Annotated in this window: 54 protein-coding genes, 1 tRNA gene, 1 pseudogene, 1 riboswitch and 3 other annotated features (2 of these 60 running past the window's edge); of the genes and pseudogenes, 47 read left to right on the top strand and 9 right to left on the bottom strand. The window is 38.4% G+C overall.

Translation table 11 applies throughout. The features are described 5' to 3' along the window. From RHP64_RS00490 to RHP64_RS00505, 4 genes are all read left to right on the top strand, one after another. Nucleotides 1–1,727, top strand: the 3' portion of a protein-coding gene (locus RHP64_RS00490; RefSeq protein WP_111303335.1) for an ArnT family glycosyltransferase. The gene continues 376 nt to the left of window position 1, outside the view; only the last 1,727 of its 2,103 coding nucleotides appear in the window; its start codon lies beyond the left edge, outside the window; its stop codon occupies nucleotides 1,725–1,727. A gap of 20 nt (nucleotides 1,728–1,747) precedes the next feature. Then, complete coding sequence (locus RHP64_RS00495; protein WP_025267663.1) at nucleotides 1,748–2,752, top strand: glycosyltransferase family 2 protein; 1,005 nt, start codon at nucleotides 1,748–1,750, stop codon at nucleotides 2,750–2,752. Nucleotides 2,753–2,861: 109 nt separating this feature from the next. Continuing rightward, nucleotides 2,862–3,317 (top strand): GtrA family protein, encoded by a 456-nt coding sequence (locus RHP64_RS00500; RefSeq protein WP_223316390.1) that lies wholly within the window; start codon nucleotides 2,862–2,864, stop codon nucleotides 3,315–3,317. A gap of 180 nt (nucleotides 3,318–3,497) precedes the next feature. Beyond that, nucleotides 3,498–4,868, top strand: coding sequence for an FAD-dependent oxidoreductase (locus RHP64_RS00505; RefSeq protein ID WP_025267664.1), 1,371 nt, complete (start codon nucleotides 3,498–3,500; stop codon nucleotides 4,866–4,868). Nucleotides 4,869–4,955: 87 nt separating this feature from the next. Here RHP64_RS00505 and RHP64_RS00510 read toward each other — a convergent pair whose 3' ends face one another. Then, nucleotides 4,956–5,495, bottom strand: coding sequence for a YagU family protein (locus RHP64_RS00510; RefSeq protein WP_011679077.1), 540 nt, complete (start codon nucleotides 5,493–5,495; stop codon nucleotides 4,956–4,958). 208 nt (nucleotides 5,496–5,703) lie between these two features. Then, nucleotides 5,704–5,949: a binding site (T-box leader), on the top strand. 67 nt (nucleotides 5,950–6,016) lie between these two features. On the opposite strand from RHP64_RS00510, the gene RHP64_RS00515 reads away from it, so the two are divergent. From RHP64_RS00515 to xylB, 22 genes and pseudogenes are all read left to right on the top strand, one after another. Continuing rightward, complete coding sequence (locus tag RHP64_RS00515) at nucleotides 6,017–6,163, top strand: hypothetical protein (RefSeq protein ID WP_010290557.1); 147 nt, start codon at nucleotides 6,017–6,019, stop codon at nucleotides 6,161–6,163. A gap of 435 nt (nucleotides 6,164–6,598) precedes the next feature. Beyond that, the gene (locus RHP64_RS00520) at nucleotides 6,599–7,681 is read left to right on the top strand and encodes a glutathione S-transferase C-terminal domain-containing protein (RefSeq protein WP_011679078.1); all 1,083 of its coding nucleotides are present in this window, start codon (nucleotides 6,599–6,601) and stop codon (nucleotides 7,679–7,681) included. Then, entirely contained in the window at nucleotides 7,656–8,990 is a 1,335-nt protein-coding gene (locus tag RHP64_RS00525; protein ID WP_025267665.1) for an MmgE/PrpD family protein, read from the top strand. The genes RHP64_RS00520 and RHP64_RS00525 overlap by 26 nt, the downstream gene beginning before the upstream one ends. A 21-nt stretch (nucleotides 8,991–9,011) precedes the next feature. Next, complete coding sequence (locus tag RHP64_RS00530; protein ID WP_011679080.1) at nucleotides 9,012–9,569, top strand: GNAT family N-acetyltransferase; 558 nt, start codon at nucleotides 9,012–9,014, stop codon at nucleotides 9,567–9,569. A 14-nt stretch (nucleotides 9,570–9,583) separates the two neighbouring features. Further along, nucleotides 9,584–10,252, top strand: coding sequence for an amino acid ABC transporter permease (locus RHP64_RS00535; protein ID WP_010285713.1), 669 nt, complete (start codon nucleotides 9,584–9,586; stop codon nucleotides 10,250–10,252). A 14-nt stretch (nucleotides 10,253–10,266) separates the two neighbouring features. Continuing rightward, entirely contained in the window at nucleotides 10,267–11,019 is a 753-nt protein-coding gene (locus RHP64_RS00540) for an amino acid ABC transporter ATP-binding protein (protein WP_011679081.1), read from the top strand. A 34-nt stretch (nucleotides 11,020–11,053) separates the two neighbouring features. Beyond that, nucleotides 11,054–11,869: a transporter substrate-binding domain-containing protein gene (locus tag RHP64_RS00545; RefSeq protein ID WP_011679082.1), complete on the top strand. Its 816-nt coding sequence runs from the start codon at nucleotides 11,054–11,056 to the stop codon at nucleotides 11,867–11,869. Between the two features lie 25 nt (nucleotides 11,870–11,894). After that, nucleotides 11,895–13,061, top strand: a complete 1,167-nt coding sequence (locus RHP64_RS00550; protein WP_014324172.1) for an amidohydrolase — start codon at nucleotides 11,895–11,897, stop codon at nucleotides 13,059–13,061. Nucleotides 13,062–13,075: 14 nt separating this feature from the next. Continuing rightward, the gene (gene trxA, locus RHP64_RS00555; RefSeq protein ID WP_010291094.1) at nucleotides 13,076–13,390 is read left to right on the top strand and encodes a thioredoxin; all 315 of its coding nucleotides are present in this window, start codon (nucleotides 13,076–13,078) and stop codon (nucleotides 13,388–13,390) included. Between the two features lie 74 nt (nucleotides 13,391–13,464). Then, nucleotides 13,465–13,713, top strand: a binding site (T-box leader). 72 nt (nucleotides 13,714–13,785) lie between these two features. Next, nucleotides 13,786–14,532: a cyclase family protein gene (locus tag RHP64_RS00560; RefSeq protein WP_011679084.1), complete on the top strand. Its 747-nt coding sequence runs from the start codon at nucleotides 13,786–13,788 to the stop codon at nucleotides 14,530–14,532. 1 nt (nucleotide 14,533) lies between these two features. Next, entirely contained in the window at nucleotides 14,534–15,865 is a 1,332-nt protein-coding gene (locus tag RHP64_RS00565; protein ID WP_025267666.1) for an APC family permease, read from the top strand. A 50-nt stretch (nucleotides 15,866–15,915) separates the two neighbouring features. Continuing rightward, nucleotides 15,916–16,692, top strand: a complete 777-nt coding sequence (locus tag RHP64_RS00570; protein WP_014324174.1) for an acetoin reductase — start codon at nucleotides 15,916–15,918, stop codon at nucleotides 16,690–16,692. 47 nt (nucleotides 16,693–16,739) lie between these two features. Continuing rightward, entirely contained in the window at nucleotides 16,740–17,603 is an 864-nt protein-coding gene (locus RHP64_RS00575; protein WP_010284863.1) for a MetQ/NlpA family ABC transporter substrate-binding protein, read from the top strand. A gap of 35 nt (nucleotides 17,604–17,638) precedes the next feature. After that, on the top strand, nucleotides 17,639–18,766 hold the full coding sequence (gene solA / locus RHP64_RS00580) for an N-methyl-L-tryptophan oxidase (protein WP_038534113.1): 1,128 nt from the start codon (nucleotides 17,639–17,641) through the stop codon (nucleotides 18,764–18,766). A gap of 148 nt (nucleotides 18,767–18,914) precedes the next feature. Beyond that, nucleotides 18,915–19,313: a fluoride efflux transporter FluC gene (locus tag RHP64_RS00585; protein WP_011679089.1), complete on the top strand. Its 399-nt coding sequence runs from the start codon at nucleotides 18,915–18,917 to the stop codon at nucleotides 19,311–19,313. Then, nucleotides 19,310–19,648, top strand: coding sequence for a fluoride efflux transporter FluC (locus RHP64_RS00590; protein WP_014324176.1), 339 nt, complete (start codon nucleotides 19,310–19,312; stop codon nucleotides 19,646–19,648). The genes RHP64_RS00585 and RHP64_RS00590 overlap by 4 nt, the downstream gene beginning before the upstream one ends. Before the next feature lie 43 nt (nucleotides 19,649–19,691). Beyond that, the gene (locus RHP64_RS00595) at nucleotides 19,692–20,573 is read left to right on the top strand and encodes a DegV family protein (protein WP_011679091.1); all 882 of its coding nucleotides are present in this window, start codon (nucleotides 19,692–19,694) and stop codon (nucleotides 20,571–20,573) included. An 83-nt stretch (nucleotides 20,574–20,656) separates the two neighbouring features. After that, nucleotides 20,657–21,295, top strand: a complete 639-nt coding sequence (gene trhA / locus RHP64_RS00600; RefSeq protein WP_002815718.1) for a PAQR family membrane homeostasis protein TrhA — start codon at nucleotides 20,657–20,659, stop codon at nucleotides 21,293–21,295. A 143-nt stretch (nucleotides 21,296–21,438) separates the two neighbouring features. Beyond that, nucleotides 21,439–22,892: pseudogene (locus RHP64_RS00605) on the top strand (sugar porter family MFS transporter). 205 nt (nucleotides 22,893–23,097) lie between these two features. Further along, entirely contained in the window at nucleotides 23,098–24,267 is a 1,170-nt protein-coding gene (locus tag RHP64_RS00610) for an ROK family protein (RefSeq protein WP_025267671.1), read from the top strand. A 174-nt stretch (nucleotides 24,268–24,441) separates the two neighbouring features. Then, nucleotides 24,442–25,788 carry a xylose isomerase gene (gene xylA / locus RHP64_RS00615; protein WP_050895129.1) on the top strand — a complete coding sequence of 449 codons (1,347 nt, stop codon included), beginning with the start codon at nucleotides 24,442–24,444 and terminating at the stop codon, nucleotides 25,786–25,788. Nucleotides 25,789–25,934: 146 nt separating this feature from the next. Then, complete coding sequence (gene xylB / locus RHP64_RS00620; protein WP_061514753.1) at nucleotides 25,935–27,446, top strand: xylulokinase; 1,512 nt, start codon at nucleotides 25,935–25,937, stop codon at nucleotides 27,444–27,446. A gap of 98 nt (nucleotides 27,447–27,544) precedes the next feature. On the opposite strand, the gene RHP64_RS00625 is transcribed toward xylB, so the two are convergent. Then, nucleotides 27,545–27,617 (bottom strand) — tRNA-Lys (locus RHP64_RS00625). A 139-nt stretch (nucleotides 27,618–27,756) separates the two neighbouring features. Between RHP64_RS00625 and RHP64_RS00630 the strand changes: the two genes are divergently transcribed. The 11 genes from RHP64_RS00630 to thiD all read left to right on the top strand — a co-directional run bounded on the left by RHP64_RS00630 (nucleotide 27,757) and on the right by thiD (nucleotide 38,270). Further along, nucleotides 27,757–28,602: an undecaprenyl-diphosphate phosphatase gene (locus RHP64_RS00630; RefSeq protein WP_025267673.1), complete on the top strand. Its 846-nt coding sequence runs from the start codon at nucleotides 27,757–27,759 to the stop codon at nucleotides 28,600–28,602. Between the two features lie 120 nt (nucleotides 28,603–28,722). Beyond that, nucleotides 28,723–28,980, top strand: a binding site (T-box leader). A gap of 169 nt (nucleotides 28,981–29,149) precedes the next feature. Beyond that, the gene (locus RHP64_RS00635; protein WP_025267674.1) at nucleotides 29,150–30,181 is read left to right on the top strand and encodes a uroporphyrinogen decarboxylase family protein; all 1,032 of its coding nucleotides are present in this window, start codon (nucleotides 29,150–29,152) and stop codon (nucleotides 30,179–30,181) included. Then, complete coding sequence (locus RHP64_RS00640) at nucleotides 30,174–31,175, top strand: uroporphyrinogen decarboxylase family protein (protein ID WP_025267675.1); 1,002 nt, start codon at nucleotides 30,174–30,176, stop codon at nucleotides 31,173–31,175. Before RHP64_RS00635 ends, RHP64_RS00640 begins: the two co-directional genes overlap by 8 nt. A gap of 15 nt (nucleotides 31,176–31,190) precedes the next feature. After that, nucleotides 31,191–32,051 carry a transporter substrate-binding domain-containing protein gene (locus RHP64_RS00645; protein ID WP_011679098.1) on the top strand — a complete coding sequence of 287 codons (861 nt, stop codon included), beginning with the start codon at nucleotides 31,191–31,193 and terminating at the stop codon, nucleotides 32,049–32,051. Nucleotides 32,052–32,074: 23 nt separating this feature from the next. Beyond that, the gene (locus RHP64_RS00650; RefSeq protein WP_011679099.1) at nucleotides 32,075–32,797 is read left to right on the top strand and encodes an amino acid ABC transporter permease; all 723 of its coding nucleotides are present in this window, start codon (nucleotides 32,075–32,077) and stop codon (nucleotides 32,795–32,797) included. Then, the gene (locus RHP64_RS00655; protein ID WP_011679100.1) at nucleotides 32,794–33,504 is read left to right on the top strand and encodes an amino acid ABC transporter permease; all 711 of its coding nucleotides are present in this window, start codon (nucleotides 32,794–32,796) and stop codon (nucleotides 33,502–33,504) included. The genes RHP64_RS00650 and RHP64_RS00655 overlap by 4 nt, the downstream gene beginning before the upstream one ends. A 10-nt stretch (nucleotides 33,505–33,514) precedes the next feature. Next, complete coding sequence (locus RHP64_RS00660) at nucleotides 33,515–34,297, top strand: amino acid ABC transporter ATP-binding protein (protein ID WP_011679101.1); 783 nt, start codon at nucleotides 33,515–33,517, stop codon at nucleotides 34,295–34,297. A gap of 118 nt (nucleotides 34,298–34,415) precedes the next feature. After that, nucleotides 34,416–35,927: a peptide chain release factor 3 gene (locus RHP64_RS00665; protein ID WP_011679102.1), complete on the top strand. Its 1,512-nt coding sequence runs from the start codon at nucleotides 34,416–34,418 to the stop codon at nucleotides 35,925–35,927. 89 nt (nucleotides 35,928–36,016) lie between these two features. Next, on the top strand, nucleotides 36,017–36,559 hold the full coding sequence (locus RHP64_RS00670) for a hypothetical protein (RefSeq protein ID WP_014324186.1): 543 nt from the start codon (nucleotides 36,017–36,019) through the stop codon (nucleotides 36,557–36,559). Nucleotides 36,560–36,676: 117 nt separating this feature from the next. Beyond that, nucleotides 36,677–36,810, top strand: a riboswitch (THF riboswitch). 36 nt (nucleotides 36,811–36,846) lie between these two features. Beyond that, nucleotides 36,847–37,404: a folate family ECF transporter S component gene (locus RHP64_RS00675; protein WP_011679104.1), complete on the top strand. Its 558-nt coding sequence runs from the start codon at nucleotides 36,847–36,849 to the stop codon at nucleotides 37,402–37,404. A gap of 38 nt (nucleotides 37,405–37,442) precedes the next feature. After that, a complete protein-coding gene (gene thiD, locus RHP64_RS00680; RefSeq protein WP_061514754.1) occupies nucleotides 37,443–38,270 on the top strand; it encodes a bifunctional hydroxymethylpyrimidine kinase/phosphomethylpyrimidine kinase in 828 nt (275 codons plus the stop codon). A 16-nt stretch (nucleotides 38,271–38,286) separates the two neighbouring features. Here thiD and RHP64_RS00685 read toward each other — a convergent pair whose 3' ends face one another. After that, nucleotides 38,287–38,970 (bottom strand): DUF6198 family protein, encoded by a 684-nt coding sequence (locus RHP64_RS00685; RefSeq protein WP_011679106.1) that lies wholly within the window; start codon nucleotides 38,968–38,970, stop codon nucleotides 38,287–38,289. 126 nt (nucleotides 38,971–39,096) lie between these two features. On the opposite strand from RHP64_RS00685, the gene RHP64_RS00690 reads away from it, so the two are divergent. Continuing rightward, complete coding sequence (locus RHP64_RS00690; protein ID WP_010290041.1) at nucleotides 39,097–39,873, top strand: (S)-acetoin forming diacetyl reductase; 777 nt, start codon at nucleotides 39,097–39,099, stop codon at nucleotides 39,871–39,873. 226 nt (nucleotides 39,874–40,099) lie between these two features. Next, nucleotides 40,100–42,802: a bifunctional acetaldehyde-CoA/alcohol dehydrogenase gene (adhE, locus tag RHP64_RS00695; protein WP_014324188.1), complete on the top strand. Its 2,703-nt coding sequence runs from the start codon at nucleotides 40,100–40,102 to the stop codon at nucleotides 42,800–42,802. Nucleotides 42,803–42,834: 32 nt separating this feature from the next. On the opposite strand, the gene rlmD is transcribed toward adhE, so the two are convergent. Beyond that, nucleotides 42,835–44,325, bottom strand: coding sequence for a 23S rRNA (uracil(1939)-C(5))-methyltransferase RlmD (gene rlmD / locus RHP64_RS00700; protein WP_025267677.1), 1,491 nt, complete (start codon nucleotides 44,323–44,325; stop codon nucleotides 42,835–42,837). A gap of 71 nt (nucleotides 44,326–44,396) precedes the next feature. Further along, nucleotides 44,397–45,560 carry an AbrB/MazE/SpoVT family DNA-binding domain-containing protein gene (locus RHP64_RS00705; RefSeq protein WP_011679109.1) on the bottom strand — a complete coding sequence of 388 codons (1,164 nt, stop codon included), beginning with the start codon at nucleotides 45,558–45,560 and terminating at the stop codon, nucleotides 44,397–44,399. Nucleotides 45,561–45,833: 273 nt separating this feature from the next. Here RHP64_RS00705 and RHP64_RS00710 point away from each other — a divergent pair, with 273 nt between their 5' ends. From RHP64_RS00710 to RHP64_RS00725, 4 genes are all read left to right on the top strand, one after another. Then, a complete protein-coding gene (locus RHP64_RS00710; protein ID WP_011679110.1) occupies nucleotides 45,834–46,058 on the top strand; it encodes a hypothetical protein in 225 nt (74 codons plus the stop codon). Nucleotides 46,059–46,114: 56 nt separating this feature from the next. Then, nucleotides 46,115–48,265: an AAA family ATPase gene (locus tag RHP64_RS00715; protein ID WP_011679111.1), complete on the top strand. Its 2,151-nt coding sequence runs from the start codon at nucleotides 46,115–46,117 to the stop codon at nucleotides 48,263–48,265. 107 nt (nucleotides 48,266–48,372) lie between these two features. Further along, the gene (locus RHP64_RS00720; protein ID WP_025267678.1) at nucleotides 48,373–49,365 is read left to right on the top strand and encodes a nucleoid-associated protein; all 993 of its coding nucleotides are present in this window, start codon (nucleotides 48,373–48,375) and stop codon (nucleotides 49,363–49,365) included. An 11-nt stretch (nucleotides 49,366–49,376) separates the two neighbouring features. Next, nucleotides 49,377–50,315: a DUF1810 family protein gene (locus RHP64_RS00725; protein ID WP_025267679.1), complete on the top strand. Its 939-nt coding sequence runs from the start codon at nucleotides 49,377–49,379 to the stop codon at nucleotides 50,313–50,315. A 31-nt stretch (nucleotides 50,316–50,346) separates the two neighbouring features. On the opposite strand, the gene RHP64_RS00730 is transcribed toward RHP64_RS00725, so the two are convergent. The 3 genes from RHP64_RS00730 to RHP64_RS00740 all read right to left on the bottom strand — a co-directional run bounded on the left by RHP64_RS00730 (nucleotide 50,347) and on the right by RHP64_RS00740 (nucleotide 52,860). Beyond that, on the bottom strand, nucleotides 50,347–51,777 hold the full coding sequence (locus tag RHP64_RS00730; RefSeq protein ID WP_010292838.1) for an aspartate ammonia-lyase: 1,431 nt from the start codon (nucleotides 51,775–51,777) through the stop codon (nucleotides 50,347–50,349). A gap of 118 nt (nucleotides 51,778–51,895) precedes the next feature. Further along, nucleotides 51,896–52,582: a ribose-5-phosphate isomerase RpiA gene (gene rpiA / locus RHP64_RS00735; RefSeq protein WP_002816154.1), complete on the bottom strand. Its 687-nt coding sequence runs from the start codon at nucleotides 52,580–52,582 to the stop codon at nucleotides 51,896–51,898. After that, a complete protein-coding gene (locus tag RHP64_RS00740) occupies nucleotides 52,579–52,860 on the bottom strand; it encodes a GNAT family N-acetyltransferase (RefSeq protein ID WP_011679114.1) in 282 nt (93 codons plus the stop codon). Before RHP64_RS00740 ends, rpiA begins: the two co-directional genes overlap by 4 nt. A gap of 232 nt (nucleotides 52,861–53,092) precedes the next feature. On the opposite strand from RHP64_RS00740, the gene RHP64_RS00745 reads away from it, so the two are divergent. Both RHP64_RS00745 and radA read left to right on the top strand, forming a co-directional pair. Then, nucleotides 53,093–53,632 (top strand): dCTP deaminase/dUTPase family protein, encoded by a 540-nt coding sequence (locus tag RHP64_RS00745; protein WP_011679115.1) that lies wholly within the window; start codon nucleotides 53,093–53,095, stop codon nucleotides 53,630–53,632. A 47-nt stretch (nucleotides 53,633–53,679) separates the two neighbouring features. Next, nucleotides 53,680–55,050 carry a DNA repair protein RadA gene (radA, locus tag RHP64_RS00750; RefSeq protein ID WP_071951759.1) on the top strand — a complete coding sequence of 457 codons (1,371 nt, stop codon included), beginning with the start codon at nucleotides 53,680–53,682 and terminating at the stop codon, nucleotides 55,048–55,050. Nucleotides 55,051–55,258: 208 nt separating this feature from the next. Here radA and RHP64_RS00755 read toward each other — a convergent pair whose 3' ends face one another. Then, on the bottom strand, nucleotides 55,259–56,497 hold the full coding sequence (locus RHP64_RS00755; protein ID WP_025267680.1) for a YhgE/Pip domain-containing protein: 1,239 nt from the start codon (nucleotides 56,495–56,497) through the stop codon (nucleotides 55,259–55,261). Nucleotides 56,498–56,631: 134 nt separating this feature from the next. On the opposite strand from RHP64_RS00755, the gene RHP64_RS00760 reads away from it, so the two are divergent. Both RHP64_RS00760 and gltX read left to right on the top strand, forming a co-directional pair. Beyond that, the gene (locus RHP64_RS00760) at nucleotides 56,632–57,219 is read left to right on the top strand and encodes a TetR/AcrR family transcriptional regulator (protein WP_011679118.1); all 588 of its coding nucleotides are present in this window, start codon (nucleotides 56,632–56,634) and stop codon (nucleotides 57,217–57,219) included. 98 nt (nucleotides 57,220–57,317) lie between these two features. Continuing rightward, nucleotides 57,318–57,671 carry the 5' end (the start) of a glutamate--tRNA ligase gene (gene gltX, locus RHP64_RS00765; RefSeq protein ID WP_025267681.1) on the top strand. The gene runs 1,143 nt beyond the window's last position, so the window shows 354 of its 1,497 coding nt (coding positions 1–354); it begins with the start codon at nucleotides 57,318–57,320; the stop codon falls past the right edge of the window.

The following is a 57,671-nucleotide window of genomic DNA, read 5'->3' on the forward strand; positions in this document are numbered from 1 at the left end:
TAACGCCAACGGTTGTTGCTAATAGTCGCACAAATAATATGGATGCTATACTGGTATTTTTCTTGCTTTTAGCTGTATATATTTTACAAAAAGCAGTCGCTAAGAAAAATATTTGGCTAGTCATTGTCAGTTTTGGTTTGATTGGTGTGGGCTTTAACATCAAAATGTTACAAGCCTTCATGATTTTACCAGCAATGCTTGTTTATTATTGGGTAGCAATCAAACTACCGTGGAAAAAGAAAATTGCTTGGTTAGTTGTTGGTATGGCTTCCTTATCGATTTTTACAGTAGCCTACCCGTTGGCAGTTGATTCTGTTGACCAATCTAGTCGACCATATATTGGTAGCTCACAAACGAATTCATTAATGGAGCTAGCATTTGGATATAACGGTACCGAAAGATTGTTAGGACAATCAACAGGAACTGGCGGTGCTTTCCCTGGCATGGGAAGTACCAAAAAATCAACAGGAACTCAAAAAAATAACGGTGCTCCGAGTGGTAAAAAGCCGAGCGGGTCAGCGCCAACTGGTAAAATGACCGGACAGGCACCGACCGGACAACAAAACGGTGGTAAAGCGCCAACTGGCACGCCACCAAACCAATCTACAAATAAAAACGAAAACCAGGCTAAAGGCAAAGCACCTGGTCAGTCAGGAAAAATGACCAGACAAGCACAAGGTGGCCAGGGTGGCGGTAACAGTGCATTTGCTATTGGATCAGCTGGACCATTTAGGCTTTTCCAATCAGATTTGGGTTCACAAATTGGTTGGTATCTGCCACTTGCAATTCTTGGACTTATTGCTGGTTGGTTTGGATTTAGAAAACGTGGTGCTAAATGGTACCATGTTTCTGAGGAACAATCTGAGGTTCTGCTCTGGGCGGGCTGGTTCGTTCCAGTCTATGGATTTTTCTCAGTTGCTAGCTTCTTTCACCCGTATTACACAATTATGCTAGCCCCTGCGATTGCTGCACTGACAGCAATTGGCGTAGCGGCGGTTGTGAAAATGTCTGCTCAAAGCAATAAAGAATCAATGATCGCACGAATAGTAGTCAGTGTTGCCGTATTAACAACGCTTCTACTGCAAGCGTACTATGTATGGTCATATTATCAAATTATCAGCATTATCTTGATTATTGTAGCAATTGGCTTATCTATCTGGTGGTTATTGCCTAGACAAATCAATAACAAAATAAAAATTGTCTTGTCGGCCATTAGTATCTTACTAATGGCAGGCTGGTGGTCGTTAACACCAACATTGTCGCACAATTCTGCAGCAATACCAGCCGCTAGTCCTTCCCTGCTAAGTCAAACCGGAAGCAGTGATATGGGCGGGGAAGTCAATAATCAATTATTGAGCTACACTAAGAAGCATCAAGGCAATGCTAAATACTTATTTGCTACAACAGATTCTAATTCAGCATCTGGATATATTATCAAATCAGGCAAAGCAGTTATGGCTATAGGTGGTTATAACGGTACTGATCCAACGATGTCTCTATCCGAGTTTAAGAAGCTAGTCAAGTCGGGACAACTTAAATACTTCGTTATGGGTAATAATAGTAAAACTTCAAGTGGTCAAATTAGTAAAATACTAACTTGGGTTAAAAAGAATGGTACTAAGGTCACATATAGTTCTAGTACGTCAAATCAAAGTTCCCCAACGCAACAAATGGGTGGACAATCACAAAGTACAACGCTATATGATCTATCAAATATATACGAATAAGAAAGGAGAATACTTTAAATATGCTGACAAGATTTACAACACCAAGACTTGGGTTGATTTTACCAGCCTATAATGAGCAGGAAGTTTTGCCTACAACTTTGTCGAAATTGAATACGATTAAAGCGACTTTGATTCAAAAAAATCTCATTAGCGACGATAGTTTTATTATGGTTGTGGACGATGGCTCTGTAGACAATACATGGGAATTTATTCAAGAAAAAGAACAATTAAATTCTGATTTAATTGGTGTCAAGTTATCTCGCAATTTTGGCCACCAATCAGCATTATTAGCAGGAATGTCAGAGAGTATTAAATTAGCGGACATTGTTATAACACTAGATGCTGACTTGCAAGATAATCCAGATATTATTCAAAAAATGGTGCTTAAATATAAAGCGGGCAACGAAATCGTATATGGGGTCAGATCCAGTAGAAAAACCGATACATGGTTCAAACGTAATACGGCACTAACCTTTTACAAAATTTTATCATTCTTAGGTGTTGAAATGGTACCAAATCACGCCGACTTTAGATTAATGAGTCGTGTTGCCGTGCTAGCATTACTGCGACTACCTGAGCGAAATGTTTTTCTACGCGCTATGGTACCGCTAGTTGGCTTTCAGTCAGATAAAGTTTTCTATGAACGTGGTGAACGTCAGGCAGGTACATCAAAATATCCATTAAAAAAGATGTTGAGTTTTGCTATTGATGGCATTACCAGTTTCAGTGTTCAACCGATTCGTTTATTATTTAATTTAGGCATTCTTGTCATCAGCATCGCCAGTATTGAAATTGTTTACACAATATTTGAAAAAATGATTGGAAACACAGAAGCAGGTTGGTCATCTTTGATGATTTCCATTTGGTTATTGGGAGGCATTAACTTGGTAGCAATATCGATTGTTGGTATTTATATTGGCAAAATATTTACCGAAGTGAAGCAACGACCTTTATTTCAAATTGAAACTGAAACAGGGCTATTCGTAGAAAAGCTACGTAAAGTTGATGACTATGCCATGAAGTGATTTTCAAGGATAATACAATTGATAATGATATTGTTCAATAGTAATCAAAGTACTCTTTGGATTTGAATGGAGACAAATCGTTTTGCGTAAATATTTACTTTCTGAAAAAATGAAGTATATTTTCTGGGGTGTGGCAACGACCATAGTATATTTAATCGTTCGACTCATTTCCATGAAAATATTTGATGACACAATGCTGCCTGTCCTAATCTCGCAGACACTGACCATTATATTCGCATTTGTTGTTAATAAACTGTTTGTTTTTACAACCAAACAAACAAAAAGCGTGTTCGTTCAGTTCGTCAGATTCCTTTGGGGACGGTTATTTGTGGCCGGAATTGACTTCTTTTTAACCTACGTTATGATCGAAAAATATAGCAATATTTTTATTCATATTTTCTTTCTTAATCAAGTAAACTTTAAGCTATTTCCTTTTTCATTACCAATAGTAAACCAATTCGCTTCAAATAGTACGGAACTAAATAGTTTTCTAGCAATTATTTTGATACAAGTGTTATCGGTAATTGTAAATTATCTTATTTCAAAATTTATGATTTTCAATTAACATCTTTATCAGCTACCTGTAGATAAAAGTGATGACTTTATTTAAGAACAAGCAAGTTTAGAGCAGCTATTTGATATAGCTGTTCTTTTTTGTCAAAAAATCAAAACGATTGCTTTCTGTTTAGAATTGTTCTAGCATGGTAGGTAGGAAAAGGATAACAATATTAAGGAGGAATTAGGAATGTCAAAAACAAAGATTATTATAGTTGGTGCATCTCATGGGGGACATCAAGCTATTCTAGAACTAACTCGTAAATACAAGAACCTTGACATCAAGTTGTTTGAAGCCGGTGATTTTATTTCATTCATGTCTTGCGGCATGGAATTATATTTGGAAAATAGTGTTACTGATGTTAATGATGTTCGTAATTTCCGTCCTGAAGATATGGAACAGCTGGGCGCAGAAATTTACAGTAACCACGAGGTACTGGCAATTGATGCTGATGATAGAACAGTTTCTGTCAAAGACGTTACTACCGGTAGTACTGAGAAATATAGCTATGATAAGCTGATATTAAGTTCAGGCGTGACACCAAATAGTCTACCTGTTCCAGGGACTGATTTAGAAAATGTCTACCTCATGCGTGGTAAAGATTGGGCAACAAGTATAAAGGCCAAGTTAGAAAATCCCGATGTTAAAAATATCACAATTGTTGGTGCGGGTTACATTGGCGTTGAGGCAGCGGAAGCTAGTGTTAAGGCCGGGAAAAATGTTACTTTAATTGATATGATTGACCGCCCTTTGGGAAATTATTTAGATGCTGAATTAACAGCTGTTCTTGAAAAGGAATTAGCTGATAAAGGTGTAAAAGTGGTTACTGGCGTTCGCATCGAAAGTTATGAAGGAACTAGTCAAGTAACGGCAGTAAAAACAGATGAGGGAAAGTACCCGAGTGATTTAGTTATTCAAGCCGCTGGGGTTAAGCCAAATACAAATTGGTTGAAAGATGTGATTGATTTAGACGATCGAGGCTGGATTAAAACGGATGAATATTTACGGACGAATTTACCAGATGTTTATGCTGTGGGAGATGCGGTTCTATCGTATTCAATCCCTGCCCAAACTAAATTACCAATTGCACTAGCAACCGTTGTACGGCGTGAAGTCCGTTATATAATCGCACATTTATTTGAAAATCAGCCCTCAGTTCCTTTCAAAGGGGTCGTTGGCTCGTCAGCGTTAAGTGTGTTCGATTACCATTTTGCAACGGCTGGATTAAATACCACAACGGCCCAAAAATCAGGTGTTACTTTGAAGAGCTCCTTCTACCAAGATACCTTACGGCCCGACTACGTTCCTCGAGAAAATGGGAACACTGAAGTTTATGTCGAGTTGGGCTATGATCCGCAGACACATCGTATTTTAGGCGGTGCGGTGCTATCGACTTATGATATAACGGCTCAAGGTAATGTTATTGCGCTAGCGATCGAACACGGACTTCGTTTGGAAGATTTGGCTGAAGCTGACTTTTTCTTCCAACCAGGATTTGACCGACAATGGAGTCTATTGAACCTAGCGGCACAACATGCACTTGGTGAGCCTAAATTTTAATTAGTTTGTGAATAAGGTAATATTAGGCTACAAATAAAAAGAAACGCAACTCGAAAGGTTGCGTCTCTTTTTATTTAATAAGTAGAATTATACGTTTTCTAAATGACCATTCTTATCCTTAGCAATTAAGAAGTAGACCGTCACTGCGATCGACCATGCCCAAACAATATGCCCAAAGAACTCAGAAATATGTTCATCTAAAGGTTGATTCCATGGAGCTGGAATTGTTCCAAATGCAGGCATGATAATGATATGCCAAAGAATCCAAAGGAATATACCATAAGCAGCACCTTGCCACAAAGCTACTTTAGACCAATATTGAGATACAAATACGTATAGTATTGCAAACGCAATGGCAAATGAGAAGTGTAGAATCAATGTGAACCAAAATACTTTTTGATCTTGAGAGTAGTAAAAGAATGAATGAACTAGTTTAGATGGAATGCCAAGCTGTTCAGCCATATGTTGTGGTGGGTTAGTGGCATTACGAGCTAGTGTACGTGGTGGCAAAATATTTTCCCAACCGATTTTAACCATTCCTGAAATCATCCCTGCAATAAATCCGTAGAAAATACTTTTAGTAATGATCTCCTTTAGTGATGCAACTGGTTTATTTAGTGTAACCATAGTGTTTCTCCCTTATGTGAATCATTTAACAACTGTTAATAATACAGCCATTGGGATCGTTTGTCAATTCATTTGATTTCGGGAATATGTTCGATTAATTATGGATATTACCAAAATTGTGAAATAAAATACTTGTAATTAAAAAACAATGAGAATAAAAATAAATGGTTGCAAAATAATTATAAATAGTGTAAGGTTATTACAAATAAATGAGACAAAGAAAAGATAAGTAAATTTTAGGGGTAATCAAAGAGAGCTAACATTTGGTGAAAGTTAGTATTACGAATGAATTGAAAATGGTCTTGGAGTCGTTAGTGGTATAAGCATGTTCGTGAATACCGCTCGGGTGCGCCCGTTATCGCGTTAAGGTATCTCTCTTTTGATGTACCTGTCAAGTATAAAGTAGTGATACTTTATAGAATTTGGGTGGTAACACGAGTTTTTCGTCCCATAATCTTTGTAGATAATGCAAAGATTATGGGACTTTTTTGTTGATGAATAAAATGAATGGAGAATAAGTAATGACCAATAAATTGTATGATGTTTTGACTGTATTAAAGAAGTTTCCATGGATTGATTTAACTATTTTTCCAGCTTTTATTGATGTGGGCTTTGAAACAATATTGATATCGGATAGCAAGCCTATATCGTCTACGACTAAGTCGTAATTATCAATTTTAACTTTAAAGAAGTAACTGCAGTTTTAAAGACAAAGAAAAGATAAGTAAATTTAAAGAGTAACTGAAAGAGAGCCGACGAATTGGTGAAAGTTGGTGTTACGAATAAGTTGAAAATGGTCTTGGAGTCATAGAATGGGTGAGCAAGTATGTAAATTCATTCCGGGTGTGCCCGATATAGCACAGAGTTTTGTTAAAAAACAGAACTTAAAGAGAATAATTTAGTGATAGATTATTGAATGCGAGTGGTAACACGATTTTCGTCCCGCAATCTGGCTATTTTTAGCTGGGTTGCTTTTTTGTGGTCTGAAATAAAGGGGGTGGTCATAATAGAGCTGAAAACAGCCTAGTTAAGGTGATATATAAAGATGATGATTTAAAATACTTAAAAAATATAGACGAAAGAAAGATTTGAGGAGAAACAGCATGAGTGATCAAACACTACAAAAAGAACTAGAAAACATTGAGGTAACGGATACACTACAGGCGTGTCCGATTGATTTTTCACAATCAAAGGTTGCTAATCCGCGAGCGCATCAAAAGCAAAAAGAATATGACAACGGTAAAGACAAGTCCAATTTTAATGAACGAGAAAAGTTTTCAGCCTATCAAGGCCCCCAATTTAAAGCCCGTTTTACAGACGGTACGCTTCCTGTTACACCTAACCGTTATCGCTTGATTTGGTCTCGTCATTGCCCTTGGGCTAATCGTATTGCCATTGGTATTGATTTATTAGGTTTAGATCAAGTGATTTCTAATGGCATCGTTGATCCTTTGAGACCAGCTGGGGTAGTTGGAGACTGGTTCTTTACGTTAGATGATGGGGATGTTGATCCAGTATTAGGGATTCATTCACTTGGGGAAGCTTACCGGTTAGCTGATCCTTCATACGATAAAAGAACGACGGTACCAGCACTCGTTGACACTCAAACCGGTAAGGTTGTTAACAATGATTATAATAATTTAATCAAAGAATTTGCCTTAGCCTGGCAAGAATATGTACCAGAAACTGCACCGGACTTATATCCTAAGAACTTGCGTTCAGATATTGATGCGTTGAGTGACATCATATTGATGGACATCAATTATGCGGTTAATGAGGCGGGTCATGGACGTTCTCAAGCAGATTATAAAAAATGGTATGACAAAGTATTTAATCGATTAGATTGGCTAGAGGAGCGCCTAGCCAACCAACGCTACTTATTCGGTGACCAAATAACATTAGTAGATATTAATTTATATGTCACGCTGTCACGATTTGACTTAGTGTTTTATCAAAAGTATTTTGTTAATAAAAAACGTTTAGTTGATTATCCTAATTTGTGGAACTACGCTAAGGATTTGTATGCCATCCCTGCATTTGGCGACAATACTAATTTTGAATCAATGCGTCAACGTTTTTATGAGGTTGATCATACACCGCAAGAGGATCTGCCTCGAATTATTCCATTAGGGCCAGATGATAGTATTTGGGAAGAAGCAAATGACAGAGCAGAAAAATTTGGTTAGTAATACTCGGAAGTTAGCCCAGTTAATTGTAGATTCCAAGTTCCAAATAGACGAATTGAATGTTGCCAAAAAATGCTTTGTGGATTATTTAGCAAGTGCCTATGTTTCTAGAAATGAACCAGCGGTGAAAAGATTATTTGACACACTCAAAAATGCTGGACCGGCTAAGCTTTTAGGTCAAGCTGGTACAGCTAGTAGTGATCATGCCGCATTATTTAATGGATTCGCTGCACATTACAATGATTTCGATGATGTTCAAGCTAATTTTCGCGGCCATCCAAGTGTTGTCATTTATTCAGCTTTGTTAGCTCTTGCTGATGGGACTGAAAGTGCAGATAGATTTTTTGAGGCCTATATTGTAGGGGTGGAAATTGCTGGACAAGTTGGATTTCAAGTCAACCCAACACACAAGTTATCTGGGTACCACACAACTGCAACCCTTGGTACGATTGCTGCAGCTGCTAGCCTTGCTTTCTTTAAACGTTTTTCCTTGGGTCAAACTATCGACATTTTATCATTTGCTGCTACACAAGCTACAGGTCTTGGAATGGAGGCAGGTACTGATACTAAGCCAATGCATGCGGGGTTAGCTGCACAGCGTGCGGTGCAATCTTATCAATTTGTGTCCAGCCAACTTACAACCAATCAAGATGTTTTTAACAATCAAACAGGTTGGGTAAAAATAGTTGTTGGGCAGGAATTAGATTTAGATTTAATAGAATCAACATGGTTAACTCCTGCTCAAATTATCACGCCTGGCATCTGGTTTAAGCGACATCAATTTTGCTCTGCTGCTATGTCTGGGTATGATGCAATCAAACAGGGCTACCTTCAGGGAATTAATATAAAAAACATCAAGCAAGTAATTTTCCATTTTAGACCTTTTGGAGATAAGGTCTTGCGGTATAAGCAACCATTGAATGGGCAAGAAGGAAAGTTTTCAATTGAGTACATTGCGTGGCAAATATTAACCTTTGGGGATGTGAATGACAAACTTTTTGATAGCAGTGTAAGTACAGAAAAGTTTCAAGAGATGAGTTATTTGTTTAAAAGAGTTAATGATTTAAAGAATATAGCTGTTGATCAAAGGGAAATACTAGTTGAGTTCGTGCGTACTGACAAATCTATCAATACAATATATATTGATTGGCCCCAAGGGTCACCACAGAATCCACTAACAATGGATGAGATATATGTCAAATTAGCTCATGCATTGTCGATAGATGAAAATGAATTATTCGATATTTTGACGGCGGGATTGACATCGAAATCGGTAGCAGGATTGCTTAACATTATTGCAAGAATTTAAAGCAGCTACCCTGGAGGAAAAGTGATCACTAATCGATTCATTAAAAAAAATGAAGTAAAAGAATTACAGCTCTTATTACATGAAGCGTATAAGAGTGACACACAACTAGGTATTAATTTTCAAGCGGCAAGAGTTACTTTACAACAGATTGATGAACATATCGAGAACACAGCAACCTTTGTGACAGAGATAAATCATACTATTGTAGCGACGGTATCTGTCAGGTTACCTTGGTCAAAAAATCCAGGTCCGTATGCTATACCTCATCTTGGATGGGTTGCTACTCATAGTCAGTTTTCAAAGCAAGGTTATGCAACACAACTTATTGATTGGGTTGAAAAAGAGTACATTCAAAAACAACTAAAAGCTCCAATGGTTAGTTTAGGAACAGCGGTTGAACATCCTTGGTTAAAAAGATTTTATACTTCAGTTGGTTACCAACCCGTTGAGATGGTACAAAAAACGCCGGATCATTTGACAGTGTATATGGTAAAAGTTTTGAATAGAAAATTTGACCAGTTAGAGTCTGAACAATTGAAGAAATATCTAAATAAAAATAAAACAAAAGTACGTTATTAGTGAGTAGGTGAAATATGAATTTTGATTGGCATTACTTTGTAAATACATTTCCAGAACTTGTGAAATATATTCCGATGACGCTTTTGTTAGCAATACTATCTATGTTATTAGCGATAGTATTGGGTGGCATAATTACATTACTACACTTTTCGCATTATAAGGTTATTCATTGGTTTGCTTCAATATATGTATCTTTCTTTCGAGGAATGCCAGCTTTGGTGCAGCTATTCTTAATCTATTATGGTTTACCACAAATTTTCCCGATATTTAAAGGATTGCCTGCCATTATTGCCACTGTTATTGGTCTTGGTTTCAAGCAATCTGCTTACTTATCTGAGGTATTTAGAGCAGCGGTAAATTCTGTTGATAGAGGGCAAATAGAGGCAGGACAGTCACTTAATATCAAAAGTTTTAAAATTTTCCGTTATGTAATTTTACCGCAAGCATTTATCAATGCCTTACCTGCTACGGGTAATACATTTGTTGGTTTGTTAAAAGAAACTTCGTTAGCCTTTACTTTAGGCATAACAGAGGTTTTTGCAGAAGGAAAGATGTTGGCCGGTGATTCATTTAAATATTTTGAAACATATTTAGCGGTCGGTCTTACATATTGGGTGTTAATTATTCTTTATTCATGGGCACAGTCTGGGGTAGAGAGAGTACTGAACACGCCATATAGTTAGAAAGGATAGACATTATGGCTCTGATTGAAGTAAATAATTTATCTGTTGAAATTAAAAAAAAGAAAATACTGCAGGAAATCAATTTTTCTGTTGAGAAGGGAGAGGTGACGGTTTTGGTTGGACCGAGTGGTTCAGGGAAAACAACGCTCTTACGAACACTAAATCTGTTACAAGAACCTTCTCAAGGTACTATAAAAATTGGTGGAACATCTATTGATGGCCGTAAAATTAACAAAAAATCAACGCGATCCTTACGATCGGAGTCAACAATGGTATTCCAGCAATTTAATCTATTTAAAAATATGACTGTCATTGAGAATGTGATGGCACCCCTATTGTTAAATAAATTGGCTAAGTGGGATGAAGCACATGACATTGCTGCATCAGTCTTATCGGAAGTAGGATTAGTGGCGTTTCAAGATAAGTATCCAAGTTCACTTTCAGGGGGACAGCAGCAGCGCGTTTCAATAGCTCGTGCAATTGCAGCAAAACCATCTGTTGTCTTATTGGATGAGCCAACCTCGGCATTAGATCCTGAATTAGTTGGAAGTGTTTTAAAAACGATACTGGCATTAGCCAAACAGCATATAACAATGGTTATTGTGACACATGAAATGGAATTCGCCCGACTAATCGGAAATCAAATTATTTTCTTAGAAAATGGACAAATTGTCCATAAAGGATCGCCTGATCAAGTCTTGTCAAGCAATGGTCCCAAAAGAGTCAATGATTTTGTAAATTCTGTTTCAAAAAATAATTATTTATAAGCTGTATTGAATAAAAAAGAAAAGAGAAGAGCGTATGAAAAAAAGGAACCCAATCATTAGTGTGATTATCGTCGTAGTATTAATTGCTATTGTTGCCGTAGGCGGTTTGATTTATCAAACCAATAACCATAAAAACGAAGCCAAAGGAGATACTAAACAAAAAGTGCTTAAAATTGGCGCGACGGGAACCAGCTTCCCAACAGCATACAAATCAAAAGGAAAATTAGTTGGTTTTGATGTTGACGTAATCAATGCTGCAGCAAAAAAAGCAGGATACAAAGTACAGTGGGTCACTGGTGAATTCGATGGTTTGCTGGGGCAACTAGATAACAATAAGCTTGACACTGTGGCTAATGATGTTGCTATTACACCAGAAAGAAAAGCTAAGTACAAGTTTAGTAATATTTATAACAAAGAAGAAACAACAGTAGCAGTTAACAAAGATTCTGATTATAATACATTAAATGATTTAGAAGGCAAGACAATTGCTGGCGCATCTGCTTCAAACAATACCAAAAATTTGCAAGACTATAATAGTAAAATCAAATTTAAGTTATATGATGCCCGTGACGTCACTTTTCAAGCTTTACTAGCAGGGCACGTTGATGGTGTGGTTAACACACGTAATAATTTAGAGGCGTTAATCAAAGCCAAAAATTACCCTTGGAAGGTTGTGAAAGGGAGTGCAGCAACTGTAAATATTGCCTTGCCTTTCCGTAAAGATGATAGTGAAAGCGCAAAAATATTAAAGAAGCTCAACCCAGCAATCAATAAACTAAAGGAAGATGGGACGTTGAAAAAACTATCCGAAAAATACTTCGGGTATGACGCAACAGCTGATTTAAAGTAACAGGATAAGAACATGAGGCAATATAATGGCAATCAATGACAAAACACTAGAAGATAAATTAACCAAGGTACGCCATCAGCTGCACCAACATCCGGAACTATCTAATCAAGAACACCAGACTACATTGTTTTTAAATAGTTACTTGGAAACTTTAGGTTATCATATTGTAACACCACAAAAATTATTGACTGGTGTGATTGCTGAAATAGGGCCAAGTGAATCAAACGTAATTATTGGATTAAGATCAGATATTGATGCCTTACCAATCGCCGAAAAAACTGGGCTCAATTATGCATCGGTTAATGAAGGTATTATGCATGCTTGCGGGCATGACTTCCATATGGCTTCCTTGTTAGGAGCGGCAGAATTATTAGCTGACCAAGCTAATAAGCTAACCGGCAGGGTTCGATTAATTTTTCAACCCGCAGAAGAAATTCATGTAGGTGCCCAAGCTGTGGCAGAAGCTGGTGGTATTAAAAACTTGAATGCAATTATTGGTTTTCATAATAAGCCGGACCTGAAAGTTAACGAAATTGGCATTCTATCTGGTGGATTGATGGCGGCAGTTGATCAATTTAAAGTTACTTTTCGTGGTCAGGGTACACACGCGGCTATGCCACAGTTAGGGAATGACCCCATTGTTGCTTTAACGAACACCGTCAATACGCTACAGACCGTTGTTAGCCGTAAAACAGATCCACAAAGTCCAGTTGTTGTTTCTGTTACACATATTGATGGTGGTAGTACATGGAATGTATTACCTGATGTTGCTTGGTTTGAGGGTACGGTTCGAAGTTTTGACCAGGCCAGTCGTCAATTAGCTCGAGAACAATTCTATCAAATTGTTAACGGCCAGGCTGCAACTTTTGGTTTGGCGGTTGATATTTCCTGGATTGAAGGTCCAAACGTTGTTAATAACGATAGTGAGCTGACGCCCATTGTTATAGAAGAAACCAAACAACATGCGAAATTACTCACACCAAAACCATCTAATGCAGGAGAAGATTTTTCGTATTTTAGTCAGAAAGTACCAAGTGTTTTTGCATTTATTGGTAGTGCAGGCACAACTGATTGGCATCATGATGATTTAATTATTGACGACCGTGGTCTGTTGACAGCTGCTAGATGGTATTTCTACACAGCTAACCGGTTATTAGCACATTTTAGTGGTACAACCACAAATGATAGATAGGAGAATTTTTAAGAATGGTAGTAAAAGCAATAACTGATGAACAATATCAAGAAGAAGTAGAAACTGGTGTTTCTATCGTTGATTTCTGGGCTACTTGGTGTGGCCCGTGTCGGATGCAGTCACCTGTGTTAGAAACTGTATCTGAAGATAGAAATGATATTCATTTTTTTAAAGTTGACGTAGACATTAGTCAAGAAACAGCTGCTTCGCTTGGCATTCGAGCTATACCTACCTTGGTAGTGCACAAAGACGGGAAAATCGTTGAACGACTAACTGGCTTTCATAATAGCGAACAGCTAGTGAATATTTTAAATAAGTATGTTGATTAAGCATTAGCAGAGGAAGACATTGAATAATAACATTGACATTATTATTCAATGTGGATACAATAAGATAATTATAACCAAAAACTTTGAAAAGATAAGTACAAATTAGAGTGATTGTGTAGAGAGCTAACGTGAGGTGAAAGTTAGCATCATAAAAATTTGGAAAATGGTCTTGGAGTTAAATTGATATGAGCTTAATGTGAGTAAATGTCATTCGGGTGCGCCCGTTATCGCGTTAAGGTATATTTCTTTTGATGTACCTGTCAAGTATAAAGTAGTGATACTTTATAGAATTTGGGTGGTAACACGAGTTTTTCGTCCCATAATCTTTGTAGACAAGGCAAAGATTATGGGGCTTTTTTATTGTCGTATGTAGAAAAAATAATGGAGAATGGTCTATGACAAACAAATTAAATAACATCTTATCAGAATTGAAAGAATTTCAGTGGGTTGATTTAACCCATACATTTGGGCCTGATAGCCCGCACTTCCCAGCGTTCGCTGCCGCAAAATTTGAAACACTTTTTACACATGATGATGGTTTTTTCGTGAAACAGTATACCTTCCCAGGTCAATATGGTACGCATATTGATCCACCGGTACATTTCGAGAAAAATCAGAATGTATATGACTCAGATATTGATCTGAAAGACTTTTTACTACCGTTAGTAGTCATTGACAAATCAAGTGAAGTAGCAAGTAATGCAGATTATATTTTAACAGTGGAAGATATTAAGCAGTGGGAAAAGGAGCATGGCACCATTCCACCAAAAGCTTTTGTAGCGTTACGAACAGACTGGTCAAAGCGTTGGCCATCACAAGAACAATTTGAAAATAAGGATGATAATTTACAAAATCATTATCCTGGCTGGTCTTTGGAAGCACTTAAATATATTTATGAAGAGCGTCAAGCAATAGCAAATGGACATGAAACTTTCGATACTGACCCTGCCATTTTACAACCAGAAAAAGGGTTTGAAGGTGAATATTATGTATTGAGTAGTGGCCATTATCAAATTGAACTATTGGCTAATTTGGACCAAGTGCCGGCCACGGGCGCTTTAATTTCAATATCAGTGCCGAAAGTTGAAAAATCTCCTGGATTTCCAGCTCGAGTATTTGCCATAGTTCCCGAGGAGGTTTGATATGGCAGAGAATAAAATAACATTATCACGATCACTTTCCACAAAAGATTTGGTTGTTTACGGCATTATATTCATGATCCCAGTAGCGCCTATCGCCTTTTACGGTTCATTTCTATCGCCAGCCCATGGTATGGTGGCGCTAGCTTATCTAATCGGAATGATTGCTATGTTATTTACTGGATTTAGTTATGCTAGCATGGCTAGTGAGTTTCCTTACTCTGGTTCGGTGTATACTTACGTTCAAAAAGGAACAAATCCTGTGTTAGGTTTTCTATCAGGATGGGGTATAACGCTTGATTATATTTTAATTCCCGTTATAACCTATCTTATCAGCGCGTCTTTCGGTCAGTCATTGTTGCCGGCTGTTCCTTTCTGGGTTTGGATTCTAGGCATAGCCATATTTAATACAGTTATCAATTTATTAGGGATTAAAGTTGTATCGAAATTCAGTTGGTTACTTTTTGGGTTACAGGGCGTGGTTTTAATAGCTTTCATCGTGGGGACTATTGTTGCCTTAGCGAATGGTACAGTTAGTTTTAATGTCAGTTCGTTTTATAATGCTAGTCATTTTTATTTGTCCGGAGTTGTTCAAGCGACTGGGATTGTTATTGTCAGTTATTTAGGTTTTGATGCCATTAGTACTTTATCAGAAGAAGCTAACGACCCAACTAAATCAATTGGAAAAGCGATTGTGTTGTCAATTATTTTAATCGGCTCATTATTCGTCATCGTTACATTCTTTGCAGGTTTTGTTGCACCAAATTATAGTGAATTAAATCCAGATACAGCATTTTTAACTATTTTGGGAAAAGTGGGTGGTAGCTGGTTAGTGCATTTAGCTGAATTCACTTTAGTTTTATCATTTGGTTTGGCGGGTGGTCAAGAAGGGCAGACTGCGGTATCAAGAATTTTGTATTCAATGGGACGAGACGGTATTTTACCAAAGCGCTTATCCTACTTGCATCCCCGTTATAACACGCCGTGGGTTGCCATTATACTTGTGGGGATTGTATCTGTTGCCCTTTCCCTATCATTATCGTTAACCACAGTATCAAATTTAATTAGCTTTGGCGCCCTATTTGGTTTTTTGTCATTAAACATAGCTGTTATTTGGCATTTTTATATCAAGCGTCCTGATAAAAATATTGAGTCGTTTGTAAAGTATTTAGTGTCACCCTTCATTGGGTTTTCAGTGAGTTTGTGGATATTTTTGAGTTTAGCTCTTGAAGCAAAATTAACTGGGTTATTTTGGTTAATCATTGGACTCGTTATTTTAGTATATAAAACGAGTATTTTTAAAAAACCTGTACCCCAGTTTGATTTTTCAGAATAAATTTTCAATGCTAATGATACAAACTTTATGTAAAGAGACAGGAGTAGTAAATGTCAAAGAAAGTAGCAATTATTACAGGCAGTGGTAGAGGAATAGGAAAAGCAATTGCTGAGAGACTCGCGACAGAAAATTATTACGTTGCAGTAGTCGACATTGATGAATCTAGTGCTAAATATGTGAGTGATAGTATCAACGCTATTAAGGAAAACCAAGCCAAATATTATGTTTTAGATGTTGCTGATCGAAAATCAGTTTTTGATTTGGTTGATAAAGTAGTAGCTGATTTTGGGCGTCTAGATGTATTTGTTAATAACGCAGGGATTGCCTACATTGATAGCATTATCGATAGTGATCCGGAAAAAGTTGAGCGGTTGTTTGATGTTAACCTTAAGGGCACTTTTTGGGGAATCCAGGCGGCTGCAAAACAGTTGAAAAAGCAAGGGAGTGGCGGAAGGATAATCAATGCTGCTTCACTGGCTGCAGTGGAAGGATCTGCACTACAAGGCGCATATTCAGCTTCCAAATTTGCCATTAGAGGATTAGGTCAATCTGCGGCAAAAGAACTCGCAAAATATAATATCACTGTAAATGCTTATGATCCGGGTATTGTTATTACACCTTTGCGCGATTATATTGATCAGCGAACAGCACAAATTAAAAACACAACAGCTGAGATTCAAAGGCAAAGTGTTGTCAATGAAATTGCGTTAGGAAGAGCGGCTTTGCCTGATGATGTAGCCGATGTTGTATCATTTTTGGTTTCACAGCAGGCAAAGTATATTACTGGGCAATCGATTTTAATTGATGGTGGTATGAGATTTCATTGATGTTTTGTAAGTATTTCTAATAAAAAGTACAGGAAAGAGAATTTGAGATGGTAAAAAAGAAAACGGTAGTTATAGCAGCTGTTGTGGCAGGAATTGTTATTGTAGCAGGTGTGATTATTCATAGAAACACGGCGCAAACAACCGATAAGACGGAAGTGACGGTCGGATCAATAGGATCGGATGCCCAAATTTGGGAATATATTGCAAAACTACCAGAAACCAAAAAAGAAAATATCACTATCAAGGTTAAGAACTTCACTGATGGGGTCTCACTAAATGCAGCGACTGCACAAGGGAAAGTGGATGTTAATGCCTTTCAATCATACGCATATTTTGTGGCTTATAACAAGAATAATAGCTCGAACAAGTTGAGTGTTTTAGGGACGACATACTTAGAGCCTATGGGCATTTACTCTGAAAAATATGATTCTATCGACGATATTCCAGATGGTTCAACAATTGCTATTGCTAACAATGCAGCTAACACGGCACGTGGATTGAAACTGCTGGCAAAAGCAGGATTAATAACATTAAAAGATAATTTTGGTAGTCTTTCTGGCGTTAATGATATTAAAAACAACCCACACAACTTCAAGTTTAAAGAAATTGATGATACGACCGGGCCACGAGTGATTAAAGACAATTCGATTGCCGCTGCACTTATTGGAAATACAATCGCATTGGAAGGCAAACTGAATGTTTTGAAAGATTCACTTTACTACGAAAAAATTAACCAATCAACAAAGGACAATATTAATATTCTAGCCACAGCAGAAAAGAATAAGAATAATGCTAAATTTAAAAAGTTAGTTAAGTTGTATCATAGTAAAGCAGCTCAAAAATATATTAACAAAAAGTTTGATGGTACTAAAATCGAAGTTCAAAAGTCTGTCTCTTATTTAGCTGACTAGTTTATCATTAGAATTTCCAAAAGTAAGGAGTTAACATGGCTGAAATTTATGATTTGATTGTTATAGGAACTGGTTCTGTTGGCTCTAGCACTGGTTATTATGCCACTAAGAGAGGGTTAAGTGTTTTGGAAATTGATTCCGCCACACCGCCACATACTAATGGATCACACCATGGCGAAACTAGGATGATTCGCCATGCTTATGGTGAAGGTTCATCTTACGTACCTCTTGTATTGCGTGCGCAAGAACTATGGAACGAACTAAAAAGAGACACACAAGTTGACATATTTCATCAAACAGGAGTGCTGAATATAGCACCTAAGCAATCGAGCTTTTTAAATAATATCATAACTTCTGCTGAAAAATATGAGTTACCGATCGAAGTATATGATGCTTCTGAAGCCAGAAAAAAGTGGCCACAATTTACAATACCTGATCAATTCAGGGCGGTTTTAGAAAAGAACTCTGGCTATTTGAAATCAGAACTAGCTATTGATACGTATGTTAAAGAAGCTAAACGGTTGGGCGCTCATGAACAATTTAACACGCAGGTCATTTCGGTTGATAATGATGATAATGGATTTGTTCATGTGACCACAAATGCAGGTACATTTATAGGGAAATCGGCTGTTATAACTGTTGGTACTTGGGTTAAAGATCTGATACCCAACCTACCCATTCAGCCAGTTAGAAAAGTTGTTTCGTGGTTTGAAGCACCAAAACAGCTGGCAGAAGAGATCGGTTTTCCAGCATTTACAATTCAACTCGGTGACGGTACACATTATTACGGTTTTCCAGCCAATAAAGGGCTCATTAAAATAGGTCGACACCAGGGAGGGCAATATATCACGAAGCGAGAAGAACGACTTGACTTCGATGCCCTTAATGAGGATAGAACAGAAATAGAACCTTTGTTAAACAGTGTCTTGAAAACTGTTGGCAACTTGGATCATGGTGTGGCCTGCAGTTATGATTTGTCACCGGATGAACACTTTATCGTTGACGATTTACCAGGAAAGAAAAATATTCAGTTTGTTTCAGGATTAAGTGGTCATGGTTTTAAATTTGCTAGTGTGTTAGGCGAAACATTGGTTGCCAAAGCGTTAAATGAAACATTGGATTTTGACCTCTCACCATTTTTGTTATCTCGGTTTAATTCATAAGAAAATATTGAAATGCTTTAGTAAAATTAAATGATGGCGTGAAAAAAAGCAACTACTAATTTAAGTAGTTGCTTTTTCAATGTTCATGATAAATTTATAACAGTTAAAAATTTTGCTGAATAAGCATAAAGTTGCTAAAATAGAGGGTATGCAAAATCAGAAGAATTTTCTAACTGAACTATTAGTTACCGGACTTGGCGGTGCCATTGGTGGGGCTACGCGGTATCTTTTGGGATTAGTTCCAATAATTGGACCAATGCCAGTAATGACGATGTTAATTAATTGGCTTGGTACTTTGCTATTAGCAATGTTGGGCGCCTATCTAGCGAGTCATCGCAGTCGGTTAGAGCGGTGGCAGTCTTTCCTTGGTACTGGTGTTTTAGGTGGATTCACGACATTTAGCACCATGATTTGGCAAGTACATCAACAGTTATTCATTAGCGTAGCCAATGCTTTAGTTTATATGATATTAACTCTTGGTGGTGGTCTTATCATGTTAAAATTGGGTAACTACTTTGGCAACAAGATCGGTGAGGCACATGTATGACAATACTAGGGGTAGCCATTGGTTCGGCATTAGGTACAATGCTGCGGTATATTGTTCTGAATACGTGGTCAGCTAAGTCGAAATACTTTACTGCCGTATTCATTGTTAATATGGTTGGCAGTTTCGCGCTAGGTTATCTTATGGCTACAGGCGCAACCTATGCGATGCATAGCTTTTGGACGACGGGTGTAATTGCGGGGCTAACGACTTTTAGTACGATGATGACACAAAGCGGTCAATACACTCGTGGCCAACAAGCTTGGTACTTAGCTTGGCAAATCATTTTTGGTATGATTTTCTTTAGTGCAGGTACTGCGCTAATCACGATATTATGAAAGAATACCAAATTAAGTTGAACATATTAATGAGGACAAAATAATGAGTAAAATAGCAGTTATTATTGATTCATCTTCGGCAATGCCAGTAGCTATCCGCAACCGGTATCATATTTTTCAAGTGAATGATCCCATTATTTTTGGGGATGAAGTCTACAAGGAGACTGTGGATATTCATAGTTTGGGTGAACTTGTTAAAATGATGCAAGAAAAAAAGCAATTGGCCTCCACATCTCAACCGGCCCCTGGCGATTGGGAAGAAGCGCTGAACTTAGCTAAAGCATCCGGTTACAATCAGGCCATTTTGATTACGCTTTCATCTGGTATTTCAGGCACCTATCAAACAGCTAATGCAATTGCGCAATCATATGACGGTATGGATGAAGTTCGCGCGTGGGATTCAAAAATAGCAGTAATGGGTGCCGGTGTGCAAGCTATATTAGCAGCTGCCATGGCGGAGAAAAACCGTTCACTTGATGAAATTATTACATCATTAGAACAACTACGATCAACCATTGACGTTCGCTTCGTTGTCAATGATATTTCACATTTACAACGCACAGGTCGCTTATCACGCGGCCAAGCTTTAATTGGTGGTTTGTTGAATATCAAACCAATTTTGTCCATTGATGTTCAAGACGAAGGGAAAATCGGAGCTGTTGGCAAGGCACGCAAGATGAGTGGGGCTTTAAAAGAAATAAAAGAACCATTACGTCAGTCATTAGCAGAAGCTGATTATCCTGTTCGGGCCTATGTAATTGATGGTAATAACACGAAGTTAGGCGATAAATGGTTGAAAGATTTACAGTCTGAATATCCTACCGTTAAATTTGAACGTGGTGTGATTGGTGCATTTATTGGCGTACATACAGGCGATGGCGCCATGGGTGTAATCTGGGCACGTGATTGGGAAGATTTAATTTAATCGGTAATAAAAACCAGTATCAACCAAAATTGGTGCTGGTTTTATTGTATAATTAAGAATAGAATAATTTACGGGGTTTACTAATGCAACGATCAAGACGTTTTCAAATTGTTTATGAAGTGCTCAACGCGGTCACGCACGGATTTGGGTTCATTTTAGCTGTGATTGCCGGTGTAATGTTGATGATTCATGTGTTGAGCAAACCAGTTACCGCATTGACTTTAACTGCGGTTATCATCTATATTAGTACGGTTGGTTTTTTTCTACTTGCCTCAACGCTATTTCATTCGCTCGTGTTTACCCGTGCGGCAAAAATCTTTCAATTTTTTGACCATGCAGGCATATATCTTGTTATCTTAGGTAGTTACACGCCCTACACATGGTTATTGATTAAGGGCTGGGTTGGCTGGACTATTTGGGGCGCTATTTTAGCAATGACGATTGCCGGATTTGTTTATGATTTATTTTTTGTTGGACGATGGCCTTGGGTATCGGTGACGATTTATCTGGTCATGGGGTGGTTGATTATTCTAGCAATGCCTATTCTTTGGGGCGTTTTGTCGCATACCGCCTTCTGGTTACTTGTTGCTGGAGGCTTGACCTATTCGGCAGGAACTATTTTTTATCTTATTCCTAAAATTCCAATGGGTCATGTTTATTGGCATCTCTTCGTCTTAGGTGGCGCTGGATTAATGTTTGCTAGTATCTACATTTCTTTGTAAAAGCCGTTAGGCTTTTTTTTTATGACTATTTTCAAAATAATGATTACTTTATTAAAGTTAGTTGGTTGCGTAAATAAACTAACGGTTGTATAATGTATTTGTTGTAAGCGCTTCCAATATAAAAATAAAAGTAAGGAGAAATCATGTTGAAACGTAACCCTATCTCAAATAATTTTATTTATTTTTTTGGAGCCCTTGGTGGCCTCCTATTCGGATATGACACGGGTGTAATATCTGGTGCTATGTTATTCATCGGAAAAGAATTAGAAATTCAGACAGGATCTTTTGAAGATGGATTCATTACGGCATCTGTATTGCTTGGTGCCATTCTTGGTGCCGCAATTATAGGTCCAATGTCTGATAAACTAGGCAGGAAAAAACTTCTTTTATCAGCAGCGATAATTTTCTTTGTAGGTGCTTTGGGATCTGGAATTGGTTTTAATTACACACTACTGGTCACTTCGCGGGTATTGTTGGGTATCGCAGTTGGAGCGGCTTCAGCATTGATTCCAACTTATCTGGCAGAATTATCTCCTGCAGACAAACGTGGCGGAATAGGAACCTTATTTCAATTAATGATCATGACGGGAATATTTCTTGCCTATGTTTCAAATGAATGGCTTTCTCCAAGTGGATGGTTAGGACTCGATCAAAATGTCGGATGGCATTGGATGCTTGGATTAGCAGCAGTGCCGGCTGCCCTGTTATTTATCGGCGGTCTTTCGCTTCCAGAGTCGCCACGTTTCCTAGTCAAACAAGGAAAAATGAGTGAAGCCCAAAAGGTCTTATCAACCATGAATCCAAACGCAAAACTTGTAGAAGAAGAGTTATATGATATTAAACTACAAGCGAATATACCTTCCGGTGGTTTCAAGGAACTATTTGGTCCCATGGCACGGCCAGTGTTAATAATGGCTTTAGGACTGGCCATTTTTCAACAGGTTATGGGATGTAACACCGTATTATATTACGCACCAAAAATATTCATTTCTGCGGGGTTTAGTGAACATTTTGCACTCCAATCACATATTGTTATCGGATTATTTAACGTGATTGTTACCGCCATTGCGGTTAAAATAATGGATAAAATAGATCGAAAGAAAATGCTAACCTATGGTGCTATTGGTATGGTGCATCGCTGTTAACGATGTCAACAGCAATGCTTGTTCTTCGAGCGGGAAATGGTAGTGTTGGTTCATGGATATGTGTCATTGCTTTGACGCTCTATATTGCTTTCTTTTCGGCTACTTGGGGACCAGTTATGTGGGTTATGATAGGAGAGGCATTTCCACTTAATATACGTGGACTTGGTAACTCGTTTGGTGCCGTTATAAACTGGACAGCTAATTTTGCTGTGTCACAGTCATTTCCTATGCTTTTAATCGCTTTTACACCAGATCATGCTATTAATGCAGAGGGGCAAGGGATTGCTAAGCTCTTTATCATTTATGGTGTTTTGTGCTTTGTTGCTATTTGGTTTATTGCTAAATTTACAATCGAGACTCGTAATCGTTCATTAGAATCTATCGAATCAGACTTGAGATCAAAAGCCCATGCAAAAGGCTATCTGGAGAGTGACTATGTTGGGATAAAATAGCTGAACTCATACGTATTCTGAATTTTTACTCATTAAACCTATGCGCATCAAGCAAATATTTTGTACTGATGCGCATAGGTTTTTTAGTTTAAACATTCATTGCTTCATATTCCGGTGTTTGGACGCCAACTTGAAAGCATGTGTCGGTTACCGTACAATGGAGGTACTGTTAAAACTAATAGAAAACTATTTGAGGGCATTTCAGATGAAAAAGTCAGATCATCTAACTATTCGTGATCATAATCAGCGCTTAGTTTTACAAGCGCTTTTTAATGCTGACGAAACATCCCGGGCGCAATTAGCTATTGATTTAAACTTAAATAAATCGACAATCAGCTCTATTTACCGCGATTTGGATGAGAAAGGCTTTATTGAAAGCCTTGGTGATGGTGAAACTTCCGAGACAGGAGGCCGTAAAGCAAAGCTGATTCGGTTTAATCGACGTTATGGGTACGTCATTTCTTTTGATATGGGGCGACATCATTTGCGGACAGCACTGGTTCAGGTTGGTGGAGCAGTGATTATGAAACAAAATACTGCTGTGGACGGCATGAGCGTATTACAAGTAACTGAGCTAATGATATCTCAGATTAAAAAGTATAAGAATAATAAAAATGGTACCTTGAACGGGCTGATGGGAATATCAGTTGGTATCCATGGTGTCGTTGAAAATAACAAGGTACAATATTCCCCTTTTTTCGATTACTCACAACTAGACATGGCAGTAGAACTTGAAAACGTCAGTGGCGTACGTGTGGTTTTGGAAAACGAAGCCAATTTTGCGGCCACCTATATGCGCGATTATCATGATTATCGCAAGTCTGATCATTATAATAATATGGTTGTTTTAAACATTCACTATGGGATTGGCGCTGGGATTATAATTAATGGTGAGTTGTATCGAGGGATACAGGGTCGAACCGGTGAGATAGGTCGTAGTGTGATTGAAACAAGTACAGGTGAGACAGTTAGAATTGAAGATTTATATTCTGAAGATGCTATGTTACGAAGAACTGCCGAACGAACTGGGTTGATTGTTCAAGATAGGGATCGATTCATTCAACTGAGAAAAGAACAACCAGAGACTGTTAGTTTGTTGCTTGATGAGTGGGTTCGTGGTATTTCACGAGTGGCATTTAATTTAGTGCAAACACTGGCACCGGAAGCTTTATTCATTCATTCACGTTTTATTGCTGAAATGCCTGACTTATTAGAGCGCGTGATTGTGGCTTATCAAATGTTAAATCCAATCAATCAGTCCGAGATATTATTTGCAAATCACTCAGTATACGATGCAACATTATTAGGTGGGGCATCGAGCATTGCCAGAGAAGTATTAGATTTAGACGGTTTGTCGCTTAGTTTTAGGCTATAATCTTTTTGTGAAGCAGGACAGTAACTACGCTGTCCCTGCTTTTTTATAATTGTTACGTTAGTGGACCTAGTTAATAAGCTTGCATAAATTAATGAAAGCGTATACAATTATCATAGTTGGTTGGTGTAACCAACTATGATAATTGTATTAAATTAATACAGGAGGATAAGTACAATGGCAGAACTTTTTGATTTTCCCCAAGTAACATTTGTAGGAACACAATCATTACAAGCGGGTGATGGATTTCATTATTATAATCCAGATGAAATAGTTAAAGGTAAGAAAATGAGTGACTGGCTAAAGTTTTCAGTGACTTATTGGCATACAATGGACCAACGCTTAGTAGACCCATTTGGTGAAGGAACAGCAGTCCGGCCGTGGGACAATCAAGGTAAACCAGATTCAATGGAGCAAGCATTGGCGAAGGTTGATTATTTGTTTGAGTTTTTGGAAAAAACTGACGTTAATTACTTTGCCTTTCATGATCGTGATCTTGCACCTGAAGGTCATACACTTGCCGAAACAAATAAAAATTTAGATCAAGTTATTGACAAAATTGAACAAAAAATGCATGAAACAGGTAAAAAACTTTTATGGAATACTTCATCACTATTTACGAATAAACGTTTTTTGGCTGGTGGCGCAACTACACCATTTGCTGAGGTGTTCGCTTACGCAGCTGGACAAATTAAGCATTCATTAGATATTGCCAAGCGTTTAGGATCAGAATCATATGTTTTCTGGGGCGGACGAGAAGGTTACGACTTTCTATTAAATACTGACACCAAACGTGAATTAGATCATATTGCAGCATTTTTTAAGCTAGCTAAAGATTATGCAAATGAAATTGGTTATCAGGGACAATTCTTGATTGAACCCAAGCCCAAAGAACCAACACAGCATCAATATGATTTTGATGTGCAAACAACAATTGCTTTCTTGAAAACTTATGGATTAGAGGATACATTCAAGTTGAACTTGGAAGGCAATCACGCCTACTTAGCTGGTCACACGTATGAGCATGAAGTGAGATTTGCGCGAGAGGCTGGTTTGTTAGGGTCATTAGATGCTAACATGGGTGATAAGCTCACTGGTTGGGACATTGATGAATTTCCAAATGATGTTTATGAGGCGACCTTAGTAATGTATGAATTCTTGAAAAACGGGGGTCTACCAACTGGTGGTTTGAATTTTGATTCGAAAGCACGCCGTCAAAGTTTCCAAGCTGACGATTTGTTCTACGCGCATATTGCTGGTATGGATACTTATGCTGCTGGCTTGAAAGTTGCTGCTAAGCTAATTGATGACCAAGTGATTGAAAATGTTCTGAAAGAGCGGTATGCTTCATTTGATTCGGGTATTGGCGCTGATTTTGAAGCTGGGAAAGTTACCTTAAAAGAATTGGCCACCTATATTGAAAATAAAACAGATGAAGAAATCAACGCAACCCTCAAGTCAGGTCGCCAAGAACGAATCAAACAAACATTGAATAATTACATTTTTTCTGTACTTGGATCTTAAGATTTGAATGTGTCTTAAGACATTCAAATTGGTACGAGTAGTATAAATATTTTCAAAAGAGACTAGTTTAAACTGGTCCTGTACATAACACGGGTGAACTGTGTTGGGTTATCTTAGTAAAGATGAACAGAAAGTGGAGGCTAGACATGACAAAGGTAGTGCTTGGTATTGATCTTGGTACCTCAGCAGTGAAAGTATCAGCGGTTGATCGGCGAGGGAACATTGTTGCACAACAAAGCTTTGATTATCCTGTTACACAACCACAAGTTGGCTGGTCAGAACAAAATCCTGAAGATTGGGTCAATGGAACAACTGTTGCAATTGTTAATCTGATTTTAAAAGATCATATTGCGCCAACAGAGATTGAAGGAATTTCTTATTCTGGGCAAATGCATGGGCTTGTCTTGCTAGATGAAAACCATCAGGTACTGCGACCAGCAATTTTATGGAATGATACACGTACCAGCGCACAAGTAGAGGAAATTAAGAATAAACTAGGTAAAAAATTTCTTGATATTACCAGAAACTATCCTCTAGAAGGTTTTACTTTACCAAAAATTTTATGGGTTAAGGAGGAGGAGCCAGAAATTTTTAAGCAAGCGGATCTTTTCTTACTACCTAAAGATTATTTACGATATCGTATGACTGGTAAATTAGCCATGGATTACTCTGATGCAGCTGGAACGGTTGTCTTAAATGTTACTAAAAAGTGCTGGTCAACAGATATTGCAGAAGCGTTTGACTTACCATCATCTTTTTTCCCTGATCTCATTGCGTCAACTGATTTTGTTGGTCATATTTCAGAATCTTACGCGACATTTTCCGGATTGACGACACAAACTAAAGTATATGGTGGGGCGGCTGATAACGCCGCTGGGGCAATTGGAGCGGGTTTGCTCAAATCAAACATGGTCATGTCTTCCATTGGAACGTCAGGTGTGGTTGCAAAGTTTGAAGATAATGCTGATATAGACTATCATGGAGAAATTCATTTCTTCAATCATGCTATTCCTAACAAGTATTATTCCATGGGCGTGACGTTAGCAGCTGGTGACGCCAATTCTTGGTTTAAGCGTGTTTTTGGTAAAACACAAAGCTTTTCAGCATGGTTACGTGAAGCTGAACAATCAAGTGTAGGTGCCAATGGTTTATTGTTTACACCTTATATATCAGGTGAGCGAACACCATATCCTGATGCAGATATCCGTGGAAGCTTCTTAGGACTTGATCGCAAACATCAACGAGGCGACTTTATCCGTGCGGTTTTGGAAGGCATAATCTTTAGCTTCAAGGATATTATGACAATTTATGACCAACAAGGGGTTGACTTTGACACGATTATTGCCATTGGTGGCGGTGCAAAGTCACCACTATGGTTACAAATACAAGCTGACATATTTGGAAAGCGGGTCACAACGCTAGAAAATGAGCAGGGACCGGGATTAGGCGCCGCGATAATCGCAGCCACAGGATTGGGCTGGTTTGACAGTGTGCAAGAAGCTGCACAATCCTTCCTATCGTTTGGAATGGTTTACGAACCGAAGGCAGAAAATGTTTTGAAGTATCAGCAAATGTACAGCATTTATCAAACGGCATATCGTTCAACTGCAGAAATATCACACAAATTAGTTGCTTATCAGCGTAAAATCAGTTCTTAATTGAAAAAGAACTTTTAGGTTGAAAATATACTACGTTTTCTCAACTAGTAATTATCAAATCAAAAAAACCACTAAACAATTGTTTAGTGGTTTAATAGTGGTCAGCCAGGGGCTCGAACCCTGGACCCACGGATTAAGAGTCCGTTGCTCTACCAACTGAGCTAGCTGACCATAATGTCGTGTTTCACAACATCAAATATAATACCATGTGAAAATACAAAATGCAATAGCTAAGTATGATAAAATGAATATATTCTATATTGGAAGGAGATGCGTGGACTTTTGCACCATTTGTTCACGCTCTATTAGCATGTTTGATCTTATCAAAGCAATAATTATTGGTATCATTGAAGGCCTGACGGAGTTTTTACCAGTCTCTTCAACTGGGCACATTATCTTGGCAGAAGCACTGATGAAGATTCCTGGTGGCGATGTTTGGACAAAATCATTCAGATCAGTGTTTGATTATTCGATTCAATTGGGAGCCATCTTTGCGGTTATTCAATTGTACTTCGACAAATTGAATCCATTTTCATCTAAAAAAACAGATCATGAAAAATTCCAAACTTGGCGTTTGTGGATTCGAGTAATCGTTGGTGTATTACCAGCCATTGTGTTTGGATTTGCATTAAATGACTTCATGGATGCACATTTGATGAATTTCTGGGTTGTGTCAGCAACACTTATCATTTATGGCATTGCGTTTATTGTGATTGAGAACCGTCAAAAAAGCATTGTACCGGTAATTACTAATGTAAACCAAATTACTTTTAAACTAGCATTGTATATTGGTTTGTTTCAAGTGCTGTCAATCGTTCCCGGTACATCACGTTCGGGAGCAACTATCTTGGGTGCTATTATCTTAGGAGCATCGCGATTCGTGGCTGCAGAATTTTCATTCTTCTTGTCAATTCCGGTTATGTTCGGTGTGACTTTCCTTAAGATGGGTTCATTCTTTAGAGATGGTGGTTCATTCACGGGCATGCAAAGCATAGTAATGCTTGTTGGTTTCATCGTATCTTGGATTGTTGCTTGGTTTGCTATTAAGTTTATGATGAACTATATTAAGAATAATGATTTCAAGGTATTCGGTTACTATAGAATTATTATAGGCGCTATTTTCTTAGTTTTCGGTATTCTTGGCATCGTGGGGTAATAAAAAGCACAGGCAATGGCTTGTGCTTTTTTGTTTCATATTTTTATTCATAAAAAAATATTTAAAATTAAAATAAAAAGTGATTGACATGAGAAAATGCATAGTATATAATTAGTTCAACATATAACGTTGAAAAGATAAGTACTTGTCAAAATGATTGTATAGAGAGCTAATGTTTGGTGAAAGTTAGTATCAGGATGGCTAGGAAAATGGTCTTGGAGTTAATAGTGATGTGAGCAATAAGGTTTGTAAATATCATTCGGGTACACCCGTTACAGTGTCAGAGTATCGAAAGCATTGTCTTTTCTGTACTTGGTAAGTGTGTACTAGTGATAGTATGCAGAAAACGGGTGGTAACACGGTAACTTCGTCCCGCAGCTTTGATTATTCAAGGCTGCGTTTTTTTGTTGTATGAAATAAAGGAGAAATTGATATGCGCTATTTGTTAACTAAAAATATATTAGTTAGATTAAAGGGCTTAGGCATAGCTCATAGCCGAATGTGATTCTGTTTATTAACTTTAAATTAATATCATTAAGGAGATCACATGGAAAGCACGGGAAAATTATCCTTTACTAATAATTACAACTACGTTCCAGCGAGTTTTTGGTATCATTTTTCGGCAGCCTCAGGTGTAGAGCTGGATGCTTTTAAAAATCCTGAGATTATTGAAGGTAATATTTTAGGTACTAAGAAGTTAGTTGAGACAACCTCACCAGATTTTGTGAAATTAATGAGCGACGGCCTGTTTCATTACGAATTTAATTACCAAGATGCTGATGATAAAAGGGTAGTTTACGCTAATTTATCACCAATAGCGGATAATCATCCATGGTTGATAAAAACAGCAGATTTAGTTAGACGGCAAAAGCAGGTCATCGGTGAGCGAGCTTCATTTTATAATGTTTTTTCACCAACGACGTTACTTAAATGGGCACTAGTTAAAAATCCAGATGGACACTACGATAAAAGTAAAGCCGATGAAAAGCTTGCTGATATTATTTTGACAGATAGCGAAAATGTTCGTCAGGCATTAGAGGTGATTACACTAGATGTAATCAAGCAGGTGAAGGCTGCGGTCAATGCTGGTGCCGATGGGATCTATTATAGTACGCAAGTTATTCAGGATCCACGGCTAGGACATGCCGATTTTGATGAATTTGTCGCTGCGACTGATAAACAAGTTCTAAAGGCAGCAAATCAATTGTCAGATACAAATATCTTACATATTTGTGGTAATGGCGGCGCCAGAAATGCAATTTCATGGTTTGAAAATTATCCGGCATCAATTGTTAACTGGTCAGTTGATACGGAAGACATATCTTTACATGAGGGCAAAGAGATCTTCCCAGGGAAAATTGTTCTTGGTGGGTTTGGTAACACTGCGAAAGATGTTTTGTATCGAGGAACACAGTCTGAAATACAACAATTTGCTAAACGTTTAGTTCAGGAAGCTGGTGCCGATAATTTAATTATTGGTGCTAATTGTACGGTTCCCCGGGATATTGATCCTCAACATCTACAGTGGGCGATAGAAGCAGTTCAAAAGGAAAGTGAAGGTTTGAAAAGTTATGAGTAATCAACAAAATGTATTATTAGATTCAACAGAAAAAATACCGGTTAGTTTTTGGCGCCATTTCGCTGATGATGAAACCGTCGACGCATTAGAAAATCCAACAATTGCTACGATTAATATTCAAGGACATAAGGAATATGTTGACGACTTACGTCCAGATTTTGTGAAGTTAATGAGTGACGGTTATTTTAATGTTCCTTTTGACAATGTCACTGATCCTAAAAATATTGATAATTTAAGTAAAATTCAAGAGATACAAGATGATGATCCTTGGCTTACTGAACAAGTCAAATTAGTGCAAGAGCAGAAAAAAGTTATTGGTCAGCGTAGAGGTTTTTATAATATCTTTTCACCAGTGACGATTTTAAAGTGGGCACTCTATGATGCAGAAAGTGAGTTGCCTGCCAAGGGCGATGAACGCTTAACCGAACTGTTTATTCAATACCCGGAGGAAATTAAGCATATTCTAAATGTTCTAGCTAAGAACATTATCAAGCAAGTAAAGGCGGTTGTAGTACATGGTGGTGCTGATGGAGTCTATTACAGTACACAAGAATTACAGAGTTCAAAATATACTAAAGAATTGTTTGATGGTATACAAAAGAATGTTGATTTAAGTGTTATAGATGCAATTAAGTCTGTTAGTGATATTAGCATTCTTCATATCTGTGGTTTCAGCGGTACAAGTAACCACTTAGAGTGGTTTATAGACTATGACTTGCCAATTGTCAATTGGGCAGTGACAGTGGAAGGTGTTTCCCTCCAACAGGGACAACAAATATTTAAAGACAAAGTTGTATTGGGCGGATTTGGTAATACAACAGATGATGTATTATACAACGGGTCTAAAGACGAAATAGAGGCGGCTGTACAAGGATTATTGTCCCACGTTGATAAAAAGCGTGTTATTATCGGTGCGGATTGCACTGTTCCCCGCGATATTCCTGTGGATCATTTGAAGTGGGCGATTGCCGCCGTACATGAAAACGTTGTGTAACGAGGAGAAGAGAGAATGGTAAATAAAAAAGGGATTATTACTGCTGCGGTAGCCGTTGTCATTATTGGTGGTGGTTTGACTATACGTCATCTTAATGCAGACAGCAACAAGGCAGCAGCCAAAAAAGTAAGAACAATTAATGTGGCACATACACAAAACTATGTGCCATATGATTATGTGAAAAACGGTGTATCAAAAGGATATGAAGTTGATGTTTTGAAAGCTGTTGATAAGCTATTGCCCGATTATAAGTTTAAGTATCATCCAACATCAGATGAAGATTTATTAGTTGGCTTGGATTCAGGAAAATATGATGTTGGGGTGAAGGGTGCTTGGTGGACAAAAGAACGTGCCAAAAAGTACATCTTACCCAAGCAAGCGGTTGGTGCGTCTATCATAGGAATCACTTATCGAAAAGATGATAACTATAAGTCATTTGCCGAGTTTGCAAAGAAGTCAGGTAAGTTGGTACCAATTTCACCACAGAATGGTCAATACGCAGTAGTACAGGAGTGGAACAAAAAACACCCTAACGAAAAAATCACATTAAAATCAGCTGATCAATTTACTGTTGGTGATGCATATAACTGGGTATTGGAAGGCCGATATGATGCTTACTTTGATGTGAAGGTAAATTACCAAAATTCAGTTGTTAAGAGCAGTGGCGCTTACCATAGTTCAGCCGACAAATTGGCCTACACACCCTACAAGGGCATTAAGACTTATCCGATTATCAGTCGTGCCAATAAAGACAACTCAAATTTCTCAAAAGAATATGACCAAGCTATCAAGAAGCTACAGAAGAACGGAACGCTGGAAAAGTTGTCACAAAAATATTTCAAAGAAAATGTTTGGGACTTTGTCGGTGATAAATAAAGTTTCAGAATTAAGGAGTTAAGATGCCACCATTTAGTTTCAAATTTTTCCTATCGGTTTTTGGTGAGGTACTGCCTTATTTTCCAGTAACGCTACTCATCATTGTTACATCGATAATTTTTAGTTCCTTATTAGGGGCATTGGTGGCTAGTGGGCAACTTAGTCGATCACCAATATGGAGAACCTTGTCACAAGGTTATGTTTTTGTACTGCGCTCTACGCCACCCATCGTTTTGTTGTTTTTAGTTTTTTATGGGTTACCTAAATTATTATTGCTATCCTTGAATATTAATATCAATGATTGGCAAAAATCGATTTTCGTCATTATCGCGTTATCCTTACTGTTTGCGTCAAATTTAGCAGAAGTGTTTAAATCTGCCTATTTATCTGTGAACACTGGGCAACGTGAAGCGGCATTGATGGTGGGCTTATCAGAATGGCAGACATTTTATCGTATAACCCTACCACAAACAATCGTAGTCGCCTTACCCAATTTCGCAAATACTGTCGCCGCATTAATTAAAGATGCAGCTTTGGCATATGTCATTGGACTACTAGATATGATGGGTGCAGGTGATAATCTGATTTCTAGGAATTTTGGACACCACTCACTTGAGACATATTTAGCGTTGGCCATTATTTATTGGATTTTATTTGTAATCATTGAGCAAGGCGCGAAGTATTTAGAAAGATATCTTGGTAAAAGCCGTGCAATTGCATCAAATCCTGCGGAGGTTGTCGCATGAATGTACCATTTTTAATTCAAACTTTCTGGTCGGCTATAAAAGCTGTGCCAATAACATTATTAATTACCGGTGCGTCATTGCTCATTGGTTTGCCGCTTGGCTTTTTATTGGCATGGATTAAAATTAGAAAAATTCGTATACTTTATCCGCTCGTTGTCGCATACACATCTCTCATGCGGGCCACGCCGATGGTATTACTGATTTTACTGTTTTATAGTACATTACCAAGCTTGTTGAATGTCTTAGTTAACCAAAAACTACACTGGAATGTCAAGGTGTTCGATACTAATCCCATTATTTATGCCATTATTGTTTTTGCTTTAATTGCAGTTGCAAATTTATCGGAAGTATTTCGATCAGCAATTTTGACGATTGATCCTGGACAAAAAGAGGCAGCTTTAATGGTTGGGTTGACGCCAATACAAGCTTATTATCGTATTATTATTCCACAAGCATTGGTTTCGGCTGTGCCTAACATTGGTAATTTAACGTTAAACATTTTAAAAGGCACTTCGCTTGCGTTCATGATGACGGTTCAAGAAGTAACGGCGGTTGCTAAAACAGCAGCCTCATATACTTATGATTACACGGAAGCTTATATTGATATTTTTATAATTTACTTTATTTTAGGAACGATACTGCAAATCATTTTTAAATATCTGGAACGTTACTTAGGTCGACATAAGCTACGCGGAACAGTTGTATAGGGAGAATAACATGTTAAAAGTCAGAAATTTCAGAAAAAAGTATCATGAACATGAAGTATTGAAAGGAATTGATATTGAAGTTAACCAAGGGGATGTAGTAGCATTACTTGGACCATCAGGATCTGGTAAGACTACGTTTTTAAGAGGGTTAGCTTTTCTAACACCGGGAGATTCTGGTGTTATAGAATTTGATGATCAAAAAATAAGTATTGAATCGGCAACGCCTGTTGATATTAAAAAGTTGCGACAAAAGATGGGCTTCGTTTTTCAAAATTTCAATTTGTTTGCTAATAAGACGGCCATACAAAATGTCGAAGAAGGGTTGATTATTGGGCATAAGGAGCCAAAAGAAATAGCTCGAAAAAAAGCGCAGGAAGCCTTACAAAAAGTAGGTTTGTTGGAATTTGCCAATCATTATCCAAGTCAATTGTCTGGTGGACAAGCGCAGCGCGTAGGAATTGCTAGAGCAGCAGCTTTAAATCCGGAGATTATTTTATTGGATGAGCCGACGAGCGCGTTAGATCCCGAGTTAGTAGCAGATGTTTTGCAGGTGATTAAACAACTAGCTGATGAAGGGAAAACGATGATTGTCGTCACTCATGAGATGGCTTTTGCTCGTGATGTGGCTGATAAAGTTGTTTTTATGGATAAAGGTTTAGTTGTAGAGGAAAATGAACCCGTTGAATTTTTTGATAATCCTAAGTCGCCACGTTTGAAAGAATTTTTAAGTCGTATTAGCGCTGCCAATGTTGCTGACAACAGTTTTGAGTATGAAAAGGCTAATCAAAAATAAGTTAAACGCGCTCTTTAGACTTGCAGCAGCATCTAGCGGAAAATGTTTCACGTGAAACGGATAAAAATATTTAATTGGTTACTAGCGATTGGCTTGTTTTTCAGGTAAACTAGATACTATGGAAAACTTTCAAGAACAACTAAAGAACCGACGTACTTTTGCGATCATCTCCCATCCCGATGCTGGTAAAACAACCTTAACTGAGCAATTATTGTTGCATGGTGGAGTGATTCGTGAAGCCGGAACAGTTAAAGGCCGTGGGTCGAACAAATTAGCTTCATCTGATTGGATGGCGATTGAGCAGCAACGTGGTATTTCAGTAACGTCATCTGTATTGCAGTTTGACTATGAAGGTAAACGAATCAATATTTTGGATACACCGGGGCACGAGGACTTTTCAGAAGATACCTATCGTACTTTGATGGCTGTGGATTCAGTAGTCATGGTAGTCGATGCCGCCAAGGGTATTGAGCCACAGACTAAAAAGTTATTTGAAATTGTCTCACAGCGTGGAATACCAGTCTTTACGTTCTTTAACAAAATTGATCGTGACGCTCGCCCAGCACTTGATTTGGTTGACGAGCTTGAAACTGTATTAGGAATTCAAGCTTACCCAATGAATTGGCCAGTCGGCTCCGGCCAGGTTCTGCAAGGCATTTATGATTTGCAGGCTGACCAACTTGTGCCCTTTAAGAATGCTACAATTCATTCCGAGATCGTCGATGAGGCGATGGATGAAATTGAATTGTTACGTGATGCGGGTAATCCATTTGATGAGGATAAAATCGCTCATGGGCAATTAACACAAGTATTCTTTGGCTCAGCGTTGGTTAATTTTGGTGTAACAGAATTCTTGCGTGAATATTTGACGTATGCACCAGCCCCAGCAGCGATGACGACAGTTGATGACAAAAAAATTAATCCAGAAGACGCCCAGTTCAGTGGTTTTGTATTTAAGATACAGGCCAACATGGATCCCAGACATCGAGACCGTATTGCATTTGTGCGGATCGTGAGTGGGGAGTTTAATCGCGGTATGGATGTGTTATTACAACGGAATGGCAAGAAATTAAAGCTCTCGAACGTGACACAATTTATGGCTGAAGAACGTGAAAATGTCCAGACAGCAGTTCCTGGTGATATTATTGGTGTCTATGATACGGGGAATTTCCAAATAGGTGATACAATCTACTCTGGAAAGAAAGCTGTACAGTTCCCTGATTTGCCAACATTTACACCTGAATTGTTTAACCGTGTGGTTGCCAAGGATGTGATGAAGCAAAAGTCATATCATAAAGGGATTGAACAACTCGTTCAAGAAGGAACAATTCAACTTTATAAATCATGGAACGGCGGCGACTACATTATTGGCGCTGTTGGACAATTGCAGTTTGAAGTGTTCCAGTTCCGTATGGAAAACGAATATAATGTTGAAATTCAATTTGAACCCATTGGTTCCAAAGTTGCTCGCTGGATAAAGCCAGAACAATTAGACGAGAAAATGAGTTCATCACGTAATTTACTAGTAAAAGATCGGTATGATGAACCAGTATTCTTATTCGAGAATAAATTCGCCTTGAATTGGTTCCACGATAAATACCCTGATGTTGAATTAGAAGAAAAAATGTAAAAACACCAAGCATATTGGAACGTCTGTGGACGTTCTTTTTTAATATCGTAATATGTTAGAATATAGTAACAAGAATATTGGAGAAAATCATGTCATATTATACACAACAACTTTTTAATGGCCAACGCGATCGTATTTTGCGTGTTGTTGATTCAGATGATGCTACACAAGCAACTGCTGGTTTTATTCATATTTTTGACGAACGGCGAGCTTTTGACTTTGAATACGCTAAAGAATTAACGAATGGTGAAATCACACAGGAACAGTTTGATGAGGAAGGAGAGTCGGTTAACACATTTAGCGTTAACTTTATGCCCCTAGCGCATGCTGAAGAGGAAGAAATTCCTAATGAATTGTTTGAGGAATGGGCTGGCCTAATTGGCCGTGAATATGCATTGGTTCCCAACTTACATATGAATATGTATCAACAGTCTCTGAAACCTGAAATTGAGGAAATTGATAAGGATCTTTTCGAAGAAAGATTGTTAGAATTAGTTACACGTGTTCTTGGATCTTCTGTTGTTGGATTTGAAGAAAAAGCTTTGACACTTTACCCAAGCTTTTTAGTACAAGAGCAACCTGAACAATCCGAACAAAAAGGGCCATCAACCCAGATAATATTACCAGAATAGTGAATATATGGATTGATGAATAGTATATTTAGCTAATTTAGCGAACGTTTTGTAAGCATTATCGTTAACGTTCGTTTTTTTTTATGGTACAATGTCTGGGTCGATAAGACAAATAAAATCGGGGTAGATTGGTGCGCGTTAAGTGCAGCGGAGACGGAATGTGAGCCGCTGACGAAACAAACATTCATTGCTAGCATTTTTTTCGTGTTAGCAATGAATGTTTGTGCGGTGCATCAGTCACATTCACCACTATATAAGGTGAACACTCCACTCGGAGGTTCTATAGCATGGAAAATACAACACGAACGTGGGTTTTCCCAAAACTAGATACGCGCCAATTCGTTTTATTGGCGATGTTGATGGCACTTCACATGGTGCTGAGCAGGCTGACAGTCGGCACTAATGTACTTCAAGTAAGCTTTGCATTCGTAACGATGTCTCTGATTGCTAAATGGTATGGTCCATTGTGGTCTATGTTAATTGCGGCAATATTAGACGTTATCGGCGCAACAATTATTAATCCTGGTGCATTCTTTGTGGGATTCACTTTTACAGCAATGATTAGTGCGTTAATTTATTCACTGGCTTATTTCAAGCATGACAAAACAAGCTGGTGGCGAGTAAGTGTTGCTGTGGGGTTGGTATTATTAATTGCTAATATTGGTTTAAATTCCATTTGGTTGGTTATGATGTATCATACAGCACACGATTGGCCTTCATTTTTAGCCTTTATTACACCACGTGTCATTAAGAATTTAATTATGTTTCCCATTCAAGTGGGTATTTCGTATTTTCTTTTAAATAATCAGGTTATTAGTCACACCACAAAAAAGATTTTTAGTTAAACAGCTTCGGCTGTTTTTTTGAAAGCAGAGGTTTTAATATGGTAAATGAATTTCCACAAGTTTTAACAATAGCAGGTTCTGATTCAGATGGATCAGCAGGGATGCAGGCAGACTTGCATACATTTTTCATTAGAAAAACATACGGTATGAGTGTGTTAGTTGCTGCTGTGGCTGGTAACTCATACGGTATTCATGCTGCGGAAACATTACCGCTACACTTTGTTGACAAACAGTTTGAGGTTCTTGCTGACGATTTTAAAGTTCGCGCTAGTAAGACAGGCATGTTATCAGATGCTAGCTTAATTGAAGCAGTGGTAAAAGCTTATAAACAGTTTGACTTTGGTCCTTTAGTAGTTGATCCGGTAATAACAACAAAACATGGTGCTCAATTGTTAGAGGCAGCGGCCTTTGAGGCACTAAAAGAAAAACTTCTACCACTGGCAACAGTTGCAACACCGAACTTTTTTGAGGCACAATTGCTAACTGGACGTACTATTGATAATGAACAGCAACAGACAGCTGCTGCAAAAGATATTCAATCTCTGGGCGTTCAAAATGTTATTGTCAAAGGATGGCATAATCAAGATAAACAAAATGAGGTTGCTGACTATGTTCTTCTCGCGGATGGCTCTGATTTTTGGTTAAGGCACCCGTATTTTGATACTACACACATCAATGGTACTGGGGACACTTTAAGCGCTGCTATTGCTGCTGAAATTGCTAAGGGGAAAGACGTTGCAACAGCTATTCGCATTGCCCACGATGTGACGGCAACAGCGATTGAACATGAAATTGCTGTTGGACATAAGTTTGGACCAATTAATCACTGGGCAGCTCAAGACTATAATAAAAAAGAAGACAAATAGTTTGTCTTCTTTTTTATTATGATGCACCGGTGATATCACCATGAACAAGTCGTTTGAAAATATGACGATCCGCCCAAGCGATATTACGTCCCTGTAAAAGGAAGGACATGACAGTGCCAATACCGAGCGCCACGATTTGATGGCTAATGATGAGACAAATAATCGAAATACCAATTGCAACAGCGAAATTACTCATTTGAGCTTTACTAGCATTGCCACGGAAATAATCAAAGCGTAAGATATTCGTCAGGTCATCTAAGGGGTGAAGAATCCAATTAACACGCTGGTATATGGAAATAGCCACGCCAATTGTCCAAATACCAAACAAGTCAAGAGGAATACGCCACCACCAACTAAGTTGACGAATGCCCAGCGAGACAAAGTAATTGGCGAATACGCCAACTAAAATACTAAACGCCATACCGAAGAAAATATTGCCGAGTAATCGTAACCAATTGATACGCATGGCTAACCACATATTTAAGAATGCCACAGAAACAGCTGTAATAGCTAAAAAGATACTAATTTGCCAGCCAGTGGTGTTAGATAAGTTAGCGGCGCTTGCAGTCCATGGGGCCGAACCCATGGCGCTAGCCACACTTAATCCATTACCAAATGAGTTAATGATTAAAGAGATAAAAAAGAAACTAATTTTTTGTTTATATCCCAGTTGATAAAATTGACCATCTATATAGTACATTGTGTAATTTTTTCCTTAGTTGATTATCTTCTTATTATAGCATTAAGAAAGGTGCTTAAAGATAGTTTACAAAATCACAATTAAGGTATAGAATATATGCATTAGAAAATTGTGAGGAAAAAAACAATGTCAGAAAATAAAGTCGCTTTGGTAACTGGAGCTGGTCAAGGAATTGGACAGGCAATCGCAGAACGATTGTCAAAAGATGGGTTTAAGGTTGCCTTAGTTGGACGTCATATTGAAAAAGTACAAAAAGTAGCTGATGAAATTAATGAAAATGGTGGTGAAGCCATTGCTATTAAGGCTGATGTGGCTAAACGTGATGAAGTTTTTGCAGCCGTCAAAGAAACGAAAGAAAAGTTCAATGGTTTTGATGTGATTGTTAACAATGCGGGTGTTGCGCCTACGACACCAATCATGTCAGTAACGGAAGATGATATGAACTGGACATGGGGCATTAATGTTAATGGTATTGTCTGGGGAACACAAGCTGCGACAGAAGCCTTCAAGGAATTTGGTCATGGTGGCAAAATCATTAATGCAACATCGCAAGCTGGTGTGCAAGGAAATGCTAATTTGACTGCCTATGGATCAACAAAATTTGCCATTCGCGGTATTACACAAACAACAGCTAAAGAGTTAGCAGAATTTGGTATTACAGTAAATGCATTTGCGCCTGGAATTGTGAAAACACCGATGATGGAAGATATTGCTCATGAAGTAAGCGTGAACGCTGGTAAAGACGACGAATGGGGAATGGCACAATTTTCAGAAGGAATTACCTTAGGACGACTAAGTGAACCGGAAGATATAGCAAATGTGGTTTCCTTCTTGTCTAGCTCAGATTCAAACTATGTGACAGGCCAAACATTAATTGTTGATGGGGGTATGGTATTTAGTTAAATTCAATATATAACTTTAAAGGCATCTCAATTTCTTTAATTGAGGTGTTTTTTTGTGCACTAATCTAAATATGTGATTTATTGTACAATATATATATTATTATGTTAGCGCTAACAAAAGCTTTTAAATAAGGGTTTAAGAAACATATTCAAAAAAGGTTGCTTTTTAAAAAAGAATGATATATACTTATATTGTTAATAAATGAGCAAGTAAAGGAGCAAAGATTATGGCAGAAGCAATTGCAAAGAAACCCGCAAAAAAGGTTTTGACCCCTGAAGAAAAAGCGGAATTACAAACACAAGCTGAGAAGATGACTGAGGTATTGATTGAAAAATCACAAAAGGCATTGTCTGAATTTTCAACATTTTCGCAAGAACAAGTTGATAAAATTGTTGCAGCTATGGCCTTGGCAGGTTCTGAGAATTCACTTCTGTTAGCCCATGCTGCTCACGACGAGACTGGACGTGGGGTTGTGGAAGATAAGGATACGAAAAATCGTTTCGCCTCAGAATCAGTTTATAACGCTATTAAGTTTGATAAGACTGTGGGTGTTATTAGTGAAGACAAGATTCAAGGTAAGGTAGAATTAGCAGCCCCACTTGGTATTTTGGCTGGAATCGTCCCAACGACAAATCCAACGTCGACAACTATTTTCAAATCAATGTTGACAGCAAAGACACGTAACACAATTATCTTTGCTTTCCATCCCCAGGCTCAAAAAGCATCGGTTCTTGCTGCAAAAATTGTTTATGATGCTGCTGTTAAAGCAGGCGCACCGGAAAACTTTATCCAATGGATTGAAAAGCCTTCACTTTATGCAACAAGTGCGCTGATACAAAATCCTCACATTGCTTCAATTCTAGCTACTGGTGGGCCATCAATGGTTAATGCAGCTTTGAAGTCAGGAAATCCATCCATGGGTGTCGGTGCTGGAAACGGTGCAGTTTATATTGATGCAACTGTTGACACAGATCGTGCCGTGTCCGATTTGTTGTTATCAAAGCGTTTCGATAATGGCATGATTTGTGCCACAGAAAACTCAGCCGTTATTCAAGCACCAATCTATGACGAAATTTTAACTAAGTTACAAGAACAAGGTGCATACCTTGTTCCTAAGAAAGACTACAAGAAAATTGCTGATTATGTCTTTAAGCCTAATGCAGAGGGATTTGGTATTGCTGGTCCTGTTGCTGGTATGTCAGGACGTTGGATTGCTGAGCAAGCAGGCGTAAAGATTCCTGATGGTAAAGATGTACTTTTGTTCGAATTAGATCAGAAGAACATAGGTGAAGCGTTATCTTCTGAAAAGTTATCGCCATTACTTTCAATTTATAAAGTTGAGAAGCGTGAAGAAGCTATTGAGACTGTTCAATCCTTGTTAAACTATCAAGGCGCAGGGCACAACGCAGCAATTCAAATTGGTTCACAAGATGATCCATTCATTAAAGAGTATGCTGACGCTATTGGTGCATCACGTATTTTGGTTAACCAACCTGACTCAATCGGTGGCGTTGGGGATATTTATACAGATGCTATGCGTCCATCGTTGACACTTGGTACCGGATCATGGGGGAAGAATTCATTGTCTCATAACTTATCAACATACGACTTACTTAATATTAAGACCGTGGCTCGCCGCCGTAATCGTCCTCAATGGGTTCGTTTACCTAAGGAAGTTTACTACGAAGCCAATGCCATTACTTACTTACAAGACTTGCCTACTATAAACCGTGCATTTATTGTCGCTGATCCTGGTATGGTTCAGTTCGGATTTGTTGGCAGAGTACTAGGTCAACTTGAGTTACGTCAAGAACAGGTTGAAACAAATATCTATGGTTCAGTTAAGCCTGACCCAACTTTGTCACAAGCTGTTGAAATTGCTCGCCAAATGGCAGACTTCAAACCAGATACAGTTATTTTACTTGGCGGTGGTTCGGCACTTGACGCTGGTAAAATTGGTCGGTTCTTGTACGAATACTCGACACGCCATGAAGGAATTTTAGAAGATGACGAGGCGATTAAAGATCTATTCTTAGAACTACAACAAAAGTTTATGGATATTCGTAAGCGAATCGTTAAGTTTTACCACGCACGTTTGACACAAATGGTTGCGATTCCAACAACTTCAGGTACTGGATCAGAAGTCACACCATTTGCCGTTATTACAGATGATGAAACACATGTAAAGTATCCACTAGCCGATTATGAATTGACACCGGAAGTTGCTATTGTTGATCCAGAATTTGTTATGACCGTACCACAACACACGGTATCTTGGTCAGGATTAGATGCTTTGTCACATGCTTTGGAATCGTATGTCTCAGTGATGGCTTCTGAATTCACACGTCCTTGGGCATTACAAGCTATTAAGTTGATTTTTGATAACTTAACAAATTCATACAATTATGATCCTAAACACCCAACTAAGGAAGGTCAGAATGCACGCACAAAGATGCACTATGCGTCAACATTGGCTGGTATGTCATTTGCGAATGCCTTCTTGGGACTTAACCACTCACTAGCACACAAAACTGGTGGAGAATTCGGACTACCTCACGGTATGGCAATCGCTATTGCAATGCCACATGTGATTAAGTTTAATGCGGTAACAGGAAATGTAAAGCGCACACCATACCCACGATACGAAACCTATACAGCACAAAAAGATTATGCTGATATTGCACGTTACTTAGGTTTGAAAGGTGAAACAGATGCTGAATTGGTCGATGTATTGATTGCAGAAATCAAGAAGTTGGCTGCATCAGTGGGTGTCAATCAAACACTATCTGGCAACGGTGTTTCAAAGCATGACTTTGATACAAAGTTAGAAAAGATGATTGACTTAGTTTACAATGACCAATGCACGCCGGGAAACCCTCGCCAACCAAGCTTGGCAGAAATTCGTCAATTGTTGAAAGATCAGTTTTAAAAAAAGAGACCTTACAATTAAGTAAGGTCTTTTTATTTTTGACGTTTTGTTAATTTAACAACGCCCTCCCAACGGGCAGTTTGAGGGAACATGTCAATACTTTGAATGTAATCAACTTGGTAGGCTTTTGATAAATCAACCAAATCACGAGCCAAAGTTGAGGCGTTACATGAAATGTACACAAACTTTTCAGGTTGTGTGCGCAAAATTTCTCGACGCAGTGCAGTGTCTAAACCTGTGCGTGGTGGATCAACAACTAATGCATCAGCTATCCATCCTTCTGATTGCCATTTAGGAAACAGTTTTTCAGCCGTACCCACTTCATAGTGAGCATTATTAATATGATTTAAAGTAGCATTTTGATTAGCATCATCAACTGCTTCGGGGATAATTTCCATACCACGAACTTCGCCAGCCTTGTCAGCTAAGGACAGACCAATTGTACCTACACCAGCATATGCATCGACTAGTTTATCAGCGTGCGTCAAATCAAGTGCTGCCAAGGCTTGGTTATAAACTACGGACATTTGCGTATGATTTAACTGCATGAAAGCACGTGGTGATAATTGGAATGTTTTCCCGAGAACCTTTTCTTCGATGTAGTCCTTACCCCAAAGCTTAAGTGTCTCTTCGCCCCAAACGAGGCTAGTACGACCAGGATTATAATTTTGAAAAATACCAGTAACTTCTGGTAGGGCCTGATTGATTGCTTCAATCAGTGCGGTATCTCCTGGGAATCCATCTGTGTTTGTGATAAATGTTAGTTGAACTTCGCTGGTTGTCTGAGATACACGAGCAACAATAGTTTTTACCGTACCTCGATTTTTATCTTCATTGTAGATTGAGACAGATAATTTATCGAGTAACTCACGAACGGTACGCATGACTTTCATCGTGGCTGGGGTTTGTGTATGTACAACCGGTAAATCAACCAAATCATGGCTACCACGTTTATACATACCGACACTCAGTTTATCGCCAATTTTTCGAACAGGGAATTGGGCTTTGTTACGGTATTCATACGGATGATCCATGCCGATTGTGTCACGTATGTCATAATTAGACCAGCCCTTCGGTTGGAATTTTTCAAGCGATTGAACGAGTACATCTTTTTTGAAGCGTAATTGTGCTGGATAATTCATATGCTCCAATTCAAATCCACCAACACTATCTGCGAATTCATCAAGCGGTTTCACTCTATCCGGAGATTTCTCACGTATTTTCAAGACTTTAGCGGCGATATATTTTGGTTCTACTTCAGTAACCTTTACAACAGCCACTTCATCAGGTAAAGCGCCAGGTACAAATACAATCTTACGTTTAAAGTAGCCAATTCCTTCACCGTTAATACCGAGGCGCTTGATTGTTAACGGGAAGTTTTGGCCAACACGTACGTTGACACCTTCACTCGTGTTGCCTCTTGGTGCGCCAGACTTACGGGGGTCAAAGTTTTTACCATAATATGGTTTTTTACCGTTATTGTTGCGACTTTTTTGATAAGGCCGCTTGTTTTGTTCTGTCATATTCATCTTTCTGCATTGCAATGCCCAAGGTTCATTATTATGTAACCATCATAACATGATAGCATGAAAAGTCAGGAGATGGGGACTACGAATGTTTGATAAGTGTGATAATAGAGTCGATAAATGTTTTGAAATAGTAGTAGTATCCAACTTAAAGCCAACACAAAGGCAACAATCTCGAAGGTTGTTAGAGACAGATAACCTACCCATTGAAATAAAATCATACTGGTTACTAGGATTGCACAGATGATATAGGATGTTGCTTCGAATTCACGCGGTGCATTTGGTAGTAGCCAGCGGTTGCCCAACATCATAATTAAAATAAAGTAGATTAAAAAATTGGCCATTTGGTCATGCAAAATATGAAGACGTCCAGCGTTGTTTGGAAACAGACCGACACCAGCTAATGACAAAGCCGATAAATTTAGCAATATGCGCAACGTAATGAGCCGTCGGTTGTGACGCAGAATTTTTTGTAAAGGAACGAATAGATAGTCTACTAACGCCAACCAGATTAACCCAGCTAGAATCAAAGTTGCGTTAAACTGCCAAGAGTCCAGCGCATTATCAGTTCCTAAAAAACTTAGGTTATATTGCCACCACATACGCGAGCTATTTGTAACCATCGCTGTTAGTACACCGCCAATGATAGTCATTACAAAAATTGAAGTAATGAATAAGGTAGAGATTGATAACGCTGAATAAATCATTAAAAAGTTAATGATTCCGTTAAACATGGTAAATAGCGCAATTGACGTGAATAAATCAAACGATGCGGTTTGAAATAAGTAATTAATTGCCCAAAAGAATCCTGATGTCACAAAAGCTAAGATAATAGCAAAAGCTACGGTTAAAGCTGGTAAGACGCGCCAACTGGTTTTACGACGCAGCTTATCAATTTGTTGTCGTTGTTGCTGAAAGTATATTAAAAGGAACATGAAAATGCCGCTGATCTCACTTAACATAATGACGGCACTAGCGATAGAGTTGTCGCCACCCAAAGGGATACGAAACATTTTTTCCTCCACGGCATAAATTGTGAAAATGATTGCCATCACCATAGAAGGAATCAAAAAATGTCGCAACGACAATGTTTGACGTTCATTAGGATTATTTGTCTGCTGTATGATCAATTGTCCGTTTCTAAGCGTGAGATTTAGTGGTTGATTGTGTTTTAAATGTAGCTCGCTAACAATTTCATCAGGTAACGTAAGTTGATATGGTGTCTTTGACATAATTCTCTCCAATATGTTCTAGTTTAGCATGTTCATAAAAGAAGATTGAAAGAACATGTATTTTTTAATATTTTGTATTTATATATCACATTTGTGTTATAACAAATATGTGGTATAATATAGATGTAGAGAGGAACAGAAAAAGTAGCAGATGTGCCTCAGAGACCTCTCGAGTTAAAGGAGATGTGGATAAATGATTAAACGCAGAAACTTTATTAACGACTTTGTACACAATCGCGTACGAGGTCAGACTGAATAGGATGGCGATTAGCAATGAGATTTGATATAAAGGCTTACTTAGATGATAATTCACTAACAATTTACCGCGTAGCAAAGGAATCTGGTTATGGATACACAACGATACACAAGTCGTTTAACAAAACACAATCAGATGCCACGAGCCTAAACATGCGTGATTTAGATGCTCTGGCTAAGGTGCAACATAAACAAATGTGGGAAGTGCTGAGGGAATTAGAAAAACTTTATTTTGATGAATGATAAACGTGCTTGGGGTAAGCACAAGCACATAGAAAACTAAAAGGAGATTTTAGACTATGGCTAACAATGATTTTTTCAATGATCCATTTGGATCAGACATGAATGACATTTTTAATAACATGATGGGCAATATGAACGGCATGAACTCTGAGAACCGTCGTTATTTGATTAACGGTCGCGAGGTTACGCCGGAAGAGTTTGTTCAATATCGACAGACTGGGAAACTACCACAAGGTCTTCAAGCAGCCAATGCTACAAACGGTCAGCCAGTAGCACAACAAGCTGGGCAACCTGGACAAGTAAAGCAGGAAGGAATGCTGGCAAAGCTTGGACGTAACTTGACGAAAGAGGCTCGCGACGGTTTGCTTGATCCAGTCATTGGACGTAACAAAGAGATTCAAGAAACGGCTGAAATTTTAGGACGCCGTACAAAGAACAACCCAGTGCTAGTTGGCGATGCTGGTGTTGGTAAGACAGCAGTGGTTGAAGGTTTGGCACAAGCGATTGTTAATGGGGATGTCCCAGCAGCAATTAAGGACAAGGAGATTTACAGTATCGATATCTCTAGCCTTGAAGCTGGTACTCAATTCCGTGGTGCTTTTGAGGAAAATATCCAGAACCTTTTGAAAGAAGTTAAACAAGCAGGCAACGTTATCTTGTTCTTTGATGAGATTCATCAAATCTTGGGAGCTGGTTCAACCGGTGGCGAAGATGGCGGTAAAGGACTAGCTGATATTATCAAGCCAGCTTTGAGTCGTGGTGAAATTTCATTAATTGGTGCGACAACGCAAGATGAATATCGTAACACGATTATGAAGAACGCTGCACTAGCTCGGCGTTTTAATGAAGTGACTGTGAATGCACCATCACCTAAGGATACGCTTGAAATCTTGAAGGGGATTGCGAAGTTGTATGAAAAGCATCACCATGTTTCATTGCCTGAAAACGTATTAAAGGCAGCAGTTGACTATGCAGTACAGTATATTCCACAACGTTCATTACCAGATAAGGCGATAGATTTGCTTGACATGACAGCGGCTCACCTGTCAGCTAAGAACCCAGTAACAGATAAGGTAAGTTTAGAGAAGCAGATGAGCGATGCTAAAGCAAAGCAAGAAAAGGCTGTTGCTGATGAAGACTATGAGGCCGCTCTAAAGTACAAGAACCAGATTGCTGATTTGGAAAAGAAAGTTGGTAGCGCTGACGAAGCTAAAAAGGTTGAGGCAACGCCTAATGATGTGGCCGAATCAGTAGAACGTTTGACTGGTATTCCTGTGGCACAGATGGGTGCGTCAGATATCGAACGTTTGAAGACAATTGGTGATCGTTTGGCTGGTAAAGTTATTGGTCAAGATGAAGCCGTAAGTATGGTCGCTAAAGCCATTCGTCGTAACCGCGCGGGATTTGATGAAGGAAACCGACCAATTGGTTCGTTCTTGTTCGTCGGTCCAACTGGTGTTGGTAAGACGGAGTTAGCAAAGCAACTAGCTTTGGACATGTTTGGTAGCAAAGATAACATTGTTCGTTTGGATATGAGTGAGTATTCGGATTTGACAGCGGTATCTAAGTTAATTGGTACGACCGCTGGGTATGTTGGCTATGATGACAACAGCAACACACTAACTGAAAAAGTTCGCCGTAATCCTTATTCAATTATTCTCCTTGATGAAATTGAAAAGGCCAATCCACAAGTACTAACGTTGTTATTACAAGTGATGGACGATGGTCGCTTAACAGACGGTCAGGGAAACGTCGTTAACTTCAAGAACACGGTCATTATTGCAACATCTAACGCTGGATTTGGACACAATTCGAGTGATGCAGATCAGGATTTGATGGCTAAGTTGGCGCCATACTTCCGTCCAGAGTTCTTGAACCGTTTTAACGGTGTGATCGAATTTAGTACGTTGACTAAGGATGATTTGAAGCAAATTGTTGATTTGATGTTAGATGATGTCAATAAGACATTGGCTAAGAAAGACTTGACATTACATGTGTCTGACGAAGTTAAGGATCACTTGATTGAAGATGGTTATGATGAAGCCTTAGGTGCACGACCATTGCGTCGAGTAATTGAGCAACAAATTCGTGACCAAGTAACGGACTTCTATTTGGATAATCCAGGTGAAAAATCCTTAAGCGCAGACTTGGTTGATGGCAAAGTTGTCATCTCGGCTGTTGTTGAGAAGACTGCGGTTACTAACTAATGTTTGAAAAAACCACGTTCGTGTACAAAACGTGGTTTTTATTTTGCTTTCAATGAACAATTTATTCAGCATGGTATAATGAATTCATTAAACTAAAGGACGTCTACATGATTATTCAACATGCAATTCTCCATATACTGGATACGAATACAGGTAGTCTCATTGCATCGCAAGGAGAAATGAACGTCGACAATGTTGGCGTTCATGAATATATTGAAAAGCTGGTTAATAAAATCTATAAAGGTGACATCAAGACAGGAAATTTATTACCAGATAGTTATCTGGACAAGATGATTAAACAATCGGATTTTCCGGAAGTAACGACACAAATGGCCACTAAATTATTTGATACGATTGCTGCTAGTGAGTCTATTCCAGCTGGTGATTTGTTAAGTTTTCAGGCTACAATTGATGAAGGGCCAATCTTTGGATTAATCAAACTCAATTTTGGCGCTCGTTATGCTCACGCAGTAGAGTACGAAGATGACCAGATGGTGAATAACTTGGTGCTTAATCAGTCAATTTTACCGGCTGCAACGCAAACAGTTGATGAAGCTATTTTGGTAAATGTCGATGATGGCAGCTATCAATTGTTGGAAAAGAAACAATTGATTGACGGGCATCGTGTTCCTTATTTTTCAGAAAATTTTTTGGAAATAAAACCTGAAGTTTCAGCAAAAGAAAATATCCAAGTCATTAAGCGTACAATTAAAAATATTGCTGAAAAATATGATGAGCCAGAACATGAGGTACTGGCTGCAACGCAGGAAGTGATTTACAATAGTTTAGCAGAGACGGGTAGTATTAGCACGGATGTTATTGCAGAAAAGGTGTTTGGTGATAACATCACGGCTAAACAAGAATATCAAGAAAAGCTGACTGAGAAATCATTGCCAACGGAAGTTTCGGTTGTTAATTCCGAGAAGTATGAGAAAAAGTATCGAACACAAAAATTTAAACTCGATTCTGGAATTGAAATTTCTATTCCTGTTCATGTTTACCAGGATTTGAGTAAAGTTGAATTTGTCAACAATGCTGATGGGACAATCACCTTAATGATTAAAGATATCGCATCAATATTAAATAAGTTCAATGTGTAGAGGAGAAAATAATGCCTTATCAAGATTCTTATGTTGCTAAAATACGCGAAAAAATTGGGCACGACTTTGAGCTCGTGATGCCTACGATAGATGTGGTAATTGCCAATTCAAAAGGTGAACTTTTGATGATTTATAACCGTGATTTTGATGGTTGGGCCTTTCCAGGTGGTTATATTGAGCCAGAAATGTCATGGCAAGAAAATGCAGCACGAGAAGCTTTGGAAGAGTCTGGCATTCGTGCGAATGCAAAAGATTTGCAATTGATTGGTTCTGTTTCAGGAGAAAACTATCGTACGCAATATCCTAATGGTGACCGGGTTAAGCTCTATACAAATGTGCTTTTGCTGACAAAATGGTCAGAAGAGTTAGATAAGATAGACGATACAGAGATTGACGGAAAAAAATGGATGACACCGCAAACAATTGATCATGTTCATTTAACCTTTTCCGGTCGAGCAGTGTATCAGGCATATCGTCAATTCCAAGAAACGAAACAAATACAATTGTTAACCATCAATAGTGAACTGCAGCGTTTTTTGGATGCGCAGGATGGTTGCATTGCTGATGTGAATACGTATGAGGATGCAATTAATGAATTGACTGCCGGTCAAAAAAGAACACATTGGATGTGGTTTGTATTACCACAACTTCGTGGGCTAGGAACAAGTGAACGTGCGACGTATTATGGTATCAAAAATGCCAAAGAGGCTCGTGAGTATCTAGCAGATGATGAATTACGTACTCGCTTGGAGAAAATTTTAAAAATTGTATTGACTATTGAATCATCAGATCCAGTTGCCATATTTGGACAAGTAGACGCTGAAAAGTTTCGTGCCAGTGTGACGTTGTTTGCACAAGTTGCAGAAACACCTGATTTGTATCAGCAAGTTTTAGTGAAATATTTCAATGGTGACTTACATCAACCAACACTAGACTTATTAAACAAATAAAAAAGGCGACTAAGTCGTCTTTTTTATTTGTTTATACTGTTGTTTTTGGCGCGTGCAATACTAGACCATGCTCTGGTGTTCGAGCATTAATAACGATATCTTCAACCTTGAAAATATGTGCCAATTCACTTTCAGTAAATCTATTTTTCTTTTCAGCGATTTCACGCAAAGATTTTCCAGTGCGCAGAGATTCTTTAGCAATTTTAGCGGCTTCTTTGTAGCCAATTATTGGCGCCATCGCGGTTGCAAAGCTCACCGACAAATCAATGTCTTGTGACAAGCGATGTTTGTTTACTGTAATGCCGTCAATGGCATTGATGCGTAGAGTATTCATAGCTTGTTGGAGATGTTCAATGCCAGTGATTAAGCTTTTGAAAATAATGGGTTCAAATGCATTCAATTCTAATTGACCAGCTTCGCTTGCTGCCGTAACGGTGGTATCAAAGCCAATCATTTCAAAGGCGACTTGATTGACAACTTCTGGAATAACTGGATTAACTTTACCAGGCATGATTGATGAACCTGCTTGTTTTGAAGGTAAGTTAATTTCATGTAATCCCGAACGTGGGCCAGAACTGAGTAAGCGTAGATCATTAGACATTTTAGATAGATTAACTGCTAAATTTTTTAATGAACCAGACAGGGCAACATAGGAGTCTAAGTTTGAAGTTGCATCAAATAAATCATGGGCTTGCTCAAGTGGAAGCCCAGTTATGCTAGCTAGGTTAGGGACGATGTGCACTTGGTAATGATAACTTACGTTAATACCGGAACCAATAGCTGATCCGCCCAGATTTAATGTATATAGCTCATTGCGTGCGGCTTCGATACGTTTAAAGTCTCGACGAAGTGGTTTTAACCAAGCATGAAAGGTATTTCCTAAGGTCATGGGCACAGCATCTTGTAGCTGTGTACGACCCATTTTGTAAGTTGTTGAAAATTCGTCGGCTTTGTTACCAAGAGCGTCTACCAATAATGTTAATTCTGAAAAAAGTGGTTCGAGTAGTCGGATAAGAGCAATTTTTCCTGCGCTAGGATAAGTATCATTGGTACTCTGACCCATATTAACGTGGTCATTTGGGTTAACGTAGCCATATTCACCACGTGCACGGCCTACCTGCTCAAGAGCTGTATTAGCAACAACTTCATTGACGTTCATATTGGTACTTGTACCAGCACCACCTTGAACGTCACTAATTGGAAACATTGTAAGATCGATTGGCTGACTTAACAAAATTTTTGTTGCATCAACAATATGTTTAGCAACAGCTCGATCTAGATTACCAGATGTAGCATTTGTTTGTGCCGCAGCCTGTTTAATTTCTAAAAAGGCTCGAATGATTTCTGGATGGGTTGTTTCTTTTGAAATTGGAAAATTATTTAGCGCACGTTGAGTGTGTGCCCCGTAGTAGACATCTTTGGGTACGTTGATTTGGCCGAGTGAATCTGATTCTGTGCGCATATTGCTTCTCCTTACTGGTTATGAGAATATTTTACCGCAAAAAATAACTATACCAATTTTATTTGTTAAGTTTTATGACACCATATTTTTCTTTCTTGATATAGAAAAAAAGCACCCTTTAAGGTGCTTCAATAATTTCAACGCCATCATCACTACCAATGACTACACGGTTAACAACATCAGTGAACAGACCGTGCTCTACAACACCGACCATATTAATTAATTCTTGACCCAAATCACGTGGATCTTCGATAACGGGAACATGTAGATCAATGAGGTAATTTGCCGAATCTGTACGTACAGGGTTGCCATTTTGATCTAAACGCCAAGTAGGATGGAACCCATCTGCAGTAAAGCGTTTAAATAATTGGTCAGATCCATATGGAATAATTTCGACTGGCAAATACTGATTTAGTTTGGATACACGTTTGCTACTGTCTACAACCCAGATATTCTCACGAGAGTTAAACGCAACGATTTTTTCCCATAAAAGCGCGGCCCCGCCACCTTTAATGGCTGAGAAATCATCCGAAATTTGGTCAGCTCCATCAATTGTAAGATCAATTTTATCGACATCATCAACGTTGTACATCGGGATTCCTAGTTTTGCAGCATTGCGCCTTGTCTTTTCAGAAGTAGGGACGCCGACGATTTTTAAATTTTCATTGGCCACGCGTTCACCTAAAGCGGTAATGACTTGAGCAATTGTTGATCCAGAGCCAATGCCCACTACCATACCGTCCTGAACAAAGTCGGCGGCGCGGCGACCAGCAATAATTTTTTGTAAATCCTGTGATGAACTCATGATTTGTACTCAATCTCCTGATAAGTGTCGGGGTAACGTAAAAATGCTTCTTTTACATAAGGACAAACGGGCTTTATTGTCATGTTTTTGGCACGCGCATCAGCAACAATCGTGTCTAACAATTTTTTAGCAACACCTTGCCCACGTAGAGATGGATCCACTACGGTTGAATTAATTGAATAGGTTTGCCCCTCGTTGATTACTGTATAAGTAATCTGAGCGATAACTTTGCCGTTTTTTTCCAAGAAATAACGACCATTTTCGTGTTGGAATTCCATAATAATTTCCTCTCGTTTTATTATAACAGCATAATGATTAGCGGTATTTAATTGAGTGCGTGAAAATTTACTATTTACCTATGATACTAACATAATTTGTGCTTGTCTGTGTTACTTGTTCTGACCATTTTTTAATCCATCTAACATTTTATAATTTAACGTATATTTTTTAAAATAAGGACAATATATCGTATAATAAGGGATAAACTATTTATGAAGAGGTGTACTTATTATGACACGTGGATTTGAGATTGTTAGCAAATATGCTGACGAGAATATTACTGTTCCAAAGCGCAGCACACAGCAAGCAGCAGGTTATGATTTTGAAGCCGCAGTGGATATCACTATCCCTAGCGTTTTGAGTAATAATTTTTTCAAGGGACTTAATATTTTATCACTTGGGAAACTTTCAAAGCTACGTGATAATGAAGATTTGCAAGATATGCTTAAACCGGTACTTATTCCAACGGGTATAAAAGCTTACATGGGGGAAGGTGAATACTTGCAACTTGTTTCACGTTCAAGTGGACCTATTAAAAAACGGATAATGATGCCTAACGCAGTTGGTATCGTAGATGCTGATTATTATAATAATGAGGGTAATGAAGGGGAAATTTTCTTTCAGTTTATTAATTTTGGCCTTAAAGACGCCCATATTAAAAAAGGTGAGCGCATCGGTCAAGGCATATTTTTGCCCTATTTATTAGCTGATGGCGATGATGCTGTGGAAAAGTCAGATCGTAAGGGTGGCTTTGGTTCAACAGGGCAATAATATCTTTTATCATTATGTTAGAACGAATTAAATGAAAGGACTAGGATATCGCTAAAGTAAAAACACAATTTATATGTTCCAACTGCGGTTTTGTTTCGGCGCGGTATTTAGGACGCTGCTCAAATTGTGGTGAATGGGGCACGCTTGTTGAAGAAAAAATCCAACCAGAATCAAATGATCGTAAAAGTCGTGTGAGTCTAGATGGACGCAATGCTAAAGTTGAAAAAATAAACGAGATTACATCTGAAGAGACACCGCGCGTAGCAACTAAGCTTAAAGAACTAAACCGAGTTTTAGGTGGTGGTGTTGTCCCAGGTTCGATGGTTTTGATTGGTGGTGATCCTGGTATTGGCAAGTCAACATTACTACTTCAAGTATCTGGACAACTTGCTCAAGAAGGACGGGTACTATATGTGACCGGCGAAGAGTCTGCCACACAAGTGAAACTGCGTGCCGACCGCTTAGGCGTTGGGCACGATGAGTTTTATTTATATCCGGAAACGGATATGACGGCCGTGAAAAAGCAGATTGAGGAATTACAACCGAATTTTGTTGTTATTGACTCGGTACAAACCATGCAAGAACCTGATGTCTCATCGGCTGTTGGATCAGTGTCACAAATTCGAGAAGTGACAGCCGATCTGTTGCAAATCGCTAAGACTAATAATATTTCTATATTTATAGTAGGGCATGTGACTAAAGATGGCGCCATAGCGGGGCCAAAAATTCTGGAGCACATGGTTGATACAGTATTGTACTTTGAAGGAGATAGTAATTATAAGTACCGCATTCTGCGTGCGGTTAAAAATCGGTTTGGCGCAACAAATGAATTAGGTATTTTTGAAATGCGTAATGGCGGTTTGATAGAGGTAGCTAATCCCTCTGAGATTTTCTTAGAAGAACGTTTATCTGGTGCCACTGGATCGGCAATTGTGGTCGCGTTAGAAGGATCACGACCTATTTTGGTTGAATTACAAGCCTTAGTAACGCCGACTGTATTTGGTAACGCACAGCGTACAGCAGCAGGCCTCGATAGGAATCGCGTGTCATTGATTATGGCTGTATTAGAAAAACGCGCTAACCTATTATTACAAAATCAAGATGCGTATTTAAAGGCAGCAGGTGGCGTGAAACTTGATGAACCAGCAATTGATTTAGCGATTGCTGTTGCTCTAGCTAGTTCGTATCATGATAAAGAATCAAGGCCAAGTGATGTCTTTGTTGGCGAAATTGGTCTAACTGGCGAAGTCCGTAGCGTAGCAGATATTGAAGGACGATTAAAAGAAGCTAAAAAATTGGGATTTAAGCGTGCTATTGTTCCTAAAAATAATTTAAATGGCGTCGAATTACCTCAAGGTATTCAAGTTATTGGAGTAACAACATTAAGTGAGGCGCTTAAAATTGCCTTAGGAGAATGATCATGTCAGAGCATTTCTATCAATAGTTGGCTGGTTATCTTGGGAATGGGGGCACCTACTTTGGCAGCTTTTAAAACAAGTCGATGAAAATGGGCATTACTACGCCCATGATAAAATACGTGCCAGTGACCAAACAAAAAGCCATTTAGGTAAACATTTTTAAATAGCTAAACATAAAAAAGGGCCTTCCTAGAAAGGTCCTTTTTTATTATGAAGGTTGTACCAGCGGTGTGCGCTTTTTTTGGAAAGCAACAATAGCTAGGTGAATAATAATAGCTACGATGCCAATGGTCAGAAGTTGTAGCCAAAGGGTGTGTGTGTTATTGCCACCGTATAAGATGTTGTAATCTGCGCGAATTGAATAGAAACAAGGAGAAATGTTACTCATGACCTTGAAAAAATCAGGCAGGATTGGGCGTGGAATGAGACCGGCCCCTGAAACAACTTGAGTCAGCATGAAAGGCATATTGATCATAATACCAAGTTGTCCAAGAATTAATGAGAAGATTAGGTTGACATTCAATGATGCAAATAACTCAATAGAATGGTTAACCCACAGTTGCCAATAGGTATTACTATCAAAATGAAGCATACTTTTGCTTAGTGCAACAATTAACAGCGGTGCTATCATTGAAATTAAGATAATAGCGATTTCCGTATAAATGTATGCTTTCCAGCGACCTATTAATGGTGAAAATGACTTGTATGCAACGACAATTAACATGGCGCCAATCATGGAACCAATATAAAAAGCTAGTGACATAAAGAACGGAGCCATGCTATGTTGCATACCAGAAGGTGCTTTATTCATTTTTACAATGCTGTAATTGTATGAATTAGCAACGTTTGCATAGGTTTGATTTATTTTTGCTGTAGCAGTGTTTTTTGTTTGTTCAGCTTTTTGTAAAATAGCGTCTTTTTGTGTTGGATTAGCTGTGATTAATGATTTTGTCTCTGATTCTAATTGTGACAATTCGGTGGCTGTTAGAATCCCCTTGCTTTGCTGCAGTAAAACACTTTTTTGAACATGATTACCGACTGATTTGGCGACAGTTTCCATGGCTGAAACTGATGTCATAGGATTGGCGTAGTTGATGTAAAACTTAAGTTCACCTTTAGATTGACCATCTATTTTCTTGAGGTTGGCATTGAAATCTTTTGGAATATCAATAATTAAATAAATTTCGCGATCGTTCAATTGACTTTTAGCCTGTTTCATATTCAAATCAGTTTTGACGTGTTTAAACGGCAAGCTTTTTTTAAGTTGTTTTTTTAATGTAGTGCTGTCCTTATCTTGGTTGACAATGGCAACTGGCAATTGGTTTATTTTGCTGGGCACGACTTTATACCCTGAAAAATAAATGCCAACCATCAATAAGCCGTAGAATAGCACGATAATGAGCGCTCCGATGACACCCTTGCTGACAATAAATTTTTTGAAACTCATGTGGAACTCCTTTTCTTTTGCTGACAATAGAGTAGCACTTATTCGTTTTGCATGCAAGTAGTTGCGTGCATACTAAAAATAGTCTGTCTTTCAAAAGAGAATATGATAATATAACTAAAGAAGAGGTACGAAACATGTCCAAACAACCATCAAAATACGATTTAATTTTAAATGCGTTCATTACATTGTTGATAGAAGTTGGTTATCAATCGGCAACCATCAACAAAATTGCTGAAAAAGCGAATGTCAATCCTAGTACAATTTTTAGAAAGTTTAAAGACAAAGAAGGGTTACTATCAGCTGTGATTGATAGGCATCTCAATGATTTGGCTGCTATTTTTGATGATGCACTGGTTGTGACGGGTGATATTGAGACTGACCTAATCAATATGTCAAGAACGTATCAAGAGTTTCAGGAGAAACATCAAGAAGTTGTTTTGATAGGCCTTCAAGAATCTTTTCGAATGCCAAAAGTGAGTCATGCGGTCGAAGAAATACCAATTCGATTCAGAAAAATCTTACTGCAGTATTTTACAGAGATGAGGGCACAAAATAAAATAAAAAAGTCGGTAGATGTGGAAGCAGCGGTTATGAATGTCATATGGTTGAATTTCGGTTATTTTTTGACTGCGATTCGCTATGACAATCCTGAGTTAATTACTGAACCAGAAGATTTCTACGAAAAGCAAATTCGCTTTTTTGCAAAAAGTTTACGTCCATAAAAACACGTTATAGTGATTGGAAATTAGTATCATGAGTGTTGTATACTAGTACCTAGACAAAACGGTACTAAATACCATACATAGGAGATTATTGATTCATGACAGAAGACATACGTGTTCGCTATGCGCCGTCACCAACGGGACATTTGCATATAGGGAATGCACGAACAGCTATTTTTAATTGGTTATTTGCACGCCACTACAATGGCACATTCGTTATTCGTATTGAGGATACTGACTCAGCACGTAATATTGCTGATGGCGAAAAATCACAACTTGAAAATTTAGCTTGGCTAGGTTTAGACTGGGATGAGAGCCCAGACAAACCAGGCGTTTATGGACCTTATCGTCAATCAGAACGTAATGAACAGGGTATTTATCAAGAATTTATCGATGCACTATTAGCTAGTGGGCAAGCGTACAAGTCTTACAAAACGTCAGAACAGCTCGCC

The organism is Leuconostoc sp. XM4 (assembly GCF_055698815.1).

Coding starts and splice junctions, on each gene's coding strand:
- RHP64_RS00495 (WP_025267663.1), top strand. CDS start 1,748: ATGCTGACAAGATTTACAACACCAAGACTTGGGTTGATTTTACCAGCC.
- RHP64_RS00500 (WP_223316390.1), top strand. CDS start 2,862: ATGAAGTATATTTTCTGGGGTGTGGCAACGACCATAGTATATTTAATC.
- RHP64_RS00505 (WP_025267664.1), top strand. CDS start 3,498: ATGTCAAAAACAAAGATTATTATAGTTGGTGCATCTCATGGGGGACAT.
- RHP64_RS00510 (WP_011679077.1), bottom strand. CDS start 5,495: ATGGTTACACTAAATAAACCAGTTGCATCACTAAAGGAGATCATTACT.
- RHP64_RS00515 (WP_010290557.1), top strand. CDS start 6,017: ATGACCAATAAATTGTATGATGTTTTGACTGTATTAAAGAAGTTTCCA.
- RHP64_RS00520 (WP_011679078.1), top strand. CDS start 6,599: ATGAGTGATCAAACACTACAAAAAGAACTAGAAAACATTGAGGTAACG.
- RHP64_RS00525 (WP_025267665.1), top strand. CDS start 7,656: ATGACAGAGCAGAAAAATTTGGTTAGTAATACTCGGAAGTTAGCCCAG.
- RHP64_RS00535 (WP_010285713.1), top strand. CDS start 9,584: ATGAATTTTGATTGGCATTACTTTGTAAATACATTTCCAGAACTTGTG.
- RHP64_RS00540 (WP_011679081.1), top strand. CDS start 10,267: ATGGCTCTGATTGAAGTAAATAATTTATCTGTTGAAATTAAAAAAAAG.
- RHP64_RS00545 (WP_011679082.1), top strand. CDS start 11,054: ATGAAAAAAAGGAACCCAATCATTAGTGTGATTATCGTCGTAGTATTA.
- RHP64_RS00550 (WP_014324172.1), top strand. CDS start 11,895: ATGGCAATCAATGACAAAACACTAGAAGATAAATTAACCAAGGTACGC.
- trxA (WP_010291094.1), top strand. CDS start 13,076: ATGGTAGTAAAAGCAATAACTGATGAACAATATCAAGAAGAAGTAGAA.
- RHP64_RS00560 (WP_011679084.1), top strand. CDS start 13,786: ATGACAAACAAATTAAATAACATCTTATCAGAATTGAAAGAATTTCAG.
- RHP64_RS00565 (WP_025267666.1), top strand. CDS start 14,534: ATGGCAGAGAATAAAATAACATTATCACGATCACTTTCCACAAAAGAT.
- RHP64_RS00570 (WP_014324174.1), top strand. CDS start 15,916: ATGTCAAAGAAAGTAGCAATTATTACAGGCAGTGGTAGAGGAATAGGA.
- RHP64_RS00575 (WP_010284863.1), top strand. CDS start 16,740: ATGGTAAAAAAGAAAACGGTAGTTATAGCAGCTGTTGTGGCAGGAATT.
- solA (WP_038534113.1), top strand. CDS start 17,639: ATGGCTGAAATTTATGATTTGATTGTTATAGGAACTGGTTCTGTTGGC.
- RHP64_RS00585 (WP_011679089.1), top strand. CDS start 18,915: ATGCAAAATCAGAAGAATTTTCTAACTGAACTATTAGTTACCGGACTT.
- RHP64_RS00590 (WP_014324176.1), top strand. CDS start 19,310: ATGACAATACTAGGGGTAGCCATTGGTTCGGCATTAGGTACAATGCTG.
- RHP64_RS00595 (WP_011679091.1), top strand. CDS start 19,692: ATGAGTAAAATAGCAGTTATTATTGATTCATCTTCGGCAATGCCAGTA.
- trhA (WP_002815718.1), top strand. CDS start 20,657: ATGCAACGATCAAGACGTTTTCAAATTGTTTATGAAGTGCTCAACGCG.
- RHP64_RS00610 (WP_025267671.1), top strand. CDS start 23,098: ATGAAAAAGTCAGATCATCTAACTATTCGTGATCATAATCAGCGCTTA.
- xylA (WP_050895129.1), top strand. CDS start 24,442: ATGGCAGAACTTTTTGATTTTCCCCAAGTAACATTTGTAGGAACACAA.
- xylB (WP_061514753.1), top strand. CDS start 25,935: ATGACAAAGGTAGTGCTTGGTATTGATCTTGGTACCTCAGCAGTGAAA.
- RHP64_RS00630 (WP_025267673.1), top strand. CDS start 27,757: ATGTTTGATCTTATCAAAGCAATAATTATTGGTATCATTGAAGGCCTG.
- RHP64_RS00635 (WP_025267674.1), top strand. CDS start 29,150: ATGGAAAGCACGGGAAAATTATCCTTTACTAATAATTACAACTACGTT.
- RHP64_RS00640 (WP_025267675.1), top strand. CDS start 30,174: ATGAGTAATCAACAAAATGTATTATTAGATTCAACAGAAAAAATACCG.
- RHP64_RS00645 (WP_011679098.1), top strand. CDS start 31,191: ATGGTAAATAAAAAAGGGATTATTACTGCTGCGGTAGCCGTTGTCATT.
- RHP64_RS00650 (WP_011679099.1), top strand. CDS start 32,075: ATGCCACCATTTAGTTTCAAATTTTTCCTATCGGTTTTTGGTGAGGTA.
- RHP64_RS00655 (WP_011679100.1), top strand. CDS start 32,794: ATGAATGTACCATTTTTAATTCAAACTTTCTGGTCGGCTATAAAAGCT.
- RHP64_RS00660 (WP_011679101.1), top strand. CDS start 33,515: ATGTTAAAAGTCAGAAATTTCAGAAAAAAGTATCATGAACATGAAGTA.
- RHP64_RS00665 (WP_011679102.1), top strand. CDS start 34,416: ATGGAAAACTTTCAAGAACAACTAAAGAACCGACGTACTTTTGCGATC.
- RHP64_RS00670 (WP_014324186.1), top strand. CDS start 36,017: ATGTCATATTATACACAACAACTTTTTAATGGCCAACGCGATCGTATT.
- RHP64_RS00675 (WP_011679104.1), top strand. CDS start 36,847: ATGGAAAATACAACACGAACGTGGGTTTTCCCAAAACTAGATACGCGC.
- thiD (WP_061514754.1), top strand. CDS start 37,443: ATGGTAAATGAATTTCCACAAGTTTTAACAATAGCAGGTTCTGATTCA.
- RHP64_RS00685 (WP_011679106.1), bottom strand. CDS start 38,970: ATGTACTATATAGATGGTCAATTTTATCAACTGGGATATAAACAAAAA.
- RHP64_RS00690 (WP_010290041.1), top strand. CDS start 39,097: ATGTCAGAAAATAAAGTCGCTTTGGTAACTGGAGCTGGTCAAGGAATT.
- adhE (WP_014324188.1), top strand. CDS start 40,100: ATGGCAGAAGCAATTGCAAAGAAACCCGCAAAAAAGGTTTTGACCCCT.
- rlmD (WP_025267677.1), bottom strand. CDS start 44,325: ATGACAGAACAAAACAAGCGGCCTTATCAAAAAAGTCGCAACAATAAC.
- RHP64_RS00705 (WP_011679109.1), bottom strand. CDS start 45,560: ATGTCAAAGACACCATATCAACTTACGTTACCTGATGAAATTGTTAGC.
- RHP64_RS00710 (WP_011679110.1), top strand. CDS start 45,834: ATGAGATTTGATATAAAGGCTTACTTAGATGATAATTCACTAACAATT.
- RHP64_RS00715 (WP_011679111.1), top strand. CDS start 46,115: ATGGCTAACAATGATTTTTTCAATGATCCATTTGGATCAGACATGAAT.
- RHP64_RS00720 (WP_025267678.1), top strand. CDS start 48,373: ATGATTATTCAACATGCAATTCTCCATATACTGGATACGAATACAGGT.
- RHP64_RS00725 (WP_025267679.1), top strand. CDS start 49,377: ATGCCTTATCAAGATTCTTATGTTGCTAAAATACGCGAAAAAATTGGG.
- RHP64_RS00730 (WP_010292838.1), bottom strand. CDS start 51,777: ATGCGCACAGAATCAGATTCACTCGGCCAAATCAACGTACCCAAAGAT.
- rpiA (WP_002816154.1), bottom strand. CDS start 52,582: ATGAGTTCATCACAGGATTTACAAAAAATTATTGCTGGTCGCCGCGCC.
- RHP64_RS00740 (WP_011679114.1), bottom strand. CDS start 52,860: ATGGAATTCCAACACGAAAATGGTCGTTATTTCTTGGAAAAAAACGGC.
- RHP64_RS00745 (WP_011679115.1), top strand. CDS start 53,093: ATGACACGTGGATTTGAGATTGTTAGCAAATATGCTGACGAGAATATT.
- RHP64_RS00755 (WP_025267680.1), bottom strand. CDS start 56,497: ATGAGTTTCAAAAAATTTATTGTCAGCAAGGGTGTCATCGGAGCGCTC.
- RHP64_RS00760 (WP_011679118.1), top strand. CDS start 56,632: ATGTCCAAACAACCATCAAAATACGATTTAATTTTAAATGCGTTCATT.